The sequence below is a fragment of the Paraglaciecola arctica BSs20135 genome, assembly GCF_000314995.1.
Taxonomy (GTDB): Bacteria; Pseudomonadota; Gammaproteobacteria; order Enterobacterales; family Alteromonadaceae; genus Paraglaciecola; species Paraglaciecola arctica.
This window is the reverse complement of sequence record NZ_BAEO01000010.1, coordinates 115,344-173,014: the sequence shown is the minus strand read 5'-3', so window position 1 is coordinate 173,014 and position 57,671 is coordinate 115,344. Positions and strand designations below refer to the sequence as shown.

The following is a 57,671-nucleotide window of genomic DNA, read 5'->3' as shown; positions in this document are numbered from 1 at the left end:
AAAACAATCGGTATTGAGAAAAGAGCATGCTGAAGACAGTGAACAACGGGCGAAATGGTTTGATTGTCAAATGGCCAAGTTTGCCGCAGCTGCCGGTAAAGCAGATAAGTGAGTACCGAGGTTATGAAAGAGATAGTACACTTATAACAACGCTATGGCGGTAAAAATTATGGTTAACGCTTATAGAGCAATAGTTGGCTAAGGATCATACTTAAATGTTACTTTATCAAAAAATCAGACAATACATTTACACCCTTATTGAACAGCAACCAACAATGAAAAAGCTGCCTTCTGAGCGGGAATTATTAGAACTATTTCAATCAACACGTATCACAGTGCGTGAAGCATTAACGCTTTTGGAAACTGAAGGGATCATTTATCGACAAAACCGTAAAGGTTGGTTCATTTGTCCCCCTAGGCTGCAATGGGATCCTGTTAATAAAGTTGATTTCTACCAGTTAGCGAAAGATCAGGACTTTTTAGCTAAAACTAGTTTAATAGCGATTAATACTGTCAAAGTGGATGGTGATGTTAACAGCGCTTTTGTAGGTAATAATAACCAAGATACTGATGTTTCGTTATTTAAAATATGTCGAGTGAGATCACTTGATGATCGTCCTGTCATGGTGGAAGAAATATACTGCCAAACAGCACAATTCGAGGGGCTAGAAAAGAAGGATCTTGAAGGCTCAATAACGACAATATTTAGCCAAGATTATGATGTAAAAATCAGCCGAGAAAGTAGTCGTATTTATGTTACCGCATTGCCCGCAGACAAAGCTGCGCAGTTACAACTTAATAGCGGCGCTTCTTGCCTTAAGATTTTTAGACAGCGTTTTAATGAGAACAATGAACTAATTGATTACAATATTGAATATTGGGTGCATGGCGCTATTGAGATTAATGTTACTAGTAACTAAAGCTTATACCCATGCCACCGCAAGATGCCCATTTCAGAACGATTAGGCGTTTTAATCCAAAACATATCAGTGACTGAATGTCGATCATCCTCTGAATTGGCGTAACGAAGAATTGGAGAACCGCAGTCGTTCCTTTCGGGCGGGTTTTAAAGCGGTTTATGCTTCCGCTGAAGCTGACGAATTGAGGTTATATGAGTATATTTATAAAAACCGCATCATAGTGCGGCTTTTTTCTGTTTTAAATTTTATCTGTTTACCTAATCGATTACCAGTAGATAGCCTGCGTTACTGCATCAAGTAATTGCACAATATCATCAGTATATATTTCACCGATGTTACCTATTCTAAAACAATCGGCATTGGACACTTTACCTGGGTAAATCACAAATCCTAAAGATTTCAACTTATAATAGAATTTTTTGAATTCATAATCAGGGTGATCAGGTGATAAAAAGGAGGTAATTATGGGGGACTGTAATTCATCCCTAAGCAGTGTTTTAAAGCCTAACTTTCGCATACCATGAACCAGCAATGTTTGATTTTGTGCATAACGCTTGGCACGTGCGGTAATGCCCTTTTCATCTTCAAGTTCTATTAGTGCTTGGTAAAATGCTCTGACAACATGGGTAGGGGAAGTAAATCGCCACTTTCCATTAGTTGTTTCCATAGTGTGCCATTGCTCATATAGATCTAAACTCAATGACTTGGCCTGGCCTTTACATGCCTCAAGAAGTTGGCGTTTAGCCACAATAAAGCCAAAGCCGGGCACGCCTTGAATGCATTTATTGGCTGAACTGATCATAAAACCAATATCAAGCTTACCTATATCAAATTCAATCCCCCCAAAACTCGACATCGCATCAAGAATAAAAGTAATTTTTTGTTGTTGGCATAAATGAGCGATTTCATTAATAGGATTAAGCATTCCTGTTGTGGTTTCACAGTGCACCATAGCCAGATGCGTAATACTATTATCTTCAACAAGAATGGATGTTATCTCTGCGATGTCAGGCTGTATTTCTTCAAGGTAATTAACCACGTGATGAGACAGGTGCAGAATTTCGCAAATTTCTGCCATTCTTTTGCCGTAAGCGCCGTTATTAATAATTAATACTTTATCATCACGGCTAATTGCGCTACCAAGTACAGCTTCAACTGATGCAGTACCGCTGCCTTGCATAAGTACACTGGAATAACGAGGATCATCAGTAGCGTATTGAGTGATTTTAGTACGAATATTTTCTACGATATCAATATTATAATCGTCATCCCAAGTACACCAATCTTTTAACATTGCTTGTTTAACAGTATCTGAGGTGGTTAATGGGCCAGGGGTAAGTAATTTATAATGTTGCATTTTATGATCTTTTTAATTTGGTCTAGACCAGATTTTAAAGAGAGAAAGGATAATATTCAATAGTACTTAGGCAGGTTTCATAAAAGTGTCATCATACTTAGTCAGGTTGTAATATTTTGTACTAGTTAGCTTAGGGACTAAAGAACGTTAAAAATAACGTCTAACTATAAAATATGATGAACAATTTTAACTTAATGAATGAGTATGATTATTGTTTTATACTTTAAAGGTAGGCTTTACCTGAATAGATAAAGCCTACCTAAAATAATTAATCTTCTACGCGAACACCCCAAACATCATGTTCATCGGCATGAATAATTTGCGCCCAAATCAGATCGCCCGGCTCAGCATCAAAATCATCCGACATATACACTTTGCCATCAACTTCTGGTGCATCCATGTAAGAGCGGCCTACTATGCCAAGGTCATTCACTTCATCAACAAGAATGAGATATTCTTGCCCGATGCGTGCTTGTAATTTATCGCTACTGATTTTCGCTTGTACTGCCATAAAGCGTTGAAGTCTGTCTTCCATTACTTCATCTGAAACATGATCAGGTAGTGCATTCGCCGTAGCGCCTTCAACGGGAGAGTATTTGAAACAACCGACACGGTCTAATTGTGCGTCTTCTAAAAAGTCTAATAATTCTTCAAATTCTTCTTCTGTTTCACCGGGGAAGCCAACAATAAAGGTTGAACGAATAACTAATTCAGGACAAGTCTCACGCCATTTAGCAATGCGCTCTAATACTCGGTCTGAGCTACCAGGGCGTTTCATTAGTTTTAATATACGTTTATTAGCATGCTGAAAGGGAATATCTAAATACGGTAATATTTTACCTTCTGCCATTAATGGAATGATTTTATCCACATGGGGATACGGATAAACGTAATGTAGGCGTATCCAAACGCCTTGCTTGGCCAATTCTTCACATAATTGCTGCATGTGCGTTTTAATTGGCATGCCTTCCCAAAAATCCGTTTTGTGCTTTACATCAACACCATAAGCAGAAGTATCTTGAGAAATAACTAACAACTCTTTTACGCCAGCTTTAACCAAACGTTGCGCTTCACCTAACACATCACCCACTGGGCGCGAATCTAAATCGCCACGCATTGACGGAATAATGCAGAATGTACAACGGTGATTACAGCCTTCTGATATTTTCAAATATGCATAGTGCCTAGGAGTCAATTTAATCCCAATGTCCGGGACTAAATTCAAATAAGGGTTATGTTCAGGTTTAGGCAAATGTTCATGCACTTGATTGACGACTTCTTCATAAGCATGAGGGCCAGTAATGGCTAATACATTAGGATGTACCTCACGAATTTCATCTTCTTTAATACCCAAACAACCTGTGACTATCACTTTGCCATTTTCGGCCAACGCTTCACCAATGGTATCTAATGATTCTTGAACAGCAGAATCGATAAATCCACAAGTGTTCACTATCACTAAATCTGAATCATTATAGGTAGGTACTACATCGTATCCCTCAGTACGTAACTGAGTCAAAATGCGCTCTGAGTCTACTAAATTCTTAGGGCAGCCTAGGCTAACAAAACCAATACGGGTGCCATTAGTTTTTTGTACAGGCGAGTCTTCTAATATTTTGACCGGCGTTTCTAGGGTGGTGGTTTTATTGGGTGTATAGGTTTCAACTGTCATGGTGATATCTTAAACAAACGTAATTCCTGCTATTATACCATTGCGTATAGAGAATTGCTCTCTCAGAAAGCCCCTGCCGTTTTTGGCTAAGGCGTCGCTGTGCAGGAATGTTCATTCCTTTTCAAATAGCGAAAATGCACTACAAAACCAACAGGGATTTCCCTAGCGAGAGGTTTAAAAAAACTTATTCTGCATTGAATGAATTTGAAATTGCACCATTATTTCTTCATTCAATGGCCTTGATTAGTCTCTTTTAAATCTCGCTGAGTGGTCACTTCTCTATAGCATAAGGATAAGAATCCATTGAGGCACGACTACTCTGACACTAAGAGGGAACTTCTAATAAATAGTTAGCTACGGAATAGGTTGTACAATGTTATTGGTATTTAAAATACTATGTAGTTGCTGTCGGGTGAGTAATTTCTTACCTATAACTTGTTCTAAGATAGAGCCGCCATTTTGTAATGCTTCTTTAGTTATCTGTGTACACACTTCATAACCTAGTACAGGATTGAGTGCAGTTACCATGGCTAAACTGTTGTTTAGGTTATCGCGACATCTACTTTCGTTAGCCTCAATATCATCCACACATAAGGTTTTCAGCATCACTATGGCATTCGTTAATAAATTCATCGACTCTAGCAAGTTAACGGCAATTAAAGGCTCCATTGCATTAAGCTGAAGCTGCCCCGCCTCTGCTGCCATGGAAATCGCTAAATCAAGACCTACAACTTGATACGCACATTGACTAACCGCTTCAGGTATTACCGGATTCACTTTCCCGGGCATAATTGAACTACCAGGTTGGCGGTTTGGTAATTTAATCTCACTGATCCCCCCTCGAGGCCCCATACTTAATAATCTTAAATCATTAGAAATCTTTGATAGTTTCAAGGCGAGCCGTTTTAGTGCTGATGAATAAGTGACTAATGCCCCCATATCTGAGCTGGCATCAAAAAAGTCGTCTACGGGTTTAAACTCAATACTTGTTAGATCTGCTAAAGCCTTGATTGCTAGTTTGCTGTAGCCTTGTTTAGTGGTTATTCCTGTGCCGACAGCCGTTCCCCCTAAATTAATACTCATTAGCAACTCACTCATCGAATTTAGCAGTGTTACTTCTTGGCGCAATGTTGATGAAAAGCTATTAAACTCTTGTCCTAAAGTCATAGGCACAGCATCTTGTAATTGAGTTCTAGCTAATTTTTGTATGTCTTTAAACTCATGGGATTTCTCACCAAAAGCGTTAACTAAACTACTAAGCGCATCTAGAAGATGTGTTTGTTTTAGGTGAATGGCGAGTCTTATCGCGGTTGGATAAACATCATTAGTTGATTGGGACATGTTGACGTGTGAATTAGGATGTAAAAATGAATATTGACCTTTTTTCAACCCCATATATTCTAAACCTACATTAGCTATCACTTCATTCATGTTCATATTGCATGAGGTGCCTGCACCTCCTTGGATCATGTCAACACTAAAGTATTTATCAAACTCACCATCTATGATTGCCTGAGTTGCAAATATTATGGCATCGTATTTTTTATCATCTAATAACTTTTGTTTGTTATTGGCTTTCGCGCAAGCGGCTTTAACTAAGACCAAGGCTTTTATAAGCTCAGGGTAATTACAAAGTTTATTTCTGGAAAGTTGAAAGTTGTCAATTGCCCTTTGAGTTTGAATACCATAATAAACGGAATTGGCAACTTCCATATGACCTAATAAATCTTTTTCTATACGATTTTCTGATGAGTTTAAATGAAGCATTAATTTATTTTTTTATAGTGAATGTAGCCAATAAATTAATTCGTTTTGTAAAACAATACCAATGCAATTGTGTCTCTTAGCTCATGCAAAATCTGCATATGATCTTTGCTTGATGGCACATAAATGCATCACCTTAATCATCAACGAATGTTTTTTATGATTAAGATGATGTGCGTAAATACTAGCAAAACAAATCAGCTGTCTGATTAAATTGACGAAAAAAACAGAAGACAACATTGGTCTTTAAATGCCAATCAAGCTTAGCTTTTTCAATAGGTACTTTTATTCGTCAAATTTAAGCATATTGCCATTATTAAGAATATCTACAGAGTGGATAATATTGGTTTCATAAATACGGGACTCGACATTACTAACAGCAATAAAGTCTGCATGGCCGCTATTATGGTCAATATGTAAACGAATAAAGCCACGATGTCTGCCATCTGCCCATACAATTTCTTTGTTATGTTCAGTATTTAATTGATCGTAGCTTTTCATGGCACTTTCTCCCATCGTCATTAAAGAGCGCGGTGAGGTTATTCCTGTGGCCCCTAACTCAACTCCCATTGATTGTGTATCATTATCAAAAAGTTGGTTAGCCCAATAACTATGACTATCTCCTGACAAAACAAGTAAATCATGCACACCTGCATCTTTTGCTACTTGGTAAAATCGTTCACGTGCTGCAGGATAGCCGTCCCATGTATCTAAATCGGCAGGTAAATCAAACTTTCCTTGATGGCTCAGTTCTTCAAGCATACTTAAACCATCGGCATTGAGTTTGTTTTTAAGTTCCGTAAAAAATGGGGTGTCTAATTTGGGGGAGGTGGATTTTGCAATCACACTTTGATTACCAATAATACGCCAGCGTCTATTGGCTTGTAATGATTCCTCAAGTTCACTTTTAAGAAATGTCTCCATTCCAGAGGAAAGCATATTGCGATTTGGTGCACCAACAACTGAGTGCAAAAATTGTTGTGCCTTTTCGGTTGTATCAATGTTTGATAAGTGTTCATTATAACTAATTTGTTGACTACGGCCGGTATGTCTACTTTCGAGTGTTATTAAACTTGCAAGATCTCCAAACTTATAATGGCGCCAATATTCCTCTTGGCTGCCATCCTTTGCAGGATCTCTAATAGGCAACCATTCATAATAAGCTTTTAAGGAGGCAGCCCGTCTATCAGCCCAACTTCCTTCGTTTTCTTGATGGTTTTTAGCGCCACCCATCCAAGGGTTATTTGCCGTTTCATGATCATCCCAAATAACAACTAAAGGATGGCGAGCATGCATGGCTAATGAGCCTTGATCTGTTTTGTATTGAGCATGTCGCTGACGATAGTCATCAAGACTAAGTACCTCATGACTTGGCTCATGATTACGTCCTAACTGTTTTCCTGTTTCACCGCCGAAGCCATCAACACCATATTCGTAAATATAATCACCAAGGTGAACCACAAGATCAATTGTAGGATCATTAGCTATAGCCTCATAAGCATTGAAAAATCCAAAAGGAAAATTAGCACAAGTAGCAACAGCAAAGTTTAATTCTTTAACGTGTCCTACTGGCAGTGTGTGAGTCTGACCAACTATAGAATCAACACCTTTACTTACAAATTTGTAGAAGTAAGTCTCACCTGGTTCAAGGGCATTCACTACTACTTTGACAGTGTAATCCTGTTGTTTATCTGTTGTATATTGACCAGTAGAAACAATATTTTTGAAAGTTGGATCGCTAGCAACAAACCAATTTACGTTAACTGGAACTGTTGATTGACTAACGCGGGTCCATATCACGACGCTGCTTTGATCGGGGTCGCCACTTGCAACACCATGAGAAAAGGTTAAATCTATTATTTGTCTTGATGGTAAAGGACTGCAAGCAATAGGTAGCAACATTATTGCCCCTGACACTAGTTTCAGTGCTTTTCGTCGTGTCATATGGTCAGTCATTTTACATTTACCTTTACTAATATTATTAGTGTTGAATTGTGTTTATTGGAGTGAGTAATAATTAAGTTATTCAAAAATCGGTAATTTATTACAGCTTAGTTGTTCGTAAATAATGGCAGTTTCAATATGTACTACTTCATCACGAGAGGTTATTGAATTAGATATAAAATTACGTAAATGCTCGGTGTCTTTTACTGTTATATGTAGTAAAAAGTCATCCTCTCCACCCATGTAAAATATTTTGATAACTTCTGGAGATAAAATTAAATCATCTCTAAAGCTTTGAATAACTTTACTGCTGTGCTTACCAAGCCTTATAGAAGTCATTGCTTCGATGTTTCCACCAACAGCTTTGTAATCTATATGTACCCCGAATCCTTTAATGACTCCTGAGGATTGCATCTTTTTAACTCTTTCAAGACATGTTGAGGGTACAACGTTTGCCTTAGAAGATAGTTCTTTGTTGGTAATACGAGAGTTGGCATATAGCTCACTCAAAATTGTAAGGTCAGTGTTATCAAGTTTTTTCATCTTATTAATATGCTCTTTTTATAATTTCATACTAGTTAACGACGATTCACAACTTCATATTAGCGCTCATAAAAAATTATGTAAAGAAATTGAGGGTCTAAATCTCTAATAAATTTGATTTGGAGTTATAAAATCTTTGTAATATTGTTTTTTATATGTTTTATGTGCGGTGCTTTGCATATAACAAATTAGAAACCATTTGTTATATGCAAAGAAAACAAGCGCACAAAAATGAATGAGTACTAAAAAAAACAATATAAAAACAACCAATAAAATTCTTTAAGGAATTGAACATGCCGAATAAATTTAAATTAAAAAGTTTAGCTATAGCTATGGGGATGACTTGTGTTGCCATGCCTAGCATCGCTGCTGAGCAGGATAACAAAAAAACTGAAAATGATGAGGTTATAGTGGTGGTAGGATCTCGTGCTGCTCCTAGATCTATAGCTGATTCCCCAGTACCTATTGATGTTATTGGTGGCAAAGAGTTAATGGCTAACGGTACATCAGATATGAACTCATTACTGAGAACGGTTACTCCCTCATTTAATGTACATCCACAAACTGCTTCTGATGGCTCAACCGTCGTTCGACCAGCTAATTTACGAGGATTATCGCCAGACTCAACTTTAGTCTTAATTAATGGAAAACGTCATCATAGAGCTTCTGTTATCACTTTTTCAGGTGGTGGCGTTTCCGATGGAGCACAGGGTCCAGATATATCAACTATACCAGCGATTGCTCTAAAACAGGTCGAAGTATTGCGTGACGGTGCATCGGCTCAATATGGCTCTGATGCTGTAGCGGGTGTTATCAACTTTGTCCTAAAAGATAATGATAGTGGCGGTCAACTCGAGCTTAAAATGGGGCAGTATTCTGAAGGTGATGGTAATCAAGTTACTGTTTCTGGCAATATTGGCATGGGTCTAAGTGATAATGGCTTTATTAACGCTAGTTTTGAAGTTAATCAACAAGATCCGACAAGCCGAAGTACCCAAGGAAGTAGTGCACAAGCTTTGATTGATGCGGGTAACTCAGCGGTAGCAAACCCAGCTCAAGTTTGGGGTACACCTAAATTTTCAGATGACTTTAAACTCTTTTTAAATGCAGGAATTGAGCTAGCCAATGGTGGCGATGCTTATATGTTTGGTAATTGGTCTGAGAAAACGGTTGAAGGTGGTTTCTTTTTCCGTGACCCACATACCAAAAGCGGCGTATTTGAAGGGCCAACGCTTGACGATGGCACTGAAACTATCTTGGTTGCTGATTTAACTCCTGGAGCAACTGATAACTCGGCTTGTCCTATAGTGCCGATTATTAATAATGCTATTGATGCTAATGCGTTAGCTTCTTTGGAGTCGGCGAATTGTTACGCTCATAATCTACGTTTCCCTGGTGGTTTCGCTCCCTTTTTTGGTGGTAGTGTTGTCGACCTTTCTTTAGTTATGGGAACTCGCGGTGAATTTAGCGATGGTACTACTTATGACTTTAGCGGTAGCGTCGGAGAGCATTCAACAGAATATCGCATTAGTAATACTATCAATTCATCTATGGGGCCAGATAGCCCTACAGAATTCACCCCAGGAGCCTATGCTCAATTAGAACAATCCCTTAATGCTGATTTTTCTAAAGAGTTACAATCCATTATGGGCTTGGAATATATGATTGTTTCTTATGGTTTAGAATTACGCCATGAAACTTTTACCATTTCGGCAGGCGATGAAGCATCCTGGAAATTGGGTCCTTTAGTAGATCAAGGCTTTAGTATTGGTTCTAATGGTTTTCCTGGTTTTAAACCAGCAGATTCAGGGGCGTCTTCACGAACAAGTAAAGCGGCTTATTTAGATACCGAAACAAATATTACTGAAGACTTTTTAGCACAAGTAGCTTTCCGATATGAAGATTTTAGTGACTTTGGATCATCTTTTAATTGGAAGGTTTCTGGTTTATATGACATCAACGACTCATTTAAAGTCCGCGCTTCATTGAGTACCGGTTTCCGCGCCCCTACTATTGGGCAAAATAATGTGCGAGCGGTACAAACTCAAACTGAAAATGGCATATTGGTAGATGTTGCTACATTACCACCAACTCACCCAGTATCAGCTAGTTATGGTGGTGTTGCATTAACGCCTGAAGAGTCGTTCAGTTATGCCATGGGTATGGTTTACCAACAAGATGATTTTTTCTTAACAGTAGATTATTTTAATATTGAATTAACCGATAGAATTACTCAAACATCTTCAATTGCATTAAGTGATGATGAACGCCAAGAACTTATTGATAACGGCGTTACCGATGCTATAGGTTTATCAAAAGTTAAGTTCTTTACTAACGACTTTGATACCACAACTCAAGGAGTAGATATTGTTGCTAACTACTCTAATGAAATGTTTAGCGGGGATATGAAATATTCTCTGGCCTATAACTGGACAGATACAAACGTAGATAAATATGGAGAAAATGTTAACCAAGTTAAACTTAATCGTTTAGAAAAAGGACTACCTGCGCACAAGGGGTCATTCACAGTAAGTTATTTATCTGATTCATGGTCATTAATGACAAGAGCTAATTATTATGGTGAATGGTCACAGTTTGATCCAGATATTCCTGGTGATGCGGCGATTATCTTAGATACTGAATTTGCCTATTATTTAGATAATGGTGCAGGTTTTGCCTTAGGCATTAATAACTTAACTGATGATAATGGTCCTGTTGCTGAAGGTAATCCGAGTGGTCGTTCATACTCTTCAACTTCACCATACGGTTATAATGGTCGCTTTTTATATGCAAAAGTAACTTATAGCTTTTAAATAAAGTTAGCACTAAAAAACACCTATTCAATGCGTATCAGATAGCCTTCTGGTACGCATTTATATACTTTTACTACTAGTCAAAATCCTCCCTAAATACCTTGCTGTTACCAAATCACTAACCAATTGAACACCCTCTACAGCTAAATATAAAATGCTGCGAGAATTAAAGTTTTTAACACATTGTTATCCTAGAGGTAAAGCTAAGCTTACTTTGGTTCTCCCCATAACGACTGAGGTTTTAAAATGTTTAACATTATTATCAGTAAAAAAAATTGATTGGGTAAAAGCTTCAAAATCAATCATATCTTTGGCTGTGACAATTAATATAAAGTCAGCTTCACCAGTGATGTAATAACACTGTTGTACTTGAGCTGTTTTTTTAACTTTTCTCTTAAAGGTATTAAAACAGTCCATATTATCTCTATTTAGCTGGACTGAAATAATAAAGGTCATTGCCTGGCCAACTGCTTCAGGTGAAATATTCGCGACTTCACTGGTAATAACGTTTTCTTTACGCAGACGTTTTAATCTTCTTTGTACACTAGCTGTCGATAAACCAATTTTTTCTGATAAAAGTTCGATACTTGTTTTGACATCTACTTGCAGCATGCTGAGTAGTTTCAGATCTTGCTTGTCTAGTTCCATAATTATCACCTTTAAATATATTACGAATCAATTCAATCATATTTTAACTATATTCGCATCAAATCATTCATTAAAAGCCAAATGTAGAACGTTTCACCTTTTATAGGGTTGATATGATTTGCTCCGCTCAGCTACTCAATAAAATGTTCAGTTGACTATTGGCTTATGAAGCCACAATGCAAGAAAAAATAAAGCAATGTTTTACATATTTTAGGAGTTTTTGATATGCCGGTTAATTCTAATGTTCTTGATGAAAAGTCAGTGATTACAGTCGTTGATCCACAAGATGGAACCTATATTAATGAAGTTAAAAACCATAATGCTGTTGATGCATTGAAGATGATAGATACCGCTGTTGATGCTTTTAATAAATCAAAAATATTGCCAGCACACGTTCGAATGTCAGTGTTAAATAAGGTCGCCAATGCTCTATTTGAACAACAAGAACGCTTTTCACAAATTATCGCCCGTGAAGGTATAAAAACGATTAGAGAAGCGCGAAAAGAAACACTCCGCTGTGTTGACACTTTACGTTTAAGTGCAGAAGAGGCGCGGCGCTTAAATGGTGAAACTATTTCATTTGATCAGGCGCCAGGATCTGAAAATAGATTTGGATATTTTAAACAATTACCTCTAGGCGTTATTGTTGCAATTACCCCCTTTAATGATCCATTAAATTTAGTTGCACATAAAATTGGCCCTGCAATTGCGGCAGGTAATAGTGTCATTCTTATGCCCCATACAGAAACGCCTCTAGTTGCAAAAATGCTTGTAGATTTATTTAATAATACCGAGCTTCCTGAAGGCGTTTTACAGCTAATCACAGGTCATGGCGACGTTATTGGGGATGTTTTAGTTACTGATCCTCGTGTTCGTATGGTGTCTTTTACTGGTGGAAGTGCTGTTGGTAATAACATATTAAAAAAAGCTGGATTGAAGAAGGTTGCCTTAGAGTTAGGTAGCAATTGTCCTGCAGTTGTTTTGGCTGATGCGGATATTGAAAAAGCCCTTGACGCGACAGTCAGTGGCGCGTTTTGGGCTGCTGGACAGAACTGTTTACATGTACAACGAATTTACATAGCGGATCCAATATACGACCAGTTTTCTAATGCTTTTTGTGAGCGTGCTAACAAAATCAAAATGGGGGACAAACTTAAAGAAACAACAGATATGGGGCCAATGATAAATGCAACAGCCGCCCAAAAAGTAGAATCATTAATCGCTGACGCCCTTAGCAAAAATGCAACTTTGTTATGCGGTGGAAAGCGCAACGGTAGCTATTTTCAACCAACAGTACTGACTGATGTTAGCGATGACTGCTTCATTGCCAATGAAGAAGTGTTCGGTCCGGTAACAATACTCTATCGCTTTACTGATGTAGATAGCGCTATTGAAATGGCAAACAATGTGGACTTCGGATTACAAGCTGGCGTATTTACAAACGACATGAATTTAGCGTTTAAAGTTGCTGATGCATTGGAATGCGGTGGAGTCATGATAAATGACAGTAGTGATTATCGTATTGATGCCATGCCATTTGGAGGTGTTAAAGGGTCTGGTCTAGGTCGAGAAGGAGTCGCGAATACTGTACGTGAAATGACAGAAGCCAAAACTTACTGTTTCAATTTGAATACATAATCAGCTGCAATAATTTAAACAATAGAGGTAAATAAAATGATAACTCAATACAAACTTGCAATCATAGGTTTTGGCAACGTAGGGCAGGGATTAGCAGAAATACTCAGTGATAAATATTCGTTCTTAAAAGAAAAGTTTGGGATCGATATACGTATTGTGGCGGTTTGTGATTTATATAAAGGCAGTGTTGCTGATTTAAACGGATTAGACCCTGCAATGTTATTGCATCATATTGAAGTTAATGGCGACCTCAAACAATTTGGTCAAATGAGTAACATTTGGGATGCCGAACAAACCATTGCAAAAAGTGGTGCTGATATTCTGGTGGAGCTAGCATATACCGATTTAAAAACCGGAGAGCCGGCATTTTCACATGTAAAACAAGCAATGAATATTGGGATGCATATTTCCATGACAAATAAAGGTCCTGTTGCTTTACATTTTCCTGAATTAAAACGCTTAGCGCGCAAGAATAAAGTACAAATTGGAATTGAAGGTACGGTAATGAGTGGCACACCATCACTAAACCTAGGTAGTGAGATGCTGTTGGCGTCAGGAATTACTAAAATTCAGGGAATATTAAATGGCACAACCAATTATATTTTGGGTGAAATGGAAGCAGGTGCAGAATATGCAGTTGCACTAAAAAAAGCGCAAGAGTTGGGCTACGCAGAAGCAAACCCAGCAGGAGATGTTGACGGTCATGATGCCGCAGCAAAAGTGGTTATTTTAGGCAATGTAATGATGGACTTATCATTAACCTTATCTGACGTCGATTGCACTGGTATAAGTAATCTAAGCGCAGAAGATATTAACTATGCCATAGAGAATAAAAAACATTGGAAATTAATAGGCACAGTTGAAAAAACTCAAACAGGTTATATTGCATCGGTTAAACCTGAAATGTTAATGAAAGAACACCCTTTAGCATCAATATCTGGTGCCACAAACGCAATTACCTACACGACTGAATTAATGGGGGATATCACCTTAATTGGACCCGGAGCCGGTAGGTTGGAAACAGGTTACGCTATCATAGAAGATATTTTAACCATCCATAAGAACAGCCATTAATTTGAATGGGTCATTACTTTTAATATAAAAAAGTCCTAGTCGGTTTTATGCTGCGCCTTCGCTAATGTTGCGTAGCGACGCCTTGCGCAAAATCGGCAGGGGCTTTATAAGTTTCTTCTTTATACTGATTACTATTAGCTGCACCCTCTTTCCATAGTGGTTTACGCATTTTATGGGAACCCCTGATCAGCCACTGGGCTGTTTCAAATGTAAATTTTGGTCATTTTCTGGCACCTAATGCCGCTCTGAAATGGATCATAACCTCTCTTTTTTGCGGACAAATTAACCTCGTCATTACCTAGCAGATAGTCAAGTCGCAGTGGGCGTTAATGCGGACTTATTTTTGAAATTAATTATAATCTAGTATGCATTGAATGTATTTGTTAAGCGGCATTATTTCAATTATTTTGATGTGATACATTCAGAATAAGTAAAAGTATGAATGTTTAGCCTTGCTGTACGTTGTTATAGTAATACTCGTTATTATTTAATTTATAGAGTGAATGACGTTACTGATGCAACAACTAGTAAATGAAATTAATAGTATTATTTGGAGTCCCGCACTTATTTTCCTTTGTTTAGGTGCAGGAATTTTCTTCTCAATACGCACTCGAATGATGCAAGTGCGGCACTTTTCTGAAATGTGGCGCTTGTTAATGTCAGGTAAAAGTTCAGAAAAAGGGATTTCATCTTTTCAAGCCTTAGCAGTGTCACTTTCTGGCCGCGTAGGCGCGGGTAATATTGCGGGGGTCGCCGCCGCTATAGGTTTTGGTGGACCGGGTGCTATTTTTTGGATGTGGGTGGTGGCATTTTTTGGTGCAGCCACTGCTTATGTAGAATCTACATTAGGGCAAATATATAAAGAAGAGCATGACGGTATTTATCGAGGAGGACCTGCCTATTATATTGAAAAGGCCATGGGACAAAAATGGTATGCCTGGATTTTTGCTATTGCCACCATAATAGCGACAAGTATTTGTTTGCCTATGGTGCAATCAAATACAATAGGCGCAGCTGTAGAACAAGTCTTTGGAGCATCAGAGTCACTGGATACGGTATTGGGTACTATCAGTTACGCAAAAATTTATACCGCAATTGCTATTGTCACTTTACTTGGTTTTATTATTTTTGGTGGCGTGAAACGTATAGCGCATTTTACTCAGGTGGTTGTGCCATTTATGGCGTTGATTTATATACTTATTTCAATGGTTATTATTGGTTTGAATATTGACCAATTACCTAAAGTTTTTATGATGATTGTTGGTGATGCCTTTACACCCTTAGCTGGTTTTGGTGCCGCTGTAGGCTGGGGGGTGAAGCGAGGGGTGTACTCAAATGAAGCCGGCCAAGGCACTGGTCCCCATGCAGCCGCGGCGGCTGAAGTAGCGCATCCAGCGCAACAAGGTTTAGTCCAAGCTTTATCGGTTTACATTGATACCTTATTTGTATGCTCGGCAACTGCTTTTATGATCTTGATAGTTGGCGCTTATAATGTACATGGCCTTGGCGAAACGTTCATTATACAAAACATTTCTACCGATGTAGCAGCGAATAGTCCGGCCTATACACAAATAGCAGTTGAGCACGTTTTTGCGGGAAGTGGTAAGCCTTTTGTTGCTGTTGCTTTATTCTTCTTTGCTTTTACTACCTTGCTTGCTTATTACTTTATCGCTGAGAATAATATTTATTATATTAAGCGTACTTTTAAAATTCCTGGTGCGTTATTTTTTCTTAAGGTTGTCATAGTCACTACTACTTTTTATGGCACCATAAAGGCAGCCGATATAGCCTGGGGCATGGGCGATATTGGAGTAGGTCTTATGGCGTGGTTAAATATTATTGGTGTTTTAATTATATTTTTCATGTCAAAACCAGCAATAAAAGCCTTAAAAGACTATGAAGCACAGCAACAGGCAGGTGTGAAAGAATACTCCTTTGATCCGCTTAAATTAGGCATAAAAAATGCCGATTTCTGGGTGGCAAGGCTAGCCGCTAAAAAATCCAATAAACCCAGTGAAAGCTAGGCTGCCTAATAATGGATATAAAGCTAACTTGGCTTAAAGATTTTTTAGCTCTCGCTGAAACAAAGAATTTTTCCAGAGCGGCTAAATTAAGGTTTTTGAGCCAGCCAGCCTTTAGTCGGCGCATTCAATCACTTGAAAATAATTTAAATTGTAATTTAATTAATCGTTACAGTCAGCCCGTCAGATTAACTGAGCAAGGCATTATTTTTGAAAAAACAGTGAAGACGATCTTATCTAAGCTTGATCATTGTTTTGCACAACTTAATTCTTTATCTATTGAAAGTGCTCCGGTAATTTTTGCTGCCACTCATACCTTATCTACTGGCGTCTTTCCAACTGTATTACAACATTTGAATCAACAGCCTTCCAAAATCAACACTAAGTTAAAAGTTGCAGATGCTGATGACTGCATTGAAATATTATTAACAGGTCAGTGTGACTATTTAATCGCTTTTAGTGATCCTAAGTTAAACGATCTACAAGTGGATTCTATTTTATTAGACAGGGTTCAATTATTACCTGTATGCAAAGCCGATAGTTATGGGCAGCCAATTTATAAATTAATCAATAAAAATCAGAAATTACCTTACTTAGCTTACCAACAAAACATCTATCTTGGCCGTGTTGTAGCACAATTGATTAACCACAGTATTGATGGGCTGGATTTACATAAAATCATCGAATCCTCAATGGCGGACAGCTTGAAAATGATGGCCTTGAAAGGGCTAGGGATAACTTGGCTTCCTGAATACTGTATTCGAGATGAATTGGAAAATAAACAATTAGCGCTGTGTGACCCAAGTAAATTCCAACAAACTTTAGATGTGAAGATTTATAGAAATAAAAAAGAAAATTTGTATTTAGAACCTGTTTGGCAATGTTTTAAATCTTTATGTAGTCAAAACAACCTAGGATAAAAAATGAAACGATTTTTGGCGGTAATCTTATTAACAGGTTGCACTGCAACAGCTAACTCTGTAGTTACAAGCAAGGAAATAAGTGTTGTATCCAATAACACTCCTAAAAATATCATCATGATTATTGGAGATGGAATGGGCCCAGCCTATACCACAGCGTACCGTTATTTTGTTGATGATCCAGACACGCCGAGTATCGAAAAAACCGTATTTGATCGTCACTTTGTGGGCATGGCTAGTACTTTTCCTGCTCGGGAGTCGGGTTATGTTACGGATTCTGCTGCCGGTGCCACAGCACTAGCAACAGGTGTAAAAAGTTATAATGGTGCTATTAGTGTAGATTCAGATAAAAGACCACTAACTAGTGTTTTGACATTTGCCAAAGCAAAGAATAAAAAGATTGGTGTTGTGGTTACATCTCAAGTTAATCATGCAACTCCAGCTACGTATTTAACACATAACGAAGATCGTAATAACTACAATCAAATAGCCGATAGTTATGTGGACGATGGTTGGAAAACAGATGTGCTCTTAGGGGGCGGTCTGAAATATTTTCACCGGGAGGATCGTAACTTAATTGAAGAGTTTAAAAAAGATAACGGCCATTTCATCAATCATTATCAACAATTATCTGATCTACCTGATAATAAACCTGTATTAGGTTTGTTTGCTAATATTGGTTTGCCATGGGCCATAGATGATAAACAAGCTAATCGCCTAAAAACTATGACTAAGGCGGCAATCAGCGCGTTATCTAATACTGAAGGTGGTTTTTTTCTGCTTATTGAAGCGTCTCAAATCGACTGGGGCGGGCATAAAAATGATATAGCAACCGCTATGGCTGAAATGCATGATTTAGCAAAAACATTAGAATATTTAGAAGTATTTGTAGCTGAAAATCCTGATACTTTAGTGGTCTTGACTGCTGACCATAGTACTGGAGGTTTGAGTCTTGGGGCTAATGGTAAATATGAATGGGAGCCCAAAGTATTAAGACAGATGACCATGTCGCCACAGGCCATAGCTCAAAAAATAACAGAGCAAAAACTCAACCAACAAACACTCAATACTATGTTGAATTTTGAACTCACAGATGAAGAATATGCGTTGTTATATGAAATTGAGGCAGCTGATTTAGTCAACGCGATCACTATCAACATACGACAAATTATTGATGGTCGGACTAACACTGGCTGGTCAACGTCTGCTCACAATGCGGTAGACGTACAAGTATTTGCCTTAGGAAATAGTAAAAATATCTTTTCAGGATCACAAGATAATACCGATATTGCCAAAAAACTATTTAAGTTATTAAAATAATCTCCTGATTTAGATGATTGTTTAGCCGCTTATTTGAAGCTGTCGCTCTGGCGATTGTAATTTAAGACTCTTTAAACAAAGTGGCACGAAGGGTCTTGGTGGCGAGTAGATGATGAATAGTATCGTTACAATAGGTATATTCTTGTTGAGGAATGTTGGGATTAGTAATAATTTATTGGAATACAAAAAACTTTAATTATAACAAGCTCCTATGATAGAACCACCGATTATATTATAAACAAGTATAAGGACATTGAGTCAGCCACTGAATATCTCGCTTATGGTCAACACCGCACCAGTAATGAATTACTTTGATTAATTCTTAGATTCTCTTATAGTTTTTTTACTTAGAGTAAATACTTGAACCGATATTTCAACAGAAACTTTACTGCATTTAGCATTGGAACATCTTTTATATTTATGAATGGAGTTTCATCGTTTTTGGATTTTATAAATTTCACAAAATACGTAGTTCTATATTTATCATTGTAAAAGTCTATAAATATCAGTGTTTAAACATCGGGTTGATGTTATTAGCTCAGCCAGCCTAGCCTGACAAAGTCAATTTTAGTGCCGTTGGTTTTTTGTACAGGCGAGTCTTCTAATATTTTGACCAGCGTTTCTAGGGGAGTGGTTTTATTGGGGTAAAGGTTTCAACTGTCATGAAGATATCTTAAGCAAAGTAATTACGGTGATTATACGATAGTTTTGCTGTCTGACGAATCTTAAATCAGATGTTAGGTGTTTATTTTGTTGCTAACTGATGTAAGTCTTTCGAGGCTTGGGTTATACAATAATCTAAGAAGTGGTTGTCACTAGTAATAATAGATGTTTGAAAATGAGGTGCGCTTTTATATTAATTTAAAAAAAAGCATTGCTGCTATAGCGGATTTTCCCCAGTCAAGAGTTATACTTTATGGATGGGTGTTCGATCTATATAAATAGATGGTTGCACCTGTGATTTGTCACTAGGGACACTACATGAAAAAAGACGATGAGTTGAGGGCTGAAGACGCCTCGTCACACTCTAAAGCCAATAAAAACGCGGTGCCTCGTTTTAGTATACTTGCTGAGTTTAGAAACAATCAGTTATCCTTACGTAATTTTATCGCCCGATATATGGTGTCTTCCCACGATATTGAAGACGTTTCCCAGGAAACTTTTCTGCGTGCTTATAAAGTTGAAAAAGAACGCAAAATTGATTTTCCTAAAGCTTTTTTGTTTCGCATCGCCAAAAATTTGATGTTATCCGAATTTAGCCGCAAGACACGAAAAATTACAGATTACATCGATGACTGTGATGAGTTCGACGCTGCATTTAACACTGAAACTTTAGAGTCGGATGCCATGGCTCAGCAAAAGGTCGGGATTTATTGTGAAGCCGTTGCAGCCTTACCTGCACAATGTCGGCGAGTGATTATTATGAAAAAAGTGTATGGCATGCAAAACAAAGAAATCGCCAGACGTTTAGAGCTATCTGTTAGCACAGTGGAAAAACACCTTTCAAAGGGGATCAAACAAAGTAATGCGATTATTTCTCAGCGCTACAGTGGGGAAAAAATGACCTCTAGGGTTGACGGTAAACATTCTGAAGCACAGGTGTTTGATGTTAGGAGGGAAAAATAATGAGTAACTTGACCGAGTTTCCAAATATTAACCTAATCGAAGAACAGGCCTGTGATTGGATAGTTAAACTGGAAGGCGATGAACCACCTACAGCCAAAGAAATCGCTGAATTTAAGGCATGGGTCGCGCAAAGCCCAAGGCATAAGTCAGTACTGTTAAGTATGGCGAATACTTGGGGTGGAATGGACGTATTAAGCGGATTGAGTGTGCCCCACGGTAAACTTTCAAAAATCACTAAGTTTAAAGACTGGTTATGTTCACCTCTGAACACGTTAACCGCGTTGCTTGGCTGGATTAAAAAAGTACTTGGCCATGCCTGTCGCCCTATCATTGCCCTGCCAGCATTGGCTTTGATTTTTACATTAGGTTCATCTGCTTGGTACGTGGTTAATCAAACCCCTGTTCACAGTAATATTTACTTAACATCTTTAGGAGAGCATTCGGTGCACACCCTCAAAGATGGATCTTTATTGTGGTTGAACAGTAATACCCAAGTAGAGGTTAACTACAGTAAAACCAAACGTAAAATCATGTTGCTAAAAGGCGAAGCTCATTTTGATGTTGTGCCTGACCCTCAGCGTCCTTTTGAGGTTTATGCTGGTAACCGAATGGTGCAAGCCGTAGGAACCGCGTTTTCTGTTTACCGTCTTAAAGACAGAATACAAATCATGGTCACCGAAGGTAAAGTCGACTTAGCCATAGTAGAGGATGCGTTGGTGTTAACTCCTGAGCTAACAGCGCTAACAAATAACTCGCAAACTCGAAAAGAACGAAATACCACAACAGAAAATGAACCTGTGATTAAAAAGATATTGACGTCACTTACAGCTGGGCAAAGTGTGATGATCCCCGCGGTATCAGATGATTTGGTCGACCCAGTGGTTACCCATGAAAGAGGAGAACTTGCGCGTAAATTATCGTGGTTACAAGGCAAACTAATTTTCGCCGGTGAATCTTTAGATGAAGTAGTGCAGGAAGTTAGCCGGCACACTCCCATAAAGATTGAAGTGGCCGATCCTGAGCTGAAAAAATTACGTATTGGCGGGCAGTTTCAAGCAGGTGAAACCGATGCCTTATTTGACGTATTAGAATCTGGTTTTGGTATCAAAATCACCCGAGTAAATAAGCGTTATGTGCAATTGTCTGCTAAATAAAAATATGTGGAATAAATTATTTTCACAATAACGTCACACTTAACTAGCGGTTTTATCACCGTCAAAAGTTATATCTCTTCGAAAGCTGCTTTATGGCATTTTTATGACATCAAGCAGCTAGTAAGGGGAGTGACGGGTTTTATGTGTTTATTGTTGTTTACCACCTTTGGTATGGCTGCTGAACAAAAAAAATACCCATTTGCCCTTCCCGTGCAATCACTAGCTACATCGCTAAATGCACTGTCGAATCAAACTCAAACCTTGGTTCTTTTCCCTTACGACTTAGTAGAAAACCGCAAAGGAAACGCCGTCAACGGCCAATACACTCTGGCAGAAGCAATTAATATATTGTTGCTCAATACAGGATTAGTTGGTGGCATTTCCGAAAAAGAAGTCTTGATGATTAGCCAAAAAAGCTCATCAATACCTACTAAAAAATTCGAAGAGGAAGACATAGTGAAGAACCAAAAAAGTATACTTGCCAGCGTTATCGCATTATTGTTCTCGGGGGCAACTGTTAGTAGTCATGTTAACGCTCAAGAGACAGATAAACAAATTGAAGATGTAGAAAAAATTGATGTGAGAGGTGTGCGAGGAAGTATTAATCGTGCCTTAAGCGAAAAACGACTCAATACCGGAATTGTTGACAGTATCAGTGCTGAAGACTTAGGTAAGTTCCCAGATAATAATATTTCAGAATCATTACAGCGTATTCCTGGTGTGACCATTGAACGGGATTTTGGAATAGGCTCAACCATTAATTTGCGGGGGTTAGGTCCTGAATTCACTATGGTGCAAATTAATGGTGTGTCGTCTACATCGTCTGGTTTAAGTGGGCAGTTAGATGCAGAAGGTGGCCGTGAGTTTGATTTTAGTTTGTTGGCCTCAGAGTTATTTAGCCAAGTAAATATTTATAAAACCACTTCAGCCAAACAAACTGAAGGTGGTTTAGCCGGTGTGGTAAACCTAGAAACCCCTAGACCTTTTACCTACGACGCTAATCAACCTAAGTTTACTAGCGCAATTCAGGGCAGTTATGGCAGTCTTTCTGAAGATAAAACCCCAAGAGCATCGATGTTCTTCAGTAATAATTTTGATGATGTATGGGGACTAGCTGCATCCGTTGCCTATTCTGAAGTCGATACCGTAGTCAACGAAAGTGGTACTTGGAAGTACGCCAGCTTAGGGCAGAACATTGAATACCGTGCAACGGGCGGCGATGTACACACTGCACCTAATTATGGTGATGCGATGATGCCTGATGATCCCCGCTATTTACGTAATGATATTAACCGTGAATCTTTAGGTACCACCTTAACTCTGCAATACAATGCATCAGATGATTTGCAATTTACCTTCGATAATATCTATGTCACGTCAGACAGTTTACGAGAATATAACCGGATTGACGCCACGTTAGAGTGGGACATTGGCGGTGAGCCAACCAGCGCAGTGTTAGAAAACATTGACGGCCAAGACTACATCATCTCTGCGGCATTTCCGAGAGTCAGAAATCGTGTAGGCACGCAAAATATTGATAGAGAAGAAACCTTCGCTTCACATGTATTGAGCGCTGACTGGTCGGTTTCTGATTCGTTAACTATTCGTCCTTTAATTGGTTATACCAAACGCACAGGTGAAGAAGAAACCTATCTTTATTCTTTCTATAACCGTATAGCCACTCAAGTGCAAAGAGCCGGTGCCGGTTTTGAACTTTACCCAGTTGGCAGTTCAGCTGAATATTATGGGGATCAAAACAACGCTGAAAACTTTTTGTTTAATGTGGTATTCAGTAAAGATCGTCAAAACGAAGATGCTGAGTTAGTGGCCAAGGTAGACTTTGAGCAACTGTTAGATTTCGAAAATTTAGTGAGCATAGATTACGGTTTTTTGGCCAGTGATCGTGAGAAAACTAGAAACTATGATTTTTGGGCCATGGGTGACAGTGCAGTGCAACATATGAATCCCGAACATTATGCAGATAATGAAGCTGCATGGGGAGATTTCTGGGGTAACGGCCCAGCACAAGGGCAAGATGATTTATTGGCTGGTGCAGGCATGACACTTGCCGCAGTTTTAGGTGAAAATCGCGATTATTCAGTAGACGGGATCAATGGCCCTAGCTCGCTACTATATGCTGATCACGCCCTGATGCAATCAACTTATATGCAAGGTTTACATGGCTATGATGTGGCTAATAATACTTATAAAGCAGAAGACAGTGCTGCGGGGTCTTATGGCATAACAGAACAAACAAACGCCGCATATGTTCAAGCTAATTTTGAAACAAAAAATGCAGATTTTAATATTGGTTTACGGGTAGTGAAAACTGAAATTGAATCTGAAGGTTCCCTGCTTGAAAACGGTGGTATATATCCGGTTACCTACAAGAGTAGTTATACTGAATTCCTACCCAGTTTTAACTTAAGTTATCAACTGTACGACGATGTGCTTTTGCGAACAGCCTATTCTAGAACGATGACACGCCCGCCACTAGCGAGCTTGTCACCTGCAACCTCCATAGATGCGTCACGCCTTGAAGGTAAAAAAGGCAATGTGAATTTGTTACCTTACACGTCAAATAATATTGACCTAGGTGCAGAGTGGTATTTTGCCGGCGAATCTTTGGTAGCCGCGGCAATCTTTTACAAAAAGATTGATGCACTGGTAGAAAACACTGTATCGACCGAAGTGGTTACTTATCGTCAACAGATATCAAACGAACAAGTGACTGGCCCGATTGAGTTTACGCAACCAGAAAATGGTACCGATGCCGCAGTCAAAGGGTTAGAACTTAGTTTTCAGAGCCCACTGACCTTTGTGTCTGAAACCTTAAGTGACTTTGGTACCATCTTAAACTTCACTTATACGGATAGTGCGGCATCTTTTGCAGAAGAAGGGGATATTCGCAGTACAACGCTGCCGGGTCTTTCTAAAAATAGTTATAACGCTGTTGTGTATTACGACAATCAAACCTTCGATGCTCGTTTATCGTATGCATGGCGTAGCGACTATGTTGACTATTTCCCAGAAGCGAAATATCAAGATGACTATGGTCAACTAGACTTCTCTTCAAATTACAATATTACCGACAACCTCTCGGTGCAATTCGAAGCACTCAATTTGACCGACGAGCAAGTGGTAAAAATGCAATCTAACAATCCACAGCTAGCGATTAGCTTAGAGCAATTGGAACGCAGAGTAATGTTTGGGGTAAGGTACTCAATGTAGCAAGCACCATTCGGCGAGCAGGTAAACTGCTTCGCCGAATAATATTTATAGCGGATCCCAGTTCTTAAAGTTGGGCTGACATACTTTATAATGTGAATTCAAGAATAATTTGAGTCGCGGCTTGATAAACACTAAATAAATTACCTTCTTTTAAATCTCTACTCAGTTATCATCTAAGAAAAAGTAATTCAGTGGAACACAATATGAACTTAGACAAGTCGCAAAAACGTATCAGTAAGCGGGTTAAACGTGGCTTTCATGGTTATCCGATGATCAGTATTCAGTACTTTGGGCCTAGTGAAACATTAGCAACAAAAGTAGAAGTGGGCTTTATTCAAGAAGAAAATGCCGAGCCTATGCTAGAAACCTTTAACAGCGAAACGGATATTCGTGTGGATGAGACAGTACAAACAACTATCATTAAAATTATTGATCGTGTGGATGCCAAAACGGTGACGCTGGAAGATAAGGTACAATTACTCAAATAACTATATTGGTTGCTTGTTTTGTACCTATTCAGATATGAAAACTCCAAGCTTACTGAGTAGTTTTTTTGGCTTGGTTTAGCCCCAAGATAAAGGATACTCCTAACCCTCCTTCTTTGCGGTTTTCTAGTTTAAGTTTGCCGCCGTGGGCAATGACTATCTCATTACATAGTGCCAACCCCACTCCAGTACCTTTGGATTTTGTGGTGTAAAACGGTAATAGAGCTTGTAGAAGTTGTTGTTCTGTCATGCCTTTACCTTGGTCGGTCACTTCAAAAGTAATTTGCTCAGCTGTTTGATATACATTGAGTAATATTCCATCTAAGGCTGAGCCTGATTCTTTGGCATTTTTAATGAGGTTTATCAAAACTTGTTCAATTTGAGCTGGGTCACAAAATAGTGTTTCGGCTTCAAACCGGGTAACGGTTTCAACGGCACATAATTGGCTGATGGTTTGAATAAAGGGTCTGAGTTCAATTACTGCTTTGTTCGGTTGCGGTAAGCGCGCAAAGTGCGCATATTGTTCGATAAATTGATGTAAATGTGCACTGCGCCTAGAAATAGTGTCTAACATGTCTGGTAACATATGTTGATTTTCGCCAGAGCCTATTATCTTTTTAGCCGAGTTGGTCAGTGAACTAATAGGCGCCAATGAGTTGTTTAGTTCGTGGCTGATTAGGCGAATAACCTGTTTCCAAATTTCACTTTCTTTACGGGACATATCTGAAGTGAGGTTTTTATATAAATACAGATTATGTTGTTGTTTGTTTAAGGTGAAAGATTGATAGTTGAAGTGGTAAACAATAGTCTCGTCATTTAACTTTTCGGTGATTAAACCATCTTGTTTATTGGCAGTCGCTTCCATTAATGCCTGTGGCATATGTTGGTAAATATCTGCGAACTTCATGCCCTCTAAGGCTTTTTTCTGGTTGAGCAGGTTTTTTGCGGCAAGGTTACTGTAGACAATATGATCATGATTGTTGGTCAATATTAATGCAACAGGGGTGGACTGGATCACTGTGTCGAGTAATAACTCTCTTTGGTAAATCGCCATACGTTCATCACGCATGATTTTTGCCAAGTTATTATAGGTGTCGATGATCAGACTAAATTCAGAATATTGTTGATTGTCTATGGTGATACTGAAGTCTTTGTCGTTGAAGGAGTTAACGCCAATATCTAACGCCAGCAACACATCTTTAATAGGGTTTAAGGCGCTGAATACTGCTATTACAATCGCTGCGTTGCCAAGCAATAAAATTCCCATAATCCACAGACTAGGTTGTTCCATTAATTGAATGACAAAGCCTAACAATATCAGTTGAATAATCATTACCAACAGCACATTACCGAGCAAGTTTTTTCTGAGGCTAGTTTGTCTTTTCACTGCTAATAAAAACCTTTATTCATATTGAATATTAAATTTTTTCATGCGTCGATATAACGCCGAGCGGCTTAATCCTAGCGCCTTGGCCGCGTCTGAAATGACGCCACCAGATGACTTGATAGCTGTTATTACGTCTTGTTCAGTCACATCTTCTTTGGGCGCTAGCTTGGCGGTGATTTTTAACTCAAGACCTAAATGTTGTTCGGTTATTATGCCATCCTTACATAAAAGTTGAGCGCGTTTTAGGGTGTTAAGCAACTCCCTAATGTTACCTGGCCAATCATGGGCCAATAACAATTCACGACTTGAGGTGCTGAGTTGATATTGCCCCGCTAGCAATGAATCGACTAAAGGAAAAATGTCTTCTTTACGCTCGTTTAATGGGGGCAATTTTAAATTGATGACGTTGAGTCTGTAATACAAATCTTCCCTAAAGTTTCCATCAATAATGGCTTGTGGGATATCGGTATTAGTAGCGCTGATGATCCGAACCGACACTTTAATGCTTTGACTGCCCCCAATACGTTCAAATTCGCCTGTTTCTAATACTCTCAGTAATTTGGCTTGCCCTTGCATCGACAAATTGCCGATTTCATCTAAGAATAAGGTGCCGCCATGGGCTCTTTCAAAACGCCCTATACGGGTTTTATTGGCGCCGGTATAACTGCCAGCCTCAGCACCAAAAAGTTCTGCTTCGAGTAAGTCTTGGGATAAGGCACCTACATTGACCTTAATAAAAGGCCCATTTTTACAGCTTGAATTAGCTTGCACCACTTCGGCTATTTTTTCTTTACCTGAACCATTAGGACCAGTGATTAAGATGGGCACATCGGCTGCGGCAACTTGGGTGGCCATTTGTAATAACTGCAACATGGCATCACTACGAAATTGCATGGCGCATAAATCATATTCTTGTTCTAGCTGCAATTGTTGGCTGTGCTTACGTTTGGCTCGCTGGCGCTGTTGATCTTGTAACTCGTTGAGTTCAAGTAAGTTATTGACTGTGACTAATAGTTTGTCGTCATCCCAAGGTTTAGCGAGATAGTCGGCAGCGCCCGATTTAACCAGCTCCACTGCGGTTTCAAGATGAGTCCAAGCGGTGATCAATATAATAGGAATATCAGGGGTGATTTGACGTATATCGTTGAACAGTTGCATGCCTTCTTCACCTGAGGTGGTATCAGCTGTGAAGTTCATGTCTTGGATCACCAAATCAAAATGTTGTTGTTGCAGTTGCGCTAAGCCTTCTTCTGGCGAGTAAGCTAAGCAGCATTGCAGTTTGTTTAGGGTAAACAACACCTGCAATGCTTGGGCAATATCTTGATTGTCATCGATGATGAGTATGTTGGCATTCATTTTAGTATGGGTACTCTTATGCTGCTCGGGTGACAATAGCAGGCTCTACGTTAGCTGCCTTTTTTGCCGGGAAATATACTGCTAACTGATTGATTAATAGTATAAAAAAAGCAGTAGCGAAAATATAACTCATATCCAGTATGTTGACACCACTATCTTCGGTAAGCACAAAAGCAAATACAATACTTAATACTAAACCGGTCAAGATACCAATAGAAGTTAGTATGCCGTTTTCCAACATAAAATAACGCACAACGTCCCATTTAGTTGCCCCTAATGCGCGCCTAGTGCCGATTTGTTTTTGTCGTTGGGTGACTAAAAATGATACAAGTCCAGCCATGCCAAAGGCGGTAATTAACAATAGTATAATACTGATCACTAATAACATAATGGCGTGGCTCCCGCGCCCATCATACATGCGCTTTTGGGTACGGGTTAAGACTTCGACTTGATTTATATAACGACCGTCTATTTGGTATAACTGGTTACGTACAGTTTCTAGCAACCCTTCGGCCATACCATCTTCGACTCTGATCAAATAACTTGGATCTTCTCTGTTTTGCCAAGTGACTAGCGGCTGTAAAACTGTGCGATAGGATTGGCCAAAATAGTTGAGCCGTTCACCGTTCATAAAATTGCTATATATGCCAATTATCTCGACAGGTGAAGCGCCTTTAGCTAACCAGATGGTTTTGCCTAACGCATCGCCATCTGGGAACAAAGCCTTCGCCATATCTTCACTTACCATCACAATAGGGGGAGTTGCGTTCAGTTCATCCTTTTTGCCTGTTACGATTTCATTTTCTCTGAAAAGACGTCCTTCAATCAGTGAAAGTTGTAATACTTCATGAAAGTTAGCATCGCCAGTAAAAATGTTGGTATCGTATTCTTGGGCTTCATTTGTCGCATCTAAATAAACTTTTTGGATACCTTGAGCGTCAAATGGTCGTTGCGTGACAGGGCTTGCGTTTATGACGCCTGGTAGTGCCTTAATTCCTGCTAAGTCATCCACCACACTTTGGCGAACATCAACATCCAAGTCATAAAATTGTGGTACGGCTGAGATTATATTATCGTGAGGGATACCTGAAGGTAGGTTCCATTCTTTTAGAGTCGAGGTTGTCATTAACAATGAACCACTCAACACAGTGAGTGTGATTGCCACTTGGATAATCACTAACATAGCAATGGCTTTATTGTGTTTGATACTTAATAAAATCGGTCTAAATTCCATAGTGTTCACCTAATCTATTGATGCCGCTAAATATAGAGCGGCTTTACATAAGGGTAAAAAGTAAAAGGGAAAATACATCATTGTGCTTTTAACTGACTGGCTGGCGACACGTTGCAAATCCGCCATATGGGATACAAGCCGACTAAGAGGGTACAGCCGACTGATACAGAAAAAGCCATCATAATCATTTCCCAATCCATTTGGTGATAGGGCATTAGGTCTGCAGCAGTGCGCATGTAGTCACTGGCGTATAAATTGACTCGTAACATAGCTTGTAAACTTAGGTATGTCACTGCTATACCGAATAAACCACCTATGACACCAATCAAAATCACTTCAATTAGGTGTTGTTGCAAAATGGTACGTTTTTTAGCCCCTAATGCCCTACGTAAACTTACTTCTTTAGTGCGGCGCATAAATTTGGCTAGTAAGATACTCACTGCGTTGATTAGACAAACTGCAAAAAACATATAGCTGATAACACCAAGCATTTGCTGCCTTCCGCCCATGCTACTAATAATGCTCAGTTGCTCATTAATATTGGTTAGAAAGTATTGGTTTTTACGTGGAAAACGTCCTAGGAGTTTTTGGGAATCAATATATTGGCCAAGTTGTGTTTGATAATCCTCTTTGGTGTTATTGGGTAATTTCGCCCAAAAGGTGATCCAAGCGCACTCAGAGGTTTTTAACTCCGTCAGGTAATTGTTAGTAAATTTTCTAGGATTTGTTGTGGTTGACCAACAATCAAAACGCGCGTTGCGAGGAAAATTATTGTCAAAAGCAAAGTTGCTGGGTATTAATCCTTGATCTGGAAAGGCTTGGTAGTAACTGCGATCATAGAACTTTCGTGCTAAAAACCAGTCGTCTAATACACCAATAACAGTCAACACTTGGGTGTTGAGTCGTACTTGTTGGCCTACACTATTTGTGCCACCAAAGAGGTAATCGTTACTTTTTTTGGTTAAAACAATAACGGCTTGAGCAAATTGGTCGGCGTCACTATCCCAAGCTTTACCATATAAAAATGGCACTTCAAACATGTTAAAAAAGGCATGATTAGTCGCCACTATTGATGAGCGTAGCGGCTGAATATTTTGCTCCTCTACGTTTAAAATACCGTAGCTATTCCAAACTAAAGTTTGTTCTGCACCAGCCATATTTAAATTTAGTAAATTGTTAGTATCCTGATAAGTGAGGTCAACCATTTCATTAAAGTTTTCAGCATCGTCAGCTGTCACTTCGCGATTATCCAACTGCACCAAATGAATCTGTTGACTGATATGTGGGATAGGAATTTTTCCAGCTTGATGGGCTAACGTCAGCGTGGTCATAAATAGACCTAGTCCAATAGCAATGGCAGCCACCATCAGTATGGTTAAGGATGGTCTGTCGTTGAGGCTTTTAAAAGCCAGTTTTGCGTTATATGCAAACATTTTATGGCTCCTATTCTGATTGGATTAATACGTCGGTTTGGTCTTTTGCTAAGTCACTTACCTGACCATCAAAAATTTGGATATTACGATGGGCTCGGCGAGCGAGTTGCTCATCGTGAGTCACCATAATAATAGTCGTACCTTGTTGGTTGATCTTTTCTAGTAGCTCCATGACTTGTTGTGCCATCAGTGAGTCCAAATTTCCGGTAGGTTCATCGGCTAACAAAAACTTAGGTTGTCCCGCAATCGCTCTGGCAATGGCCACACGTTGTTGCTGACCACCAGAAAGTTGCGTGGGAAGATGTTGCATACGCGACGATAATCCCACTATTTCTAAGGCATTTTCGATACGTTCTTTACGTTCTTTGGCATTAAAGCCGCGATATCGTAAAGGTACATCGACGTTATCGAAAAGGGGTAATTCTGGTAGAAGATTAAAGCTCTGAAAAATAAAACCTATTTTTTCATTTCTGAGCTCGGATAGTTGATTGTCACTTAAGCCTTTTACATTCTGACCATCTAAATAAAAGTCACCTTCTTCAAAGGTTTCAAGCAAACCTGCCAAGTTTAAAAAAGTGGTTTTACCCGATCCTGAAGGGCCAGTTACCGAGACAAATTCACCAGCACCTATATGCAAATCTACTTTGCGCAGTGCATGTGTTTCGATTAGATTAGTTCGATAAATCTTACTGACATTTTCCATTTTTAACATCTTGATTCTCCTGCCATAACTGAGCAATAGGTTTTGATTAATTGGTGATACTGATTAATTCGCTATCATTGAATTGCGAGATGCTGGATATGATAATTTCATCTCCCTGTTCGAGGCCGCTTAACACTTCCACTTCGCCTATGCTTCTGGCACCAAGTTGAATGTTGCGTTTAGTGGCGCTGTGGTTGTTGACCACATAGGCAATACGTCCGCCGCCTGATTCAACAAAAGCCCCACGTTTTACCTTAAGCACGTTTTCTTTGGATTCGATTAACACCCGCGCCGTCACTCGCTGATTTTGGCGTAGCCCAGCTAAATCTGTTTGTTCGAAACGTATACGACCAACAACTTGGCCTTCAAATACTTCGGGGGATATAGCTGTCACTTCGCCCATGTGGGTTTGGCCGTTAAAACTTATTTCTGTTTTAAGACCTATGCCTAAATCATCTGCATAGTTCTCGGGGATCATGACTTCTACTTCAAAGATACTCAGATCAATGATTGTCAAAAGCGGGGCATTGAGAGCAACTGTGTCTTTTTCGCGGATATTGACACTGCCAATAATGCCGCTGGTAGGGGAGGTGATAGATAAGTTGGCCACTTGCCTACGTAAATCTGTCACCACAAACTCCTGACGTTCGAGCTGAGATTGTTTGCTTTTAAGATCAAACTCCATGCTTTCTTTTTGTAATTGATGATTTTGCAAAGCATGACGATAGGCAAGGTCGGCACGTTTAAATGCGGCGACTTTTTCTTCGAGTTCTCGTTGGCTGATCAACGAATCTTGGATACTTAATTCGGCTCTGTTTTTTTCGACTTGTGATGCTTCAAGATTTACCAATGCCAACTCTATGGCCTGTTGATTATTCAGCAGCGAACTCTTTATTTGTATTCTATGACGGCCCACTTCAATGGCTAGTTGATCATAAGTTGCATCTTCTTGCGAGAGCTTATTGGTGAGTTCAGGGCTGTATATCGAGGCCAATACTTGACCTTCTTGTACTGTATCGCCAGCTTTGATTTGTAAACTGACTATGCCTGATGAGGGGGCAAAAAGAGTGGGGCTATTGGCAGCAATCACTTTACCTTGGACTGACACATCACGTTGCAAATCACCTAGTTGTACTTTAGCAAATCGTAGTTGAGCTTGAGATATCGTTTGGTCGGCACTAAATAAACGGGTCAAATTTGGCCATGCATAAAACAAGGCAGTAACAATCACTATGATTATTGCAATACTTACCATGGTTTTTGTATAGGGAAGCGTGGCTTTTTCAATCATCCTGTCTTGTCCTGCTGTGTTGCGCATATTCACTTTGTTGATCCCGTTACTATTTTTTGTAGCTCTTGTTTATTTGTACTATTACAAAAGTTTTCTGTAATAGTATTAAGTAAAGGTACTGCAAAGGCCTTGCCAACTAATAATAGTTAATTATTACAATGGTTTAGTAGTTTTTGGGAGGAGGGTTAGAGGTGACCGAACACTTAGCGAACACATGCGAACAGTTAGCGAACACAGCAGTGTTCGCTTGATAAGTTATAGTGTAAGTTGCGATTAAAAGATGGGATGGATTAAAGCTGTAACGCCTTTTCAATATCATCTACTAATGCCTTATCTGTAGGTTTAACTGCAGAGGCATAAGCATTAACAATATTGCCATTTTTATCTATTAGGTATTTAAAAAAGTTCCACTTGAGTGCTTGCTCTGATTTATTGGCTAACATCCGATATAAAGGATCCGCCTCTTCACCTTGCACCGGGATCGCTTCAAACATGGGAAATTTAACCCCGTAGGTTAATCGGCAAATTTGCCCTGTTTTAACTTCACTCTTGTCTTCTTGGTTAAAGTCGTGTGAGGGAAAACTAATACGACAAAACCTTGGTTACTGTGTTTACTATACAAGATCTCATGTTTTTTAAATTGGGGAGTAAATCCACAATAACTGGCAGGGTTCACGAATAGAGTTATTTATCCTTGATCGGCTTCACACATTTTCACTGTGTCTTGAGAAGTAAGTTTACTTTATTTACTAGTACGTTGTGTAAGTGGTATTAAAAACACATTTAATTATTTCAAACAATAAAAAGCCGGCAAATGCCGGCTCCAATGTTGGGATTTAAATGTTTATCACTTAGTCAAACGTATAAGAGATACTTGCGCCAAATGTTCTGGGTTGATTCGGGTAGACCTGAAGACTGCCAGATTGAATTGGGCGTGGGAATGATGTCAGGAAATACTCATCATTAGTAAGGTTACGAACATAAAGTTGTAGCGATACACCGTTTTCGAAATTTAGACCGGCACTGACATTCAATGTATTGACTTGACGCCTTACGGTATCGGGGATATTACCTACCGCGCGGACATTACTTTCGTAGATATAATCAGCACGTAAATAACCGTAGATCCCGTTATCAAACTCTAAGTCATAGGTAACACCGGCAACAATACTTTTCTCATGTACACCAGGAACTGTTGTACCAGACAAGTCAGCTGGTCCATTCTCATCTTGTCCACCAACAAAGGAAACATATTCAGGGTCAAGTAAAGTACCTGCAAAGGTGATAGTCAATTCATCTGTAACTAGGAACTTAGAGTCAAATTCAATGCCTCGAGTATTTTGTTCACCGGCATTTGAAAGCACATAACCAGTTCCTAAGAAAGTACTCGATTGGAAACCTTCAATTGTTTGATCGAAAATTGTGGCATTAAATGACACGCTTGAGAAGTTAGACTTAATACCTAGCTCATATACTGTCGCTTCTTCAGGGCTAGCATATCGCGTACCGTAAGATTGGTTGGGTAGCTGTAAGCTGGGAATGGCTTCAATTGCAGCCTGATCTGAAGGAAACGGACGAGAATCACGTGATAAATTCCATGAAGAGGCTTTAAATCCCGTAGCCGCAGTGGCAAAGAAGTTAACATTTTTATTAAAAGTGTACGCCCCACGAAGTGACCAAGTTATTTTGTCATCACTGGTTTTATTGGATTCAGCCGCATTAGGTAATTCCAGCATTTGTGGCTGGAATTGAAAGGCTTTCAAAGATTCAACAGTACCGAGTGCAACGGCTTCCGGCATACCTTGACCCATAAATACTTGGTAAAGTGGTACACCATAAACTGTTAAATCATTATTAAAATCGACTTGAGAAAGTGCGTCGGTATTTTCTGATTCAAGGGTGATTTCTTTTTCATCCTTGGTATAACTGACCCCTAAAGTAGCAGTAAAATTATCTGTTAAGTGATAATCAAAATTAACAAATAATGAATAGGCTTGGTTATCTTGTATAAAATCATTGGCTATTGTTGAACCTGCGCCCAAAATGTCCCCTGGATTGAGTGCGGGGTACAATGCCTCTAGGGTATCAAAGAGACCATTTGTTGCTGGGTTAAATGAATTCAATACATCGAAATAAGGTCTAGCCATAGTGCCGTAAGTTAATACGTCACCTGTGGTATCAACATTTTCGTCGAAGTAAAACGCACCCACCATCCAGTCTAATTTGTTATCGCCAGTCGAGGTCAAACGAAATTCTTGAGTAAGTGTATCTATTTCAACGTTGGCTTCTTCGACAAGAATATCCAAAGAGGTAAAATCAACATCATTTAAGAAACCAGAATCGTTAATTCTATAGGCTGAAATAGAAGTAAACACAAAACCATCAAAATCGATATCTGCTTGTAAAGAGATACCACTGTCTTCTACATGATTTGTTGGGTCATTGTTTAGTGCCACTTCGTAAGAAAAGGGGTCTTCATCAGAAGTGACTAAACCACCAAGTGCCTCAATAGCGGGAGCTGTAGGTCCATTAACAAAACCTGCGGTAGTACAACAAACTTCGTCAATTTCACTATAATCAGCTATAAAACGGAATGTCGCATCTTCGGTTGGTTCATAAAGCAGTTGACCACGTAAGTTCCAACGATCACGATCGTTGACGTCTCCAATACCAGAAATACTTTCTGAGTAACCATCTCGCGTATTCATGCCACCAGACACACTAAACGCTAGGTTATCCGATATGCCATTTGAGAAATAACCACGAAGTAGTCGTTGATTATAGTTTCCGACGCTGGCCTCAACCTTACCTTCCATATCATAAGACGGACCACCGGTACGCACACTGATAACACCGGCAGAAGCATTTTTACCAAAAAGTGTACTTTGAGGACCACTTAATACTTCGATTTGTTGAAGTTTAGGTAAGTCACCAATTAAAGCGGCAGCACGTGAACGATATACACCGTCGATGAAAACACCTACTGAAGGTTCAATACCCGTATTGTTGGTACCATTACCAAATCCACGAATAGCAAAACCAGTGTTTATTGAGCGTTGTAATGGTGTCACTCTTAAAGTAGGGACTAATACTTGTAAATCACCAATATCTAACACTTTGGCTTGTTCTACAGCTTGGCCACTGGTTACTGAGACCGCTATTGGCGTCTGTTGTAATCCTGTCTGGCGTTTTGAGGCCGTAACAAAAATCCGCTCAATGCCTCCTTTTTCGGCTTCGTCGACATCATTTTCTTGGGCTTGAAGAGTAGTCGCGCTTAAAGCGCTTAATACAGCTGAAACTAATAGTGTTTTTCTAAAGGCTTTGTTTGCACTAGGTAGGTTATTGACCGTGTTTTTATTCATCGATGCGTTCTCTTTTTTGGCTTTTAGTAAAAAAATGACAAATAGTGGATCCCTGTTTAGCTTTGAAACTCAATAAATCCACTCATCAGACCTGTAACTTTACCAACAATAATAGTGAAAAGTAAATGATTGGTTATTGAAATGTTAGTGAAATTGTGTGATTAGCTAATATAGCTCACAGTTATATATGTTATTAGTCCTGCTTATGATTAAAACACTTGAGTCAAGCGAGGTCATTGTTTGTTGATGGGCATTACAGAAGGTAGCATCAGAAGAGTGTTGGTGGTTTCATGTTTTAGGATAGTAAAAAGCTGGCTTAAAAATCTAACTAAGGTGATATGAATTTAAAGGGTTTTTTACTGTTACACCAAAGTAGCAGGTTCAGCAATATGAAGCATATACCAAGGTATCTCAGTTTGGTTGCTAACTTAATTTAACCGTTTATTCAGCAATAAATTTACTTCTAGAATTTTGTTAAATAAAGCTGTGCTTAGACTGATTATACAGTGGCTGGTAAGTGATCAAGCTTGGTTGTTTTAGTTGACGATATAACTATATGAAATGTAATTTAATTAAAATAATAAATTCAACTAATAGATCTATAAAGAATACTATCGAAGCAGTTATAAAATTAACGGTGAATACGTGTCTGAATTCTATTTAGTCCGTCATGGACAAGCTTCATTTGGAGCCAAAAATTACGACAAATTAAGTGAACTTGGTCATCAACAGGCTCGCTGGTTAGGTGAATACTTCACGGCAAGAGATATTACCTTCTCCCAGGCATTTATGGGAGATATGGTGCGCCATAGAGAAACAACCCAAGGTATTGTAGAAGGCTTAAGTCAAGCTCCTGATGTTACAGTAGATACTGGGTTCAATGAATTTGATTTTAAAAATATTGGCAATAGTTATTTGTCATTAAACCCACAAAGTCGTTTGCCAGACAACCCCAAACCCGCTGATTTTTACCGCTTGTTGAAGCTAGCAATGCACGCATGGTCTGATGAATTATTGCCCAAAGATACCTTAGATGAAAGCTGGCAAGATTTTAAAAGTAGAGTGCAAGGCGCTTTACATGGGGTTTGCCAACAACAAAGTGATAAGCCCATTTTGATTGTGAGTTCGGGAGGGGCCATATCCATGTTAATGAGCTTGGTATTAGGTCTGGATGCTAAGCAGGTGATAGAACTGAATATGCAAGTTCGCAACACTAGCTTCAGCCATTTTTACTTCAACAAAAGCACTATACGTTTAGCAAGCTTTAACAATATTCCACATTTAGACAGTCCAGATAGACTGGACTCCATCACCTTTAGCTAAAGGAAAGACAACTATGAATTTTGATTACTCCGACAAATCGCAAAAACTAATCGACCGCCTACAAGCCTTTATGGATGAGCATATATACCCTGTTGAGCAGGAATATATTGACGCTGTTCATAATAATGCGGATCGCTGGACTACGCCTCCAATGATTGAGGCTCTTAAACAAAAAGCTAAAGATGCTGGTTTATGGAACCTGTTTTTACCTGAAGAATACCTGCCATATGGCGCCGGCTTAAGTAATCTGGAATACGCTCCTTTATGCGAGCTTATGGGCCGAGTGATGTGGAGTAGTGAAGTATTTAATTGTAGCGCTCCTGATACTGGCAATATGGAAGTATTAGCACGTTACGGTTCAGAGGAAGACAAGAAAAAATGGTTAGTGCCTTTACTTGAAGGCAAAATTCGTTCTGCTTTTGCAATGACCGAACCAGCGGTTGCTTCCTCAGATGCCACTAACATCGAAACTTCTATTGTGCGCGATGGGGACGAATATGTCATAAACGGCCTTAAGTGGTACACCAGCGGTGCGATGAACAGCAATTGTAAAATCATGGTGGTGATGGGTAAAACTGATCCATCTGCCGCTCGTCATGCGCAACAATCACAGATTTTAGTGCCATTGGATACTAAGGGTGTCACTGTCATTCGTCCTATGGCCGCAATGGGGCACTATGATGAACCTGTCGGGCACGCAGAGGTATCATTTGATAATGTACGCGTACCTGCTGCCAATTTATTGGTGGGTGAAGGAGAAGGTTTTGCTATTGCTCAAGGTCGTTTAGGGCCGGGAAGAATACACCATTGTATGCGATTGATTGGTTGTGCACAGCGCGCCCTAGACTTGGCTTGTGAACGTGTAGATAGTCGTGTTGCATTTGGTCAACCTTTAAGTAAACAACAGTCTATCCGTGAACGTATTGCGCAAATGCATTGTGACATTGAACAAGCACGTCTGTTAACCTTAAAAGCTGCAGATAACATGGACAGATACGGCAACAAAGTCAGCCGCAATATTATTGCTGCGATTAAAATTGTTGCACCTAGAATGGCCTGTAATGTTATTGATCAGGCAATTCAAATGCACGGTGCGGCGGGAACTAGCCAAGACTTTATTCTGTCTGCCACTTATGCTTATGCGCGAACTATCCGTTTAGCTGATGGTCCTGATGAAGTGCATATGATGCAATTAGGCCGAAACCTAATCAAAGATAAAAATGCTTAAAATCGATTTAATAAAGAGGAAAATGTTATGACTGATAGAGGCTCAGTTGATCAATTAGACGAGCAGCTTTTGGCAGACTACTTAACCCAACATGTGGCGGGTTTTGAAGGGCCTGTTACGGCAACAAAATTTGCTGGTGGGCAATCAAACCCCACCTTTAAATTAACCACCGCCAAACAGTCATATGTTTTGCGTCGTCAGCCGCCGGGTAAGTTACTTAAGTCTGCCCATGCCGTTGACCGCGAATATAAAGTATTGGCTGCACTCGAAAACTCAAATGTACCAGTGGCCAAGGTCTACCACCTTTGTGAAGACACATCCCTAATTGGCAGCATGTTTTATATCATGGAATATGTCGATGGGCGGGTGTTTTGGGATAGTGCATTACCAGAAATTTCCGACAAACAAATACGCAGTCAAATGTATCAAGAAATGGTTGAGGTGATGGCTGCGCTACATAGTGTGGATGTTGATGCTGTGGGTTTGAGTGATTACGGCAAACCCGGCAACTATTACGAACGTCAATTTAGCCGTTGGAGTAAGCAGTATAAGTTGTCAGAAACTCAAGATATCCCCGAAATGGATCAGCTCATCGCTTGGCTAGAGAAACACTTGCCAGAAGATGATGGCAAAGTGTCACTGGTGCACGGTGATTATCGTATGGATAATTTAATGTTTCATGCAACAGAGCCTAAAATTTTGGCCGTGTTGGATTGGGAATTGTCCACTTTAGGACATCCTTATGCTGATTTAGCTTATCAGTGTATGCAATTACGTTTGCCTGAAAATGTCGGCAAAGCCACAGGCTTAGGCGGAATTGAAAGGGCACCCTTGGGGATCCCAGAAGAACAAGAATATGTGGATGCTTATTGCAAATTAGTGGGTATCGACAAAATCGACAATTGGAATTTCTATTTAGCTTTTAGTTTTTTCCGTTTAGGGGCTATTGCCCAAGGTGTGGCAAAACGAGCTGAAGATGGAAATGCATCTAATAAAGAAGCTCAAGCTGTAGGTGCAATTGTTAAACCTTTGGCCCAATACGCCTTAAAACTAACCCAATAATGTAACAGCCCCTAAAACGGGGGTTGGAATACCAGACATTTCACGGAGAATGTAATGAAAGCCATAGTATGTGAAGAATTTGCCCCAGTAGAGCAATTACAATATAAAGATGTACCAGATCCAGTGGTCAAAAAAGGCCATGTGGTAGTCGACGTTAAAGCATGTGGCGTTAACTTTCCTGATGGACTATTGGTACAAGGTTTGTATCAAATGAAACCTCCATTCCCTTTTATACCGGGTAATGAAGTTGCAGGCGTGATAAGTGAGGTAGGCGAGGGTGTCCCTTACCTTAAAGTGGGTATGCGAGTGATTGCCATGGTCATGTTAGGTGGCTACGCTGAAAAAGTGTTATGCCCTGCTACGCACATTATGCCTATTCCTGATGAAATTCCTGATGAAGAAGCTGCAGCGTTAGTAACTGCTCATGCAACTGCCCATCACGCACTTAAACAACGTGCTCAAATCAAGCCTGGCGAAACGCTATTGGTTACTGGTGCTGCTGGTGGAACTGGCTTGGCCGCGGTGCAAATAGGTAAAGAAATGGGGGCGACTGTTATTGCGGTTTGCTCTACTCAAGAAAAGTTAGATATGGCCAAAGAAAATGGTGCCGACATTCTAATTAACTACACAGAAACCGATTTAAAAACGGCTATTAAAGAAGTGACCGATGGTAAAGGTGTTGATGTAGTTTATGAATGTGTAGGCGGCGATACTTTTCACGCCTGTTCAAGAAGCATGGCTTGGAACGGTCGATTATTAGTCGTTGGCTTTGCTGGTGGGACTATTCCAGAATTCCCAGTGAATTTAGCCTTGGTGAAAGGTTATTCGGTAATGGGCGTTTTTTGGGGTTCGTTTACCCAGCATCAACCCAAAGAATTTGCAGATAACATGAAAGAGTTATTAATGTGGTATGTGCAAGGTAAAGTAAAAGTGGTAGTTGATGATGTAGTACCTTTAGAAAACGCCAAAGATGCTTTGAATAAAGTCATGAATCGAGAAGTAAAAGGTAAGATGACGTTGAGGCCTTAAAGGCAGCTTCGAGTTTAAAAGCTTAAGATTAAAAGCGTTTGAACCACAGAGGGCACAGAGCGCTTCGCTGCACAGAGGAATAGATTGTTAAGAATTAATTCTTTTTCTATGTGTCCTCCTTTTCTCTGTGGTTAATTTCTTGAATCTTTTAGAACTTCAGCCTTAAAAGCATTTGAACCACAGGGGCACAGAGCGCTTCGCTGCACAGAGGAATAGATTGTTAAGAATTAATTCTTTTTCTCTGTGTCCTCCTTTTCCTCTGTGGTTAATTTTTTGAATCTTTTAGATCTTCAGCCTTAAAAGCGTTTGAACCACAGAGGGCACGGAGCGCTGCGCTGCACAGAGGGATAAAATGTTAAGAATTAATTCTTTTTCTATGTGTCCTCCTTTTCCTCTGTGGTGAATATTCTTTTATCTTTACGCATAAAAAAAAAGGCCTCAAAAGAGGCCATTTTTAAAAGGTGAGCAGCTTTCTATTTAAAAAGAATGCTACTCACCTACCATGTTGAACGTTTAGTTCGTTCGCGAACAATTCTTTGCGAAGCTCGAAGCTCGAAGCTCGAAGCTCGAAGCTCGAAGCTTATATTCTGTCGTTAAGTGCAGCAACTATTGGTGATGCATCTAAACCATTCTCAGAAGCCCAAGCTAATACTGTTTTGCCGTCACTTTCTGGTGAGCTTAAGTCACCTTTAGGCATTTTCTTGACCATCAAGGTACCTGTTTCAACTGCGCCGTTAAGCATAGCTGTACGAATAAGGCTGTTACCACCACAAGTTACGCCTGTGTAGTAATCTTTAAGTTTAAGTCTAAAGTCAGACTGAACACGTTTCATTTTTTTACGTAGTTCGCCTTTGTCATCTGCTTTAACGATAGTACAGATGTTTTGTAATGCTTCGCCTACATCAGCTTGAGCGTTGCCCGCTGTTAATAAAGAGATAGTTGCGATAGCGATAGAAGTTTTAACAATTTTCAACATGGTTAAGTTCCTCGTATTTAAGTTTGTTTGCAGCTGTTGCTGCGTTTTGATGGAACTATTAAAGACTATTAACGAGATGTTAAAAATCTGTTAAGTGATACTTGGGTATGAGAAGTGATAACTTTGTTTTGTGGATGTAATTTATAGCCTCAATGGCTGAGGCTATAAATTAAGAGCATGCGCTGATACTAATAGCATCCTCTTAACCTGTATAGAGCAACAAAAATAGGGCTAGTTAACACCAGCTCTAACTAAAAATGACACGGCATCTACTTGCTATTAAGCCAAATCGTTGCCTAATCTGCTTGTACATCAACCACAATACGGCCGCGCACCTTGCCGGCTAATAGCTGGTTTGCGGTTGCTACTACTGTATCTAGTTTGATTTCCTTAGCGATGTCGTCAAACACACTTGGTTCTAAAATCTCACCTAAGCGTTGCCATGCTTCTTTTCTGTCGGCAATTGGGCGCATAACGCTGTCAATGCCTGCCAGGGTGATACCTCGTAAAATAAATGGGGCTACGGACCCGGGAAAATCCATACCTTGGGCTAAACCGCAGGCGGCTACTGTTCCGCCATATTGGATACTGGCACATACATTAACTAGGGTATGACTACCTATGGAATCGACTGCCCCAGCCCAACGCTCTTTAGCCAAAGGTTTGCCTGGGCTTGATAAAGTGTCCCGGTGTATAACTTCACTAGCGCCAAGTGACTGCAAATAGCTAGCTTCTTCCATGCGACCGGTTGAGGCAACTACTGTGTAGCCTAGTTTGGCGAGTATCGAAATAGCAAAGCTACCTACGCCACCATTGGCTCCTGTGACTAGGATTTTACCTTTGTCGGGTGTCACGCCGTTTTTCTCAAGGGCAATGACGCATAACATGGCCGTATAACCCGCGGTACCGATGATCATGGACTGTTTTGGCGTGAAAGCCGCAGGTAAGGGGATAAGCCAATCGCTTTTTAAGCGTGCCTTTTGGGCTAATCCGCCGCAGTGAGTTTCACCGACGCCAAAGCCATTTTGGATCACCAAATCACCAACCTTAAATTGGCTACTATCGCTTTGCTCAACTACACCCACTAAGTCAATCCCAGGTATCATTGGAAATGAACGAACAACCGGCGCTTTACCGGTAATGGCAAGTCCATCTTTATAGTTCAACGTGCTGTATAAAACCTTCACGCTGACATCACCCTCAGGCAGAGTGCTATCGTCAATGTCTTGTAGCGCAGCGTGATAACCATCATCGTCTTTGTTAATTAAGATGCCTTTAAACATATGCTCTCCAATTTAGACCGTTCGTCTATTAATAGTTAAAAAATTTTTACTTAGGTAATGTTTGTAAAAAATATTGAATAAAAAGCCGCAATGGCTCGGCGTTTTCAACTAGCTTAGCCCGGCTGACAGCTCCTTCCCATCCAATCCAAAAAAACTCAGCTACTTGAGTGCAATCTGCATTGTGAGCCACTTCACCACATGCTTGCGCTTCGATTAAGCAGGTTCTGACTCGTTGTTGCCAGCTCACAAAAATTGCTGTTAGTAGAGTGCGGAATCCTGATGGTAACGCATCAACTTCTTGGCTTAAATTACCCACCAAACAGCCACGTTTAAAATCATGTCGAGTCATGCCTTGCACAGCGTCATCCACAAATTTTTGAAGTCGCGTAAGAGGGGAATAATCAGTATTTAAAAGGTGCATGTCTAACTTGCCAGAAAAATATCCGTCGTAGTGAGCAATAACCGTTTCGCCGAATGCTTCTTTACTGGCAAAGTAATGATAAAAGGAACCTTTAGGCACACCGACCTTTTTTAATATTGGTTCTATCCCCGAAGAGGAAAAACCAAACTCCGTTAGGTGCTCTACGCCACTGCGGATAAGTTCTGCTCTGGTATCGTAGTTTTCCCGTGCCACTTTGGGGGGGCGTCCACGTCTTGGTTTAATCACTAAGGTTGTCATAGATTTATATTAGACCGATCGTCTAATTAATTGCAATGAATATTTTTGTAGACCCCTTGAATGTCAGAAAGTCCGCTTAAACAAATGTCTATTAGAATGGTGGTTTTAGTTGCTTTTAAGCATAAAAATTTCGTTTACAACGGTAGATGCGTGCGCGATTAAATCTGCATAAAGAGATAGTCATTTTAAAATATGTCAAATCTAGATTAATCTTTTCAAAAAGCTAAGTTTATGAAATGCTCTGAAAGCGGACGGTCGTTGGGGAAACGCCTCTGTAGTCAGTGAAATAGAAGTGCCCGCGGATTTCCTAGCTGCGCTGGAGTGCCTGCCGAATGTAAAACAGTTTTTTGAATCTATTCATATTTTATAGATAAAATCGCTTTTGCTTGCTCAATAGTATTGTGAAGCAAGCAACCCCTTTTTAGCTTGTGACTGGCGCCCTTTTGATGTTGCGCAGGCTATCGAAATTCAAAAAACTCATAACGGATGTTTTCTAAAGGAATACCATTTTCTTCCATCAATTTTTTAACGTGTTTCAATAGCCCTTTTGGACCGCAGAAGCTGATTTTGACCTGCTGTGGATCTACTTCAGTTACCACTTGGCGAATTGTCGCTTCTAATGCGTCACTATTACTTGGGTTGGATATAAACTGTACCCCGGAATCAGCGGCTATTTCCTGCATGCGTTCAACACTAGGAAAAGCACGTGACGGATCGAAGCAATAGACCAAAGTCGCGCATTCAAAGCGACCAATAGTTTTATCATTCAACCAGGAAATAAAAGGTGATATACCTATTCCTGCACCAATCCAAATCTCAGTCTGTGCATCTGGTATTCGCTTAAAGCGACCGTGCGGTGCATATACATCGGCCATCATACCGACTTTAACCTGTTCACTTAACTTGCGCGTGTAGTCGCCTAATGCGCGGATCACAAAATGAATCTGCCCAGTGTCGGAATGTGCGCTGGCGATGGTAAATGGATGGGGCTCTCGCAAGCCTGTTTCTTTCATGGCCAGAAAGCCGAACTGGCCGGCCTCGAATGCAAAGCCACTGTGAACTGGTTCGAGCTTCAGGTGCACCGCATTATTGCCATGAGACACTGAGGCTACTTTATATTCGCCACCTGAGGCGAAAAAAGGATACAGAACCAGTTTGTATAGAGCCGCAAGCACACCTATAGTGCACAGCAGCGCTAACCAGATACCAGCCGGACTCTGTAACGTGATGGGTGATTTAATACTTAGCCAATGCAGGATGACAATGAAAAACAGCGGGCCGGAGAGCTTATGCCACCAACGCCAGACGTTGTAAGGAATGTTACGATTCAATGCTAGCAGCACAATAAGGCCTAGCGCCGCGATGCTGAGTTGACGTACCAGCCGCGTCCAGTATTTGGGTAGCTCGAGAATAGGCGCGACATCCCAGGAATCGAGATTAGCCTTAAAAACAAAGTGATAAACGGCGAAGACAAGCGCCCATATACCGAGCCATTTGTGGGTCTGATAGAGTTGATCCAAACCGCCAAATAACTGTTCAACAAAGCCCCAGCGGCTAGATAAGGAGCAGGAGGTCGCCATACATGCTAAAGCCGAAGCACCCAATATTAGGCTGACAGTTGCTGCGGTCCCCCAGGTTTCCCTGGGAACTTGGAGCAGTACACTGACGATAGTGATGAACAGGATACTGCTGATAAGCTGCCAAGCCTTTACTCTCATGATAACCCTTATGTTAAAAGTGTTGCGTTAATCTGTTAGTACGTTTCATGGAACAGAGTCGGTTTGATCTCAATACCCAAGCAATAATACCTAATCGTTTGATGCTGCTTACAAGCAATCTATCCTCCGGTGTCAGGTACTTCAACACTATGGTTTCATAGACTATTCATTCCGACTTGATCCGTATCAAGGAAAAATATGTTGCTCTAATTAAAGGTCAATTATCGATACTTATCGATAGACTGGTAACTCTATTGTTGATGCTTTAGATTTCAAACATTTTTCAAGTCGATTATCCCGAATTGAGGTTAGTTACCTAGGTTATTTATTCATATTTCATTAGCAGGAAATACATCAATAGCATCGGTTACCAATAAACTTTCTAAGGTGTTGTGTTTAGCGGGGGCAAATTTTTGAATCTGCGCGAAAAGTAATTCCATTGTCGCCATCGCGTCATCTAAGGCGTTATGGGCAGGTACTGCAGGAAGATTATATCGAGCTCGGCAAACAGGTAAAACCGTTGCGTTTAGTGGCGGTGGGCGCAAGTTTTTCGTTAATTGGTATAAGTCAAAACGCAGAGTGTCTACTGTCACTACTGTTGGCAACGGGATATTTAATTTCTTAAATACGCCGTTTAATACAGTCATATCTAATCCGGTACAATGGAACACCCAAATATGACTGCTAGCAAAGCCTTTAAGCGCTTCAAGTGCCACACGTAGCGGCTGCCCTTGAGCTATGTCTTGGGCAGTGAGCCCATGTATTACTGGGCTTTGGTTTAATGACGCAGTCGTAGACACCACTTGATAAAAGCAACTTTGCATGGATATCTGCTTACCTTTACCCTCAACCCAACCAATAGACAGGATTTTGGTATCATTCAAATCAAGTGACGTCAGTTCTAAATCGATACATAAAAAAGGGATCTCGACTAGCGGCATGTTTAACCACTTTTGTGGCACTTGCGGGCGAGGAGCCAGCCATTGTTTTATTTTTTGCCACATCGAATATTTCCTCTGTGCAGTGCTTACCGTAAGCCGCCCGTAAATTTAAATATTGCCATTTGTTGCATGCGACGAATAACCCGCAATGCTTCCTTTAGCTGGTATTTTTCTATAGATGACAAGTCACTGATGGAGATGTAATTATCAGTGACTTTATTTTGAATCTGATGTCGCCAACGCAACCTATTTAGTAATAACCAGATATCCCGAATATTTTTGACATCTTTACTGGGCATTCCAGCGTGGGCTAGCAATCCATCTAACCGATGAGGAATAGCGGGCATAGTTAAGCCATTGACCAATGAATAAATACGCACCAAATTATTGATAATTGACACGCCACTATGCTTCAAATCTATACAGTCTTTTCTATCCAGCCCCGTTTTGTAAATAAATTTCTGAAACATCGACAGGGGAACTTGCGCCTCTCCAGCATGGCGTGCCAGTGCAGCAATAAACCTAGACTGTTTAAGTAATTCTTTGCGTTTAGTCTGCAGTTGTTCAAGTAAAAAACGATTACCCGCTACGGCCCGTACATCAAGAAAAATATTGCAGTCCAAAATGGCTTGCGGACTGGGCTCATATACCCATTCTTGGGCTTGTTTTACGGCCTGATCTACTGACAATCGTAGTTTCGGATTGCTGGCCATTATATTACCGGTACATAGCCTAATCCCGCATTTATCTAATCCTCTGCATACATACTCAGCCATATCGGCGAAATACTTATCTTGCTGCGCGTTTGGCTCTTGTGAAAACAACAAACCATTGTCTTGATCAGAGCCCATGGTTTGATCTTCCCGTGCTTGGGAACCATACACTAACCAACAATATTCTAGCGGAGCTTCGCCATGTTGTTGCTGATAAAAAACAATCAATTTACGAGTCATAATATCAGTTGCTTGGGACAAAACCTTGCCGGCGATATCAAAGTCTCCTAAACGAATGGCGTGTTTAGAAAAGTAATGGGGTAACTGCCAGGATAAACGTGTCAAGTCATATAGTGAGGTCGCTTTGGTTAACTCGTTAATAACCAATAAAACATTGCCTCTTTGATGACGAATCATATCGCTGGCTGTCAGCATACCAAGAGGGATACCCGTGTTGCTGTTAACCACTGGCAAATGTTGTACGTTGTGCTCTGTCATAACGCACAAGGCATCAAACAGGGTGTGCTGGTCGCTAATTCTTATAGGTTCATGGGTCATAATAGTACTAACGGCAAGGTTGACGTCAGCTTGCTCTGCGACAACACGATTACGTATATCTTTATCAGTTAGTATTCCAACTAAAGATTGGTTATCGGTTATCACCAAAGATGACACGCCGCTGTGGGACATTTTTTGCACCCCCTGTAAGATACTGCTATGTATGTCCTCGCTCACTACACCATCGGAGATCACTTCGCTAATAGGTTTATACAACCACATAGATTTTGAATCATCTAGATGTACAGAATGGATTTTCTCAGAGGTATAATTTTGAAAGAAAATGGCAATATTAGGATGCTTTTTTGCCCACACTGTAAAGCTCTTTTTGGGGAGGCAATAGACTAAGCCTGGCTTATCAACTTTGACACTGATCTCATTAGGCTGTTTTTGCCACAAATTATCGCAACCAAAGTAATCACCTTCACTCAAGTGACGCTGAGGCTCTGCTGAATCTTTTATGGAATACTGGCCACCGTTAATAAGAAACAACCCGCCTTGCTGCTGCTTCAAAATACTATCGACATCTTCCTGACTAAAATATGCCACAGTGATTGATTGAGCCAAAATTTTGGTTTCTTGCTCATCTAATAGATCAAAGGGGGCTGAATCCCTTATAAAATCAAGAGTGTGCTGGGGGATGTGGTTCATTTCAATTGTTCACCATGGCTGTCTCGTTAATTCGTTAGGGCATTAAGCATATCGATCATTAAACTTTGTTTGTTGATCCCTTCGCTTAATGATAACCCTGTAGAAAAGTAGGTGATCGCCGCTTCGTAATTGGCGAGTTCAATTTCTAATTCACCTAAAATTTTATAAAGTTGTATTTGTGGCTTGATGTTGTCGTAGGACTGGGTGATTTTTAGCGATTCGAGGGCGAGTGCTTTGGCTTGTTCAGGGTTAGAATATTTAGCCTGTTCAATTTCCTCAATAATATTACTTATATCTGAGCTACTATCGACTGAAGTTGCCTTGCTTACTGACCAAGCGCTACAGCAATAGGTCAATAGGATAAAAAATAATAGTTTGTTCATTTAAAAAAAACTAGGGCCGGAGTTGTAACTCTATCAGCATAAAACAGGCTCATAATACCCCAAATATTAAATGAAAAGGACAGGCTCTCTAATTAATAGCCAAGCTATTATAAACTATAAGGGATCTAAGGACATCCCATCTTTAAAATGGAGTCTAAGGTGTCTAAGTTGGCGCCCGAATTTAAGTTATGAAAACTAGGAGCAAGTTTTTAATGCAAATAAAGACAATTCAAGATGGAGCTGAGTCATTTACAGTTTCGCTATACGAAACCACAAAGACTTCCCACATGGTGCTTTTTGCCGTGGGATCAGGTGGCTTGCCGGAGCGGCATGTTACGCTTTTGAACGCATTAGCTGAATCCGGTTGTATGGTTGTTGCACCACATTTCGAGCGACTTGTTTCGCCAGTTCCAAGTGATGATGAATTGACTCTCCGAGCGAGGCGCTTGTCTCTCGCTCTCGATGCGTTTGTTGAACCTAACACAACAGTTGTAGGTGTAGGGCATTCTATTGGTGCAACTTCACTTCTCGCTCTAGTAGGAGGTCAAATGTGGCTCGGACCTGGGATACGTGTCAATATCGCGCCAGACTACAGATTAACTCGACTGGCATTGTTGGCTCCAGCTACCGGTTTTTTCCAAGCTCCTAGAGCACTTGAAGCCATACGAGTGCCAATTCTGGCGTGGGTGGGCTCAGAGGATAACATCACGCCTCCCACTCAAATTGAATGGTTGGCTCAGGCCATGGGCGATTGGCAAACAGTGGATGTTCGCATTACTAAAGGTGCTGGGCACTTTTCGTTCATGGATCAATCACCGCCGCATATTACAGAACCATTGAAAAACAAGCCGGCGTTTATTGAGGAATATTCGAATGAAGTTTGCAACTTTGTAGTTGGCTAAGGAATACGTCCAATAAAAGACGGTATCTAGCAAGCAATAGGAATAATAAAGGAGTCATTTAGAATTTTCCTAAGCTTGTGTTTATTAGGTGAGTGTTGGGCTACAAATTAGAGCATGGTTAATTTATGGAAAACCTTAGAATAGTCATATTACTTGCTGGATGTGTTTTTATACTTATTGGTTATCTGCGATTTATAACAGATGAAAAAGGTAAGGTGAATTTGAATAATTATAGGTTCACAGGCGGGCTAGGGCTGGTAATCAGCGGTTTGTTGCAGGGCACTTGTGAATTATTCTCAGGTGATTTATCTAAGAATGCTTTTTCGGCATTGGCGATATATTTTGGGGCTTTACTGTTTTATTTTAGTTTCAGCATCTTAAAATAATTGGGTTGCAGAATTGATAGGCAGAGAATTTTATTTTTACAATCCTAGAGGTTTGGGGGCAAATGTAAAATGCCCCCAAAGCGGTTTTCATTAAAAGCGATAAGGATCTAAAAAAGGATCTAAGGACACCAGGATCTAACAATTAAGCACAATTAAGAAGATAACCATGATCACAATTAATTAACACCAACAGGTAAACACTATGATTAGCTGCAATGAACATGACTACGTTGAAATTGCGTGCATGTACCAATACCCTATTAAATTAACGATGAAAACAGGTGAGGTAATTGAGTGTACGGCGCTGGATACGCACTATAATGCAGCTCGTGAAGAATGTATAAAAGTGAATGTTGGCGGGACTGACAGCGAAGTGATAATAGACAAAATTTCAAAACTTGAGGTGGGTATTGAAAACCCTCATTTCAAGCAAGTATGCTTTAGCTAAATTCTTTTAAATTGACTTAAGAACGTAATTTAGAGGATGATCAAAGTTCGTTAAGAACACCAATATTGGTGGACTCCATAAAACAGCTTTCGAATTGGCTGTTTGTTATTATCGCGGGATATTTTAAGGAAAGTTTTGGTGCATAAAATTATAATTTTAGCCTTAGTTTTTATGGCGTTTACTAGTGTTGCTGATGAAGCTGACGTGTTGACTGTAGACCGTGTTATATCAACAAATTTAGAGCTCGCTTTCCCTAACGACAAAAACTTGCGAGCTAAACCTAGCGATTTTGAATTAGTGAATTATGTCATCATGAGCAACGAACTCGGCGAGCGCTGGGCAGTGCTTACCCTTACCAACACTTCGGCTGGTAATCGCACCCTTGAGCAGGATCATTTATTGGCTTTATTTGCTGATGGAGAACGCAAAAATCCACTTCAATTTAAATTAAATTTTGAAGGGCGAGAAACTCAATCAATGACAGTTTCATTTGGTGAAAGTAAATTTCCAATACTGTCTATCAGCTCTAGAAATGAAATGTAACAAATCACATGGTTTTCCATTTTATCCCACGCACACTTTAAAATGCTCGGATCCCCAACTTCAAACATTAAAAAGTGAATATCTTACCGTAACTTTGATTCTGTGGTGATGGGGTGTCTAGATTTGGGGTACAAATATTCATCGTTAAAAATTGTCAAACAAAGTCTTCTTTGACCATAACTCATACATTTAGCCCCACTAGTTAAAACATGAATGCACACCTCTAATATGCGCCTACTTTAGATCATTAAATTATGGTGGGAGTATACAGTCGTTATTTCGATCAATGTTACCATGGGGTAAGTCAAATTATAGGGGGCATGATGATTGTCAAAGTGAAGAATCGAGCATTTTTCAATAGTCGTATATTTTCTGTGAATCTTGTCACGTATCCTACTAACCATAAAGTCATGAATCATATTGACCCAGTGCAACAGGGCCGTTATTACAAGCTCAATTTTGTGCTGATGCAACCTAAAGTAGGTGGTGTATTTAGCTGTACAAAATGCATCATCAATTTTTGTGATCGTATCTATTTATTCCGGCCAGACAAGTATAAGCACAGCGTTTCAAAAATTGGATCCGGTAAACGAGTATTGCTGACTTTTGCGCTAAATATATAGAAGGCGCTGTTGTAGAACGTCTTGAAAGCTAATGTAAACACTCGCATTTAGGCTTTACTCAGTACATTTTAATTATTCCAATATCATTGGGATGGCAGGGCAATCCCGCTATTAATATTGTTCTCCTTTGGATGATTATTTTAATCATGAATTCCACAGTTTATAGCTGTGAGTTATTTACATTTACCCTCTTTTTAATACGACTTAAAGCCACATTAGTAATACCCAAATAATGAGCAATGTCGTTTTGGGTGGCTTTAGTAAATAACTCTGGCGTGTCATTTTGCAACTGTAAATAACGTTGTTCAGCGGGCAAACATAAAAATTCATATTCACGTTTTTCTTTTTTCATGGCGAGCTCTAACAATAGATTTTGTAATTGATTGGCTAAGGCCAAATCTTGCTGGCTTTGCTGCAATAAATAACTAAAAGGTAGTTTGATAACGGTTGCGGGCTCTAGGCTGGCGAGGCTAAAGGAGCAAACGCCATTTGCATAACAGGACAACAAACTAGCCATCACAGAATTTGGGGATATAAACGACTTTACTTGCTCTTTTCCTTCACTCGATAGGTAATAGGCTTTTAAAAATCCAGATTGAATAAAATACAAATTTTCATTTTTATCGCCTTGTTTAAAAATGTGTTGGCCTTTTGTGTAGTGCTCTACTGTGCCGTGTTCTCGGAATAAATCAGAAAATTTCATTGTTTTGTTAACCCAGGTTAATGATGGAGCATTTACTTTTATTGAATAATTGTGCGGCTTAAAGAGCACAAACTCAATAAAAGGATAATTCAATGACATTGACCAATAAACGCATAGTGATCACTGGTGGCACGTCAGGGATTGGTTTAGAAATAGTACATCAACTGGCCATTGACAATAAGGTGATAGTGATAGGCCGCAACACAACTATATTGCAAACACTTAGATCTCAATACCCCTTGCTAGAAACTCATTGTTGCGATTTATCTCGTCCTAATGACGTGCTTACATTGATTGACAATTTATCAGCAGCGCATAAGTCTGTGGATGTGTTAATTAATAATGCGGCAATTCAATACTCTAAAAAATTGACAGATCAAGATTATGATCGCTCCACAATCATGACTGAGATTAATAGCAATTTTACTGCGGTATGCCTGCTTACTCATGGCTTATTGCCGCTATTACAACGAGCCGAAAAAGGCGTGGTGCTGAATGTTAATTCAGGCTTAGCATTGGCTCCAAAAGCGTCATCGGCTGTGTATTGCGCCACTAAAGCGGCTATGCATAGCTTTTCACAATCTTTAAACCATCAACTAAAAGGTAGCAATGTTGCAGTGATGCAGGCGTTTATGCCTGTGGTTGCAACACCCATGACCGAGGGCAGGGGAAGTAACAAAATTACCGCACAGTACGCCGCAGAAAATTTGTTAAAAGGAATACACCACAACGTTACTGAGAATGATATTGGCAAAGTAAAATTACTGCGCTGGTTATTACGTTTAGTGCCTAGTGTTGTAAAAAGAATAATGGTGAATGCATGAACATATTTACTTGTATTGGTTTGGCTGGGTTTTTGATGATGATGGAGTCGACAATGGCGAAGGAAGTAACTGTAAAGGTTGAAGGTGTAGATGTTAAACGCGGCGGTAACTTAATGGTGATGTTGTTTTCGGAAAAGGGTTTTCCTAAAAAACATCAAGATGCACAGCAGCTAATAACAGTCAAAGCAGAAGAAAGTGACATGCTGTTTGTTTTTACTACTGAGTTAAACGAGTTTGCCCTAAAGGTGCTGCATGATGAGAATGAAAACGGCAAAGTCACTAAAAACTGGACCGGAATTATGCCCGCTGAAGGTTTGGGTTTTTCTAATGATCAAAAAATTGGTTTAACTGGGCCACCTAGCTATAAAAACGCAAAAGTGTCTGTCAAAGATCAAGATACAGAATTTTCGATTAAGCTAAGGTATCCATAACTGATGAAATCACTGATTAAAGTTACCCTAGTTATTGCTGCCATTTTTGCATCAACTTTTGTATTGGCCAAAATGTTTGGTGTATTAAGTATTGAACAAATTCAAACTTGGTTAGAACAAGCCCATCAGATGTCGGATGTTTTGCTGGTTATGGCCGTTATTATTCTACTATTTGCAGATTTATTTGTGGCGGTTCCTACGCTTACCATTTGTTTATTATCGGGCTACTTTTTGGGTTTTGGTCTCGGTGCAATTTCTGCTTTGGTAGGCGTGATGTTAGCGGGGAGTTGTGGTTATTGGATCAGTCATTTTTATGGTGAGCACTTTTTAAAACGCTTATTAAAACATGAGCAACAACGTCAGCAATTAAAAGCCACATTTGAAGAGCATGGTTTTGTGATGATTTTACTTTCAAGAGCTATGCCTATTATTCCTGAAGTCTCGGCGTGTCTGGCAGGTATGACCTTAATGCCATTTTTACGTTTTATGTTGGCGTGGAGTATGGTGAGTGTGCCTTATGTGTTTATCGCCGCTTATTCTGGCTCTATCAGTAGTTTGAGTGATCCTAAACCAGCAATCATCACAGCTGTGGGTTTAACCACTTTTTTTGCAATTAGTTGGAGCGTTTTTAAACGCAAAATTAACAGAGCAGACAGGGCAATGCAGATAAGTAAAACCAATAAATAGTCAATGTAATGACGAATAATGAAATCAATGGCAGATGCCATTGATTTCATGGTTTTATCTTTTTAAAAGTAAAAGGGGGAGGGCTTAGATCTTACCTACTTCGTACCATTTTCTAATCCAGCTATCGACTGGGTATAAAATTTTGTAAAAGGCGGGCACAACCAATAAAGCTAAAATGGTTGAGCTAATTAATCCACCTATTACAGATAAGGCCATAGGTGAATTCATTTCGTGCCCTGCGCCACTGCCAAACGCTAAGGGCATCATCGCACCCACCATGGCAAATGTGGTCATCAAAATGGGACGTAGGCGTTTTTCACCGGCATGAATAAGGGCATCATCCACTGATTCGCCGTCTTTTATTGCTCTGTTGGCAAAATCCACTACCAAAATGGCATTTTTGCCCACCATTCCTAACAATAGAATGATGCCTATCATCACAAATAGAGAGAAATTATTGCCACTAAGGCCTAATGCGGTTATCACCCCAGTAAAGGCTAATGGCATAGTAACCATGATAATAATAGGTTGGATCAATGACTCGTAAAGAGCCGCCAATATTAAGTAAATAAGTATCACAGCCAAGCCAACAGCGGTGCTAAATGATACGGCTGTTTCTTGCATTTTTTCAACATCACCGGAAAACCTGTAGCTGTAACCTTCAGGTAAGAACTTGCCTATATTCTCATCAACTTGGCTAACGATTGCATTTAGCGGTACATTCGAAATGTTACTGCTCACCATCACTTTTCGTTCGCGATCAAATCTGTTTATTGTGGCGATTGAATTGCTTTGTTCAAAATGAATTAAGCCATCTAAAAAGACATATTCACCATTAGCTGCGCGGATCTGTAACTTTTTAATATTGTCCATATTGGCGCGACTTTCATCATCAAATCTAAGGGTGATATCGTATTCTCGACCTTTTTGTGTAAAGTCACTGATTTTGCTATCACTGGAATAATTAGAATTTAACAAGGCCGCAATTTGTGTTGCGGTAATCCCTAGTCGGGAGGTGTTATGCCTGATCATCGATATAGTGATTTCAGGTTTGCCATCTTGGTAATCACTGTCAATATCCACAGCACCTTCAAATGTACCCAACATCTCGGAAACTTGCTGCGATATTTCACTGAGTTTATCTAGGTTGTCTCCGGTAATAACAATTTGCACGGGAGCATTACTGCCACCTGTATTTATGGGTGGAATTTTCTCAACGGCCAAGGACATAGATTGTATCGACTTAAACTCTTTGCGGTAATGGTTAATGATGTCGGCCTGACCTGATCCGCGCTGCTCAATGGGCTTTAACTTTACATAAACTAAAGCTTTGTGGGACTCGTTGGCAGTTGTATAACCAATGCTCAGAGCATAATAATCAACCATGTTGTCGTTTTTGATGGCATCCATAATAGGTGTCATTCTTTTTTTCATTTCAGTGATAGACGTACCTACCTCAGCTTTGGCAGTAATTTGAAATTCGCTATTATCTTCATCGGGAACAAAATCCATACCTACGTTGGTGAATATTTGGCTGGATAAAATAAGAAATCCAAAGGTCACTAACACCGTAATGTATTTAAATCTAATCAGTGGTTTTAGAATTTTGACATAAGCATTGTCTAATGCTTGGAAAAAAGGCTCTGTTTTGGCATGAAATTTAGTTTCTTTGTGTTTTAACACACGCGCGCCAATAGTAGGGATAAACATAATCGCTACGAAATAAGACAGCACTATTCCTGAGGCAACCGTCATGGCAAACGCATTAAAGAACTTGCCTACCAAGCCACCCATAAAGGCAACAGGGATAAAAACGGCTAATAACATGGCGGATATTGCCAATAATGAAAAGGCAATTTCGTGCACACCTTCATAAGTGGCTTCAAATGCTTCCATGCCAGATTCCATTTTTTTACTGATGTTTTCGATAACCACTATGGCATCGTCTATAAAAATGCCTATGGCTAGGGTGAGTCCAATTAAGGTTAACTTATTTAGGTCGTAACCCATGTAATCAATGATCGCAAAGGTGCCAATGATAGAGGTGGGGATGGCCAGTGCAGAAACGATTGTGGCGGTAAGGTTTCGTAAAAATAAGAAAACAATGACTATGGCTAATATGGCGCCAAAGACTAAATCAAATTTTACTTGGTCGACACTGTGCATTATTTTATCTGACTGGTCTTTGATTAAACTTACTTGGTAATCATCTCCGGCTATGGTTTTTAACTCGGGTAATAATTGTTTGGCTTTATCAATAATGCCAATGACGTTAGTGCCTGAAATTTTCATAATATTCAGCATTACACCAACTTGTCCGTTATAAGATGAATAACTTTCTACATCACTTAATCCATCAAACACTTTGGCCACATCTTTTAAACGTAACCCTGGCTTTATTTCGATATTAGATAGGGACTCAATATCCTTAGAATCACCTTGAAACTTGATAATAAGCTCTTGTTTATCGTTAATACTTTTACCAGAACTGGCTTTAAAGTTTTCATTGCCAATAATATTTTGTAATTCAATGGCTGAAATATTGTACTTATTGAGTAGATAGGGATCGACCAATATACGAATTTCTCGATCTTGGTAACCATCTATATCAACGTCACCTACATTGGGGATACGTTGTAACTTGGGTTTAATCTTCTCATCAACTAGCTGCATCAGCGCAGACATATCACCACTTTTGCTAACTACAAATACACTGATAGCTTCACCTGCAGTGCTGATTTTTTGCACTAAAGGAGCCAAAGCATTATCGGGTAAGATCACCCCCCCAATTTTATCTCGCACATCGTTAGCGGCTTCGTTGATGTCTATTTTTAGATCAAACCTCACGATGACATAACTCAGACCTTCGTAACTAGTTGAGTCCAATTTATCAATGCCGTTAATACCCGAAACGGCTTCTTCAATTTTATCGGTGATTTTAGATTCAACCGTTTTAGCATCCGCTCCGGGGTAAGCCGTTTGGATAGTAACAATGGGGAAATCCACATTAGGGAAAAGTGCCAAAGGCATTGATGAGTATGACTTGAGGCCAAATATTATGAGCGCCATGACGGCCATAAGTATGGTGATAGGTCGATTGATTGCAAATTTATACATAGGGCTATTCTTGACTTTCTGTTACTGAATTATTGTTATCGCCAGAGGTGATTATTTTACCCTCCCCAAATAGACCTACTTTCAAATCATTGGCGGTGACCTGTAAGGAAATTTTTCTGTTATCGTTATTTGCTTCGGGATAAATTCTATAAATTTTACTCTCATATTGTTTCTCATCACCATCAACTTTATATAAAAAGGTATCGCCAATCTTGACATCGCTATTGTATTTTTGATCAAACTCTACAACTAATATTCGGGCATGTTCACTTTGTAAATTAAAGGCCGTTTTTATCATCTGACCACTCACTACATCGCCTAATTCAATCATTCTTTTACTGATCACACCGTCAAATGGCGCTCTTAAAATGGTTTTGTTGTAGATGGCGTTTTCTAATGCAATCTTGGCATCAATGGCTTCGTGCGCCATGGCATACTTGTCTAGCAGTGCTTTATCTATGAGCTTCTTTTTGTAGAGGTCTTTGTGTCTTTCATGGTCTAAAATTGCGTATTTTAATGTCACTTTAGACGCATTGTTGGTGGCTACTAAGTCGTCATTGGCTAAGG

General features: G+C 39.7%; 48 protein-coding genes and 1 pseudogene (2 of these 49 cut by a window edge). 24 read left to right on the top strand and 25 right to left on the bottom strand.

Annotated features, from left to right (window positions below; all coding sequences use genetic code 11):
- Both GARC_RS04160 and GARC_RS04155 read left to right on the top strand, forming a co-directional pair.
- Positions 1-112, top strand: partial view of an FAD-dependent oxidoreductase gene (locus GARC_RS04160; RefSeq protein ID WP_081587493.1) — the final stretch only. 1,283 nt of this gene lie to the left of the window's left edge; 112 of the gene's 1,395 nt are visible here — the last part of the coding sequence; the start codon falls outside the window, past its left edge; the stop codon is at positions 110-112.
- A gap of 103 nt (positions 113-215) precedes the next feature.
- A complete protein-coding gene (locus GARC_RS04155) occupies positions 216-920 on the top strand; it encodes a UTRA domain-containing protein (RefSeq protein WP_007617069.1) in 705 nt (234 codons plus the stop codon).
- A 265-nt stretch (positions 921-1,185) separates the two neighbouring features.
- Here the strand turns inward: GARC_RS04155 and phnW are convergent, their stop codons facing one another.
- The 5 genes from phnW to GARC_RS04130 form a co-directional block, all read right to left on the bottom strand.
- Positions 1,186-2,277: a 2-aminoethylphosphonate--pyruvate transaminase gene (gene phnW, locus GARC_RS04150; RefSeq protein WP_007617067.1), complete on the bottom strand. Its 1,092-nt coding sequence runs from the start codon at positions 2,275-2,277 to the stop codon at positions 1,186-1,188.
- A gap of 268 nt (positions 2,278-2,545) precedes the next feature.
- On the bottom strand, positions 2,546-3,949 hold the full coding sequence (gene rimO / locus GARC_RS04145) for a 30S ribosomal protein S12 methylthiotransferase RimO (protein WP_007617065.1): 1,404 nt from the start codon (positions 3,947-3,949) through the stop codon (positions 2,546-2,548).
- Between the two features lie 354 nt (positions 3,950-4,303).
- Positions 4,304-5,716: an aspartate ammonia-lyase gene (locus GARC_RS04140; RefSeq protein WP_039988661.1), complete on the bottom strand. Its 1,413-nt coding sequence runs from the start codon at positions 5,714-5,716 to the stop codon at positions 4,304-4,306.
- 282 nt (positions 5,717-5,998) lie between these two features.
- Complete coding sequence (locus tag GARC_RS04135) at positions 5,999-7,669, bottom strand: alkaline phosphatase D family protein (RefSeq protein ID WP_007617059.1); 1,671 nt, start codon at positions 7,667-7,669, stop codon at positions 5,999-6,001.
- Positions 7,670-7,735: 66 nt separating this feature from the next.
- Positions 7,736-8,200 (bottom strand): Lrp/AsnC family transcriptional regulator, encoded by a 465-nt coding sequence (locus GARC_RS04130; RefSeq protein WP_007617057.1) that lies wholly within the window; start codon positions 8,198-8,200, stop codon positions 7,736-7,738.
- Positions 8,201-8,493: 293 nt separating this feature from the next.
- Between GARC_RS04130 and GARC_RS04125 the strand changes: the two genes are divergently transcribed.
- The gene (locus GARC_RS04125) at positions 8,494-11,013 is read left to right on the top strand and encodes a TonB-dependent receptor plug domain-containing protein (protein ID WP_007617055.1); all 2,520 of its coding nucleotides are present in this window, start codon (positions 8,494-8,496) and stop codon (positions 11,011-11,013) included.
- A 186-nt stretch (positions 11,014-11,199) separates the two neighbouring features.
- On the opposite strand, the gene GARC_RS04120 is transcribed toward GARC_RS04125, so the two are convergent.
- Positions 11,200-11,661 carry an Lrp/AsnC family transcriptional regulator gene (locus GARC_RS04120; RefSeq protein WP_007617053.1) on the bottom strand — a complete coding sequence of 154 codons (462 nt, stop codon included), beginning with the start codon at positions 11,659-11,661 and terminating at the stop codon, positions 11,200-11,202.
- Positions 11,662-11,886: 225 nt separating this feature from the next.
- On the opposite strand from GARC_RS04120, the gene GARC_RS04115 reads away from it, so the two are divergent.
- The 9 genes from GARC_RS04115 to GARC_RS04075 all read left to right on the top strand — a co-directional run bounded on the left by GARC_RS04115 (position 11,887) and on the right by GARC_RS04075 (position 25,133).
- The gene (locus GARC_RS04115) at positions 11,887-13,299 is read left to right on the top strand and encodes an aldehyde dehydrogenase family protein (protein ID WP_007617051.1); all 1,413 of its coding nucleotides are present in this window, start codon (positions 11,887-11,889) and stop codon (positions 13,297-13,299) included.
- A 36-nt stretch (positions 13,300-13,335) separates the two neighbouring features.
- Positions 13,336-14,373 (top strand): homoserine dehydrogenase, encoded by a 1,038-nt coding sequence (locus tag GARC_RS04110; RefSeq protein ID WP_007617049.1) that lies wholly within the window; start codon positions 13,336-13,338, stop codon positions 14,371-14,373.
- Between the two features lie 515 nt (positions 14,374-14,888).
- Positions 14,889-16,397, top strand: coding sequence for an alanine/glycine:cation symporter family protein (locus GARC_RS04105; RefSeq protein ID WP_039988713.1), 1,509 nt, complete (start codon positions 14,889-14,891; stop codon positions 16,395-16,397).
- Positions 16,398-16,408: 11 nt separating this feature from the next.
- Positions 16,409-17,314 (top strand): LysR substrate-binding domain-containing protein, encoded by a 906-nt coding sequence (locus GARC_RS04100; protein ID WP_007617046.1) that lies wholly within the window; start codon positions 16,409-16,411, stop codon positions 17,312-17,314.
- 3 nt (positions 17,315-17,317) lie between these two features.
- Entirely contained in the window at positions 17,318-18,634 is a 1,317-nt protein-coding gene (locus GARC_RS04095; protein WP_039988659.1) for an alkaline phosphatase, read from the top strand.
- Positions 18,635-19,615: 981 nt separating this feature from the next.
- Positions 19,616-20,260: an RNA polymerase sigma factor gene (locus GARC_RS04090; RefSeq protein WP_007617040.1), complete on the top strand. Its 645-nt coding sequence runs from the start codon at positions 19,616-19,618 to the stop codon at positions 20,258-20,260.
- Positions 20,260-21,414 carry a FecR family protein gene (locus tag GARC_RS04085; protein ID WP_007617038.1) on the top strand — a complete coding sequence of 385 codons (1,155 nt, stop codon included), beginning with the start codon at positions 20,260-20,262 and terminating at the stop codon, positions 21,412-21,414. The genes GARC_RS04090 and GARC_RS04085 overlap by 1 nt, the downstream gene beginning before the upstream one ends.
- 141 nt (positions 21,415-21,555) lie before the next feature.
- Complete coding sequence (locus GARC_RS04080; RefSeq protein WP_007617036.1) at positions 21,556-24,645, top strand: TonB-dependent receptor; 3,090 nt, start codon at positions 21,556-21,558, stop codon at positions 24,643-24,645.
- A 203-nt stretch (positions 24,646-24,848) separates the two neighbouring features.
- Entirely contained in the window at positions 24,849-25,133 is a 285-nt protein-coding gene (locus GARC_RS04075) for a hypothetical protein (protein WP_007617035.1), read from the top strand.
- Positions 25,134-25,182: 49 nt separating this feature from the next.
- Here GARC_RS04075 and GARC_RS04070 read toward each other — a convergent pair whose 3' ends face one another.
- The 9 genes and pseudogenes from GARC_RS04070 to GARC_RS04035 all read right to left on the bottom strand — a co-directional run bounded on the left by GARC_RS04070 (position 25,183) and on the right by GARC_RS04035 (position 35,896).
- The gene (locus GARC_RS04070) at positions 25,183-26,517 is read right to left on the bottom strand and encodes a sensor histidine kinase (RefSeq protein ID WP_007617032.1); all 1,335 of its coding nucleotides are present in this window, start codon (positions 26,515-26,517) and stop codon (positions 25,183-25,185) included.
- A gap of 15 nt (positions 26,518-26,532) precedes the next feature.
- Positions 26,533-27,873, bottom strand: coding sequence for a sigma-54-dependent transcriptional regulator (locus tag GARC_RS04065; protein ID WP_007617030.1), 1,341 nt, complete (start codon positions 27,871-27,873; stop codon positions 26,533-26,535).
- 16 nt (positions 27,874-27,889) lie between these two features.
- Entirely contained in the window at positions 27,890-29,107 is a 1,218-nt protein-coding gene (locus GARC_RS25850; protein WP_007617028.1) for an ABC transporter permease, read from the bottom strand.
- A 77-nt stretch (positions 29,108-29,184) separates the two neighbouring features.
- Positions 29,185-30,540 carry an ABC transporter permease gene (locus GARC_RS25845; RefSeq protein WP_007617025.1) on the bottom strand — a complete coding sequence of 452 codons (1,356 nt, stop codon included), beginning with the start codon at positions 30,538-30,540 and terminating at the stop codon, positions 29,185-29,187.
- A 10-nt stretch (positions 30,541-30,550) separates the two neighbouring features.
- Positions 30,551-31,252 (bottom strand): ABC transporter ATP-binding protein, encoded by a 702-nt coding sequence (locus tag GARC_RS04050; RefSeq protein ID WP_007617023.1) that lies wholly within the window; start codon positions 31,250-31,252, stop codon positions 30,551-30,553.
- Positions 31,253-31,289: 37 nt separating this feature from the next.
- On the bottom strand, positions 31,290-32,561 hold the full coding sequence (locus GARC_RS04045) for an efflux RND transporter periplasmic adaptor subunit (protein WP_039988657.1): 1,272 nt from the start codon (positions 32,559-32,561) through the stop codon (positions 31,290-31,292).
- A gap of 263 nt (positions 32,562-32,824) precedes the next feature.
- A complete protein-coding gene (locus GARC_RS27550; RefSeq protein ID WP_007617019.1) occupies positions 32,825-33,028 on the bottom strand; it encodes a hypothetical protein in 204 nt (67 codons plus the stop codon).
- 3 nt (positions 33,029-33,031) lie between these two features.
- Positions 33,032-33,210: pseudogene (locus GARC_RS27545) on the bottom strand (glutathione peroxidase); the annotation flags it as partial.
- Positions 33,211-33,385: 175 nt separating this feature from the next.
- Positions 33,386-35,896 (bottom strand): TonB-dependent receptor, encoded by a 2,511-nt coding sequence (locus GARC_RS04035; RefSeq protein WP_007617017.1) that lies wholly within the window; start codon positions 35,894-35,896, stop codon positions 33,386-33,388.
- A 645-nt stretch (positions 35,897-36,541) separates the two neighbouring features.
- Here GARC_RS04035 and GARC_RS04030 point away from each other — a divergent pair.
- From GARC_RS04030 to GARC_RS04015, 4 genes are read left to right on the top strand one after another with little or no spacing between them, the layout of a single operon-like run.
- Positions 36,542-37,219 carry a histidine phosphatase family protein gene (locus tag GARC_RS04030; protein ID WP_007617015.1) on the top strand — a complete coding sequence of 226 codons (678 nt, stop codon included), beginning with the start codon at positions 36,542-36,544 and terminating at the stop codon, positions 37,217-37,219.
- Positions 37,220-37,232: 13 nt separating this feature from the next.
- Positions 37,233-38,447, top strand: a complete 1,215-nt coding sequence (locus GARC_RS04025; protein WP_007617013.1) for an acyl-CoA dehydrogenase family protein — start codon at positions 37,233-37,235, stop codon at positions 38,445-38,447.
- Between the two features lie 27 nt (positions 38,448-38,474).
- Entirely contained in the window at positions 38,475-39,509 is a 1,035-nt protein-coding gene (locus GARC_RS04020) for a phosphotransferase (protein ID WP_007617012.1), read from the top strand.
- Positions 39,510-39,563: 54 nt separating this feature from the next.
- Entirely contained in the window at positions 39,564-40,538 is a 975-nt protein-coding gene (locus GARC_RS04015) for an NADPH:quinone oxidoreductase family protein (RefSeq protein ID WP_007617010.1), read from the top strand.
- Positions 40,539-41,118: 580 nt separating this feature from the next.
- Here the strand turns inward: GARC_RS04015 and GARC_RS04010 are convergent.
- From GARC_RS04010 to GARC_RS03980, 7 genes are all read right to left on the bottom strand, one after another.
- Positions 41,119-41,514 (bottom strand): DUF3718 domain-containing protein, encoded by a 396-nt coding sequence (locus GARC_RS04010; RefSeq protein ID WP_007617008.1) that lies wholly within the window; start codon positions 41,512-41,514, stop codon positions 41,119-41,121.
- Positions 41,515-41,810: 296 nt separating this feature from the next.
- Positions 41,811-42,797, bottom strand: a complete 987-nt coding sequence (gene acuI, locus GARC_RS04005) for an acrylyl-CoA reductase (NADPH) (RefSeq protein WP_007617006.1) — start codon at positions 42,795-42,797, stop codon at positions 41,811-41,813.
- Positions 42,798-42,843: 46 nt separating this feature from the next.
- Positions 42,844-43,476, bottom strand: coding sequence for an acrylate utilization transcriptional regulator AcuR (acuR, locus tag GARC_RS04000; RefSeq protein WP_007617004.1), 633 nt, complete (start codon positions 43,474-43,476; stop codon positions 42,844-42,846).
- Between the two features lie 458 nt (positions 43,477-43,934).
- A complete protein-coding gene (locus GARC_RS03995) occupies positions 43,935-45,194 on the bottom strand; it encodes a ferredoxin reductase family protein (RefSeq protein WP_007617002.1) in 1,260 nt (419 codons plus the stop codon).
- Positions 45,195-45,523: 329 nt separating this feature from the next.
- Positions 45,524-46,198: a 3'-5' exonuclease gene (locus GARC_RS03990; protein ID WP_007617000.1), complete on the bottom strand. Its 675-nt coding sequence runs from the start codon at positions 46,196-46,198 to the stop codon at positions 45,524-45,526.
- Positions 46,199-46,221: 23 nt separating this feature from the next.
- On the bottom strand, positions 46,222-48,057 hold the full coding sequence (locus GARC_RS03985) for a DUF294 nucleotidyltransferase-like domain-containing protein (protein ID WP_007616998.1): 1,836 nt from the start codon (positions 48,055-48,057) through the stop codon (positions 46,222-46,224).
- Positions 48,058-48,083: 26 nt separating this feature from the next.
- Entirely contained in the window at positions 48,084-48,440 is a 357-nt protein-coding gene (locus tag GARC_RS03980; RefSeq protein ID WP_007616997.1) for a hypothetical protein, read from the bottom strand.
- A 302-nt stretch (positions 48,441-48,742) separates the two neighbouring features.
- On the opposite strand from GARC_RS03980, the gene GARC_RS03975 reads away from it, so the two are divergent.
- The 5 genes from GARC_RS03975 (at position 48,743) to GARC_RS27150 (ending at position 51,342) form a co-directional block, all read left to right on the top strand.
- On the top strand, positions 48,743-49,342 hold the full coding sequence (locus GARC_RS03975; protein ID WP_153810861.1) for an alpha/beta hydrolase: 600 nt from the start codon (positions 48,743-48,745) through the stop codon (positions 49,340-49,342).
- A 125-nt stretch (positions 49,343-49,467) separates the two neighbouring features.
- Positions 49,468-49,728 carry a hypothetical protein gene (locus tag GARC_RS03970; protein ID WP_007616992.1) on the top strand — a complete coding sequence of 87 codons (261 nt, stop codon included), beginning with the start codon at positions 49,468-49,470 and terminating at the stop codon, positions 49,726-49,728.
- 202 nt (positions 49,729-49,930) lie between these two features.
- Positions 49,931-50,176, top strand: a complete 246-nt coding sequence (locus GARC_RS03965) for a Rho-binding antiterminator (RefSeq protein ID WP_039988655.1) — start codon at positions 49,931-49,933, stop codon at positions 50,174-50,176.
- Between the two features lie 138 nt (positions 50,177-50,314).
- On the top strand, positions 50,315-50,719 hold the full coding sequence (locus GARC_RS03960) for a hypothetical protein (RefSeq protein ID WP_039988652.1): 405 nt from the start codon (positions 50,315-50,317) through the stop codon (positions 50,717-50,719).
- 323 nt (positions 50,720-51,042) lie between these two features.
- Entirely contained in the window at positions 51,043-51,342 is a 300-nt protein-coding gene (locus tag GARC_RS27150; RefSeq protein ID WP_039988649.1) for a hypothetical protein, read from the top strand.
- A gap of 160 nt (positions 51,343-51,502) precedes the next feature.
- Here GARC_RS27150 and GARC_RS25840 read toward each other — a convergent pair whose 3' ends face one another.
- Positions 51,503-52,045, bottom strand: a complete 543-nt coding sequence (locus tag GARC_RS25840) for a Crp/Fnr family transcriptional regulator (protein WP_007616983.1) — start codon at positions 52,043-52,045, stop codon at positions 51,503-51,505.
- 92 nt (positions 52,046-52,137) lie between these two features.
- Here GARC_RS25840 and GARC_RS03945 point away from each other — a divergent pair, with 92 nt between their 5' ends.
- The 3 genes from GARC_RS03945 to GARC_RS26205 are packed head-to-tail and all read left to right on the top strand — an operon-like array spanning position 52,138 to position 53,987.
- Positions 52,138-52,869: an SDR family oxidoreductase gene (locus tag GARC_RS03945; protein WP_007616982.1), complete on the top strand. Its 732-nt coding sequence runs from the start codon at positions 52,138-52,140 to the stop codon at positions 52,867-52,869.
- Positions 52,866-53,300, top strand: a complete 435-nt coding sequence (locus GARC_RS03940) for a DUF2141 domain-containing protein (protein ID WP_007616981.1) — start codon at positions 52,866-52,868, stop codon at positions 53,298-53,300. Before GARC_RS03945 ends, GARC_RS03940 begins: the two co-directional genes overlap by 4 nt.
- Before the next feature lie 3 nt (positions 53,301-53,303).
- On the top strand, positions 53,304-53,987 hold the full coding sequence (locus GARC_RS26205) for a TVP38/TMEM64 family protein (RefSeq protein ID WP_007616980.1): 684 nt from the start codon (positions 53,304-53,306) through the stop codon (positions 53,985-53,987).
- A gap of 84 nt (positions 53,988-54,071) precedes the next feature.
- Here the strand turns inward: GARC_RS26205 and GARC_RS03930 are convergent, their stop codons facing one another.
- Both GARC_RS03930 and GARC_RS03925 read right to left on the bottom strand, forming a co-directional pair.
- Positions 54,072-57,104 carry an efflux RND transporter permease subunit gene (locus GARC_RS03930; protein WP_007616979.1) on the bottom strand — a complete coding sequence of 1,011 codons (3,033 nt, stop codon included), beginning with the start codon at positions 57,102-57,104 and terminating at the stop codon, positions 54,072-54,074.
- A gap of 4 nt (positions 57,105-57,108) precedes the next feature.
- Positions 57,109-57,671, bottom strand: the 3' portion of a protein-coding gene (locus tag GARC_RS03925) for an efflux RND transporter periplasmic adaptor subunit (protein ID WP_007616977.1). It continues 184 nt past the right edge of the window; the window shows 563 of its 747 coding nt (coding positions 185-747); its start codon lies off the right edge, out of view; it ends in the stop codon at positions 57,109-57,111.

Bases quoted from the DNA above. Each gene is read 5' to 3' on its own strand.
- GARC_RS04105 (WP_039988713.1), top strand. From the start codon at position 14,889: ATGCAACAACTAGTAAATGAAATTAATAGTATTATTTGGAGTCCCGCA.
- GARC_RS04015 (WP_007617010.1), top strand. From the start codon at position 39,564: ATGAAAGCCATAGTATGTGAAGAATTTGCCCCAGTAGAGCAATTACAA.
- GARC_RS26205 (WP_007616980.1), top strand. From the start codon at position 53,304: ATGAAATCACTGATTAAAGTTACCCTAGTTATTGCTGCCATTTTTGCA.
- GARC_RS03930 (WP_007616979.1), bottom strand. From the start codon at position 57,104: ATGTATAAATTTGCAATCAATCGACCTATCACCATACTTATGGCCGTC.
- GARC_RS04125 (WP_007617055.1), top strand. From the start codon at position 8,494: ATGCCGAATAAATTTAAATTAAAAAGTTTAGCTATAGCTATGGGGATG.
- GARC_RS03985 (WP_007616998.1), bottom strand. From the start codon at position 48,057: ATGAACCACATCCCCCAGCACACTCTTGATTTTATAAGGGATTCAGCC.
- GARC_RS27550 (WP_007617019.1), bottom strand. From the start codon at position 33,028: ATGTTTGAAGCGATCCCGGTGCAAGGTGAAGAGGCGGATCCTTTATAT.
- GARC_RS04045 (WP_039988657.1), bottom strand. From the start codon at position 32,561: ATGCGCAACACAGCAGGACAAGACAGGATGATTGAAAAAGCCACGCTT.
- GARC_RS04095 (WP_039988659.1), top strand. From the start codon at position 17,318: ATGAAACGATTTTTGGCGGTAATCTTATTAACAGGTTGCACTGCAACA.
- acuI (WP_007617006.1), bottom strand. From the start codon at position 42,797: ATGTTTAAAGGCATCTTAATTAACAAAGACGATGATGGTTATCACGCT.
- GARC_RS25840 (WP_007616983.1), bottom strand. From the start codon at position 52,045: ATGAAATTTTCTGATTTATTCCGAGAACACGGCACAGTAGAGCACTAC.
- GARC_RS25850 (WP_007617028.1), bottom strand. From the start codon at position 29,107: ATGGAATTTAGACCGATTTTATTAAGTATCAAACACAATAAAGCCATT.
- GARC_RS04065 (WP_007617030.1), bottom strand. From the start codon at position 27,873: ATGAATGCCAACATACTCATCATCGATGACAATCAAGATATTGCCCAA.
- GARC_RS03980 (WP_007616997.1), bottom strand. From the start codon at position 48,440: ATGAACAAACTATTATTTTTTATCCTATTGACCTATTGCTGTAGCGCT.
- phnW (WP_007617067.1), bottom strand. From the start codon at position 2,277: ATGCAACATTATAAATTACTTACCCCTGGCCCATTAACCACCTCAGAT.
- GARC_RS04155 (WP_007617069.1), top strand. From the start codon at position 216: ATGTTACTTTATCAAAAAATCAGACAATACATTTACACCCTTATTGAA.
- GARC_RS03965 (WP_039988655.1), top strand. From the start codon at position 49,931: ATGATTAGCTGCAATGAACATGACTACGTTGAAATTGCGTGCATGTAC.
- GARC_RS04035 (WP_007617017.1), bottom strand. From the start codon at position 35,896: ATGAATAAAAACACGGTCAATAACCTACCTAGTGCAAACAAAGCCTTT.
- GARC_RS04050 (WP_007617023.1), bottom strand. From the start codon at position 31,252: ATGTTAAAAATGGAAAATGTCAGTAAGATTTATCGAACTAATCTAATC.
- GARC_RS03940 (WP_007616981.1), top strand. From the start codon at position 52,866: ATGAACATATTTACTTGTATTGGTTTGGCTGGGTTTTTGATGATGATG.
- rimO (WP_007617065.1), bottom strand. From the start codon at position 3,949: ATGACAGTTGAAACCTATACACCCAATAAAACCACCACCCTAGAAACG.
- GARC_RS04075 (WP_007617035.1), top strand. From the start codon at position 24,849: ATGAACTTAGACAAGTCGCAAAAACGTATCAGTAAGCGGGTTAAACGT.
- GARC_RS04090 (WP_007617040.1), top strand. From the start codon at position 19,616: ATGAAAAAAGACGATGAGTTGAGGGCTGAAGACGCCTCGTCACACTCT.
- GARC_RS03995 (WP_007617002.1), bottom strand. From the start codon at position 45,194: ATGAGAGTAAAGGCTTGGCAGCTTATCAGCAGTATCCTGTTCATCACT.
- GARC_RS04115 (WP_007617051.1), top strand. From the start codon at position 11,887: ATGCCGGTTAATTCTAATGTTCTTGATGAAAAGTCAGTGATTACAGTC.
- GARC_RS04140 (WP_039988661.1), bottom strand. From the start codon at position 5,716: ATGCTTCATTTAAACTCATCAGAAAATCGTATAGAAAAAGATTTATTA.
- GARC_RS04025 (WP_007617013.1), top strand. From the start codon at position 37,233: ATGAATTTTGATTACTCCGACAAATCGCAAAAACTAATCGACCGCCTA.
- GARC_RS27150 (WP_039988649.1), top strand. From the start codon at position 51,043: ATGATTGTCAAAGTGAAGAATCGAGCATTTTTCAATAGTCGTATATTT.
- GARC_RS25845 (WP_007617025.1), bottom strand. From the start codon at position 30,540: ATGTTTGCATATAACGCAAAACTGGCTTTTAAAAGCCTCAACGACAGA.
- acuR (WP_007617004.1), bottom strand. From the start codon at position 43,476: ATGACAACCTTAGTGATTAAACCAAGACGTGGACGCCCCCCCAAAGTG.
- GARC_RS03945 (WP_007616982.1), top strand. From the start codon at position 52,138: ATGACATTGACCAATAAACGCATAGTGATCACTGGTGGCACGTCAGGG.
- GARC_RS04120 (WP_007617053.1), bottom strand. From the start codon at position 11,661: ATGGAACTAGACAAGCAAGATCTGAAACTACTCAGCATGCTGCAAGTA.
- GARC_RS04080 (WP_007617036.1), top strand. From the start codon at position 21,556: ATGTGTTTATTGTTGTTTACCACCTTTGGTATGGCTGCTGAACAAAAA.
- GARC_RS04135 (WP_007617059.1), bottom strand. From the start codon at position 7,669: ATGACTGACCATATGACACGACGAAAAGCACTGAAACTAGTGTCAGGG.
- GARC_RS03990 (WP_007617000.1), bottom strand. From the start codon at position 46,198: ATGTGGCAAAAAATAAAACAATGGCTGGCTCCTCGCCCGCAAGTGCCA.
- GARC_RS04085 (WP_007617038.1), top strand. From the start codon at position 20,260: ATGAGTAACTTGACCGAGTTTCCAAATATTAACCTAATCGAAGAACAG.
- GARC_RS04010 (WP_007617008.1), bottom strand. From the start codon at position 41,514: ATGTTGAAAATTGTTAAAACTTCTATCGCTATCGCAACTATCTCTTTA.
- GARC_RS04020 (WP_007617012.1), top strand. From the start codon at position 38,475: ATGACTGATAGAGGCTCAGTTGATCAATTAGACGAGCAGCTTTTGGCA.
- GARC_RS04110 (WP_007617049.1), top strand. From the start codon at position 13,336: ATGATAACTCAATACAAACTTGCAATCATAGGTTTTGGCAACGTAGGG.
- GARC_RS03970 (WP_007616992.1), top strand. From the start codon at position 49,468: ATGGAAAACCTTAGAATAGTCATATTACTTGCTGGATGTGTTTTTATA.
- GARC_RS04100 (WP_007617046.1), top strand. From the start codon at position 16,409: ATGGATATAAAGCTAACTTGGCTTAAAGATTTTTTAGCTCTCGCTGAA.
- GARC_RS04130 (WP_007617057.1), bottom strand. From the start codon at position 8,200: ATGAAAAAACTTGATAACACTGACCTTACAATTTTGAGTGAGCTATAT.